The 57,671-nt window shown below is 73.1% G+C and carries 26 protein-coding genes (1 of these 26 only partly in view); 13 read left to right on the forward strand and 13 right to left on the reverse strand.

What is annotated here, in order from left to right; all coding sequences use genetic code 11:
* Positions 1-9, reverse strand: the 5' portion of a protein-coding gene (gene ngcE / locus AAW13_RS03820; protein WP_046729136.1) for an N-acetylglucosamine/diacetylchitobiose ABC transporter substrate-binding protein. It extends 1,467 nt beyond the left edge of the window; the window shows 9 of its 1,476 coding nt (coding positions 1-9); it begins with the start codon at positions 7-9; the stop codon falls past the left edge of the window.
* Positions 10-432: 423 nt separating this feature from the next.
* Here ngcE and AAW13_RS03825 point away from each other — a divergent pair, with 423 nt between their 5' ends.
* Positions 433-4,173, forward strand: a complete 3,741-nt coding sequence (locus tag AAW13_RS03825) for a GH92 family glycosyl hydrolase (RefSeq protein WP_046729158.1) — start codon at positions 433-435, stop codon at positions 4,171-4,173.
* A gap of 58 nt (positions 4,174-4,231) precedes the next feature.
* Here AAW13_RS03825 and AAW13_RS03830 read toward each other — a convergent pair whose 3' ends face one another.
* Complete coding sequence (locus AAW13_RS03830; protein WP_046729137.1) at positions 4,232-7,501, reverse strand: GH92 family glycosyl hydrolase; 3,270 nt, start codon at positions 7,499-7,501, stop codon at positions 4,232-4,234.
* A 375-nt stretch (positions 7,502-7,876) separates the two neighbouring features.
* On the reverse strand, positions 7,877-8,968 hold the full coding sequence (locus AAW13_RS03835) for a lytic polysaccharide monooxygenase auxiliary activity family 9 protein (protein ID WP_046729138.1): 1,092 nt from the start codon (positions 8,966-8,968) through the stop codon (positions 7,877-7,879).
* Positions 8,969-9,572: 604 nt separating this feature from the next.
* Between AAW13_RS03835 and AAW13_RS03840 the strand changes: the two genes are divergently transcribed.
* Positions 9,573-9,980 (forward strand): hypothetical protein, encoded by a 408-nt coding sequence (locus tag AAW13_RS03840; protein WP_052768534.1) that lies wholly within the window; start codon positions 9,573-9,575, stop codon positions 9,978-9,980.
* Between the two features lie 170 nt (positions 9,981-10,150).
* Here AAW13_RS03840 and AAW13_RS03845 read toward each other — a convergent pair whose 3' ends face one another.
* From AAW13_RS03845 to acnA, 4 genes are all read right to left on the reverse strand, one after another.
* Positions 10,151-10,702 (reverse strand): hypothetical protein, encoded by a 552-nt coding sequence (locus AAW13_RS03845; RefSeq protein ID WP_046729139.1) that lies wholly within the window; start codon positions 10,700-10,702, stop codon positions 10,151-10,153.
* Between the two features lie 467 nt (positions 10,703-11,169).
* Positions 11,170-12,708: a sensor histidine kinase gene (locus tag AAW13_RS03850; protein ID WP_046729140.1), complete on the reverse strand. Its 1,539-nt coding sequence runs from the start codon at positions 12,706-12,708 to the stop codon at positions 11,170-11,172.
* On the reverse strand, positions 12,705-13,007 hold the full coding sequence (locus AAW13_RS44665) for a hypothetical protein (RefSeq protein ID WP_046729141.1): 303 nt from the start codon (positions 13,005-13,007) through the stop codon (positions 12,705-12,707). The genes AAW13_RS03850 and AAW13_RS44665 overlap by 4 nt, the downstream gene beginning before the upstream one ends.
* Positions 13,008-13,180: 173 nt before the next feature.
* The gene (acnA, locus tag AAW13_RS03860) at positions 13,181-15,895 is read right to left on the reverse strand and encodes an aconitate hydratase AcnA (RefSeq protein ID WP_046729142.1); all 2,715 of its coding nucleotides are present in this window, start codon (positions 15,893-15,895) and stop codon (positions 13,181-13,183) included.
* A 270-nt stretch (positions 15,896-16,165) separates the two neighbouring features.
* Between acnA and AAW13_RS03865 the strand changes: the two genes are divergently transcribed.
* The 3 genes from AAW13_RS03865 to AAW13_RS03875 all read left to right on the forward strand — a co-directional run bounded on the left by AAW13_RS03865 (position 16,166) and on the right by AAW13_RS03875 (position 19,498).
* Positions 16,166-16,666, forward strand: coding sequence for a MarR family winged helix-turn-helix transcriptional regulator (locus AAW13_RS03865; RefSeq protein WP_046729143.1), 501 nt, complete (start codon positions 16,166-16,168; stop codon positions 16,664-16,666).
* Positions 16,657-17,895 carry an MFS transporter gene (locus AAW13_RS03870; protein WP_046729144.1) on the forward strand — a complete coding sequence of 413 codons (1,239 nt, stop codon included), beginning with the start codon at positions 16,657-16,659 and terminating at the stop codon, positions 17,893-17,895. Before AAW13_RS03865 ends, AAW13_RS03870 begins: the two co-directional genes overlap by 10 nt.
* A gap of 73 nt (positions 17,896-17,968) precedes the next feature.
* Positions 17,969-19,498, forward strand: a complete 1,530-nt coding sequence (locus AAW13_RS03875) for a helix-turn-helix domain-containing protein (protein WP_046729145.1) — start codon at positions 17,969-17,971, stop codon at positions 19,496-19,498.
* Positions 19,499-19,552: 54 nt separating this feature from the next.
* On the opposite strand, the gene AAW13_RS03880 is transcribed toward AAW13_RS03875, so the two are convergent.
* The gene (locus AAW13_RS03880) at positions 19,553-20,386 is read right to left on the reverse strand and encodes an SAM-dependent methyltransferase (protein ID WP_107483229.1); all 834 of its coding nucleotides are present in this window, start codon (positions 20,384-20,386) and stop codon (positions 19,553-19,555) included.
* Positions 20,387-20,598: 212 nt separating this feature from the next.
* On the opposite strand from AAW13_RS03880, the gene AAW13_RS03885 reads away from it, so the two are divergent.
* Positions 20,599-21,156, forward strand: a complete 558-nt coding sequence (locus AAW13_RS03885) for a hypothetical protein (RefSeq protein WP_052768535.1) — start codon at positions 20,599-20,601, stop codon at positions 21,154-21,156.
* A gap of 30 nt (positions 21,157-21,186) precedes the next feature.
* Here AAW13_RS03885 and AAW13_RS03890 read toward each other — a convergent pair whose 3' ends face one another.
* Entirely contained in the window at positions 21,187-22,449 is a 1,263-nt protein-coding gene (locus tag AAW13_RS03890) for an acyltransferase family protein (RefSeq protein ID WP_240528526.1), read from the reverse strand.
* A 196-nt stretch (positions 22,450-22,645) separates the two neighbouring features.
* On the opposite strand from AAW13_RS03890, the gene AAW13_RS03895 reads away from it, so the two are divergent.
* From AAW13_RS03895 to AAW13_RS03905, 3 genes are all read left to right on the forward strand, one after another.
* Entirely contained in the window at positions 22,646-24,367 is a 1,722-nt protein-coding gene (locus AAW13_RS03895; RefSeq protein WP_206306143.1) for an ABC transporter ATP-binding protein, read from the forward strand.
* A 134-nt stretch (positions 24,368-24,501) separates the two neighbouring features.
* Complete coding sequence (locus AAW13_RS03900; RefSeq protein WP_079178704.1) at positions 24,502-26,454, forward strand: ABC transporter ATP-binding protein; 1,953 nt, start codon at positions 24,502-24,504, stop codon at positions 26,452-26,454.
* A gap of 96 nt (positions 26,455-26,550) precedes the next feature.
* Positions 26,551-27,627 carry an iron-siderophore ABC transporter substrate-binding protein gene (locus AAW13_RS03905; RefSeq protein ID WP_046729147.1) on the forward strand — a complete coding sequence of 359 codons (1,077 nt, stop codon included), beginning with the start codon at positions 26,551-26,553 and terminating at the stop codon, positions 27,625-27,627.
* Positions 27,628-27,678: 51 nt separating this feature from the next.
* Here the strand turns inward: AAW13_RS03905 and AAW13_RS03910 are convergent, their stop codons facing one another.
* Entirely contained in the window at positions 27,679-27,882 is a 204-nt protein-coding gene (locus tag AAW13_RS03910) for an MbtH family protein (RefSeq protein ID WP_046729148.1), read from the reverse strand.
* 65 nt (positions 27,883-27,947) lie between these two features.
* Complete coding sequence (locus AAW13_RS03915) at positions 27,948-49,832, reverse strand: non-ribosomal peptide synthase/polyketide synthase (RefSeq protein WP_046729149.1); 21,885 nt, start codon at positions 49,830-49,832, stop codon at positions 27,948-27,950.
* Positions 49,833-50,029: 197 nt separating this feature from the next.
* Between AAW13_RS03915 and AAW13_RS03920 the strand changes: the two genes are divergently transcribed.
* From AAW13_RS03920 to AAW13_RS03930, 3 genes are all read left to right on the forward strand, one after another.
* Positions 50,030-51,055: a FecCD family ABC transporter permease gene (locus AAW13_RS03920; protein ID WP_046729150.1), complete on the forward strand. Its 1,026-nt coding sequence runs from the start codon at positions 50,030-50,032 to the stop codon at positions 51,053-51,055.
* 164 nt (positions 51,056-51,219) lie between these two features.
* Positions 51,220-52,215 carry a FecCD family ABC transporter permease gene (locus AAW13_RS03925; RefSeq protein WP_240528528.1) on the forward strand — a complete coding sequence of 332 codons (996 nt, stop codon included), beginning with the start codon at positions 51,220-51,222 and terminating at the stop codon, positions 52,213-52,215.
* A 4-nt stretch (positions 52,216-52,219) separates the two neighbouring features.
* A complete protein-coding gene (locus AAW13_RS03930; protein ID WP_046729151.1) occupies positions 52,220-53,107 on the forward strand; it encodes an ABC transporter ATP-binding protein in 888 nt (295 codons plus the stop codon).
* A 270-nt stretch (positions 53,108-53,377) separates the two neighbouring features.
* Here the strand turns inward: AAW13_RS03930 and AAW13_RS03935 are convergent, their stop codons facing one another.
* Positions 53,378-54,331, reverse strand: a complete 954-nt coding sequence (locus AAW13_RS03935; protein WP_046729152.1) for a methionyl-tRNA formyltransferase — start codon at positions 54,329-54,331, stop codon at positions 53,378-53,380.
* 100 nt (positions 54,332-54,431) lie between these two features.
* On the opposite strand from AAW13_RS03935, the gene AAW13_RS03940 reads away from it, so the two are divergent.
* Positions 54,432-55,742 (forward strand): lysine N(6)-hydroxylase/L-ornithine N(5)-oxygenase family protein, encoded by a 1,311-nt coding sequence (locus AAW13_RS03940; protein ID WP_420855430.1) that lies wholly within the window; start codon positions 54,432-54,434, stop codon positions 55,740-55,742.
* Positions 55,743-56,023: 281 nt separating this feature from the next.
* Here AAW13_RS03940 and AAW13_RS03945 read toward each other — a convergent pair whose 3' ends face one another.
* Positions 56,024-57,544, reverse strand: a complete 1,521-nt coding sequence (locus AAW13_RS03945; RefSeq protein ID WP_046732685.1) for an amidohydrolase — start codon at positions 57,542-57,544, stop codon at positions 56,024-56,026.
* Positions 57,545-57,671: the final 127 nt, after the last annotated feature.

A 57,671-nucleotide genomic window follows, 5' to 3' on the forward strand; every position in this document is an offset into this window, starting at 1 on the left:
GGATCCCATGCTCAAGTCCTCGCCTTCTCCAGGACTCAGGCGGTGAACCGGATCCTCCCGGCACCGCGGTCGGGTAGTGCTGGGTCATGCAGGAAGTCATGCGGGAAACGCCGACAGGTATAGTCCACTTCCCGCCAGCGGGGCAAGATCGAATGCAAGGTTCGCCGCTGGTCTTTTCCTAGTTGAGACCTCTCGGAAATATGAGCGACCTGTGTACGCCTTGCCGGAAAAAGACGCGACATAGCCCCCTGAATGCCGCAGCCAACACCCTTGACATCACCGGCCACTTGACCACCTACTGGTTCCTGCGCCAGTCAGCTGACAACGTTGTCTCACGTGGCAGGGAGGGTACCCGTTTTGATGCAGCGGAAGACGCAGCGAAGAACAGGACACAGATCCGGTACGGCGGTCGTGATCACGGCCGCCGTGGTCATGGCGCTGAGTTCCCAGGCCGCGGTCGCCCTGCCCGCCGAGGCGCCGGCCGCCACGACCCGGTTCGCGTCCTCGTTCGAGTCCGGCGATCCGGCACCGGACTGGACGGACACCGTAGACACGGACCCGACGGGCGCCCCGCGCGCCTCGGGCGTCGACGGCGGCTACAGCACCGGCATCCCCGGCAACGTCACCGACCACGTGACCGATCTGCGGGCGAGCGGCGAGAACACCGGCGCCGGCGAGGTGAAGGAGAACCTGGCCGACGGCGAGTCGGGCACCAAGTGGCTCACCTTCGCACCCACCGGCTGGGTGGAGTTCGACTTCGACAAGGCCGTCAAGCTCGTGACGTACGCCCTCACCTCGGCCAACGACTACGACGAGCGCGACCCCAAGGACTGGACCCTCCAGGGCTCGACCGACGGCAAGGACTGGAAGACCCTCGACACCCGGACCGACGAGTCCTTCTCCGAGCGGTTCCAGACGAAGTCGTACGACCTCTCCGCGCCGGCCGAGTACCAGCACTTCCGGCTCGACGTCACGAAGAACAACGGCGCCCCGGACATCCTCCAGATCGCCGACGTCCAGTTCTCCACGGGCGGCAGCGGCGGCCCGGTGCCGCAGGACATGCTCTCGCTGGTCGACCACGGGCCGAACGGCTCCCCCACCGCGAAGGCGCGGGCCGGGTTCACCGGCACCCACGCGCTGCGCTACGCCGGCCGGCACACCTCGACCGGCCGCGCGTACTCGTACAACAAGGTCTTCGACGTGGACGTGAAGGTCGGCCGCGACACCCGGCTGTCGTACCGGATCTTCCCCTCGATGGCCGACGGCGACCGGGACTACGACGCCACCGACGTGTCGGTGGACCTGGCCTTCACCGACGGCACCTACCTGAGCGAGCTCGGAGCAGTGGACCAGCACGGGTTCACGCTCTCCCCGCGCGGGCAGGGCGCGTCGAAGGCGCTGTACGTCAACCAGTGGAACGACGTCTCGTCGGAGATCGGCTCGGTCGCGGCGGGCCGGACGGTCGACCGGATCCTGGTGGGGTACGACTCCCCCGCGGGCCCGGCGAGGTTCCGCGGCTGGATCGACGACGTGTCCCTGAGGCCGGTGGCCCCCGAGAGGCCCCGGGCGCACCTGTCCGACTACGCGCTGACCACCCGCGGCACCAACTCCAGCGGCAGCTTCTCGCGCGGCAACAACTTCCCGGCGACGGCGCTGCCGCACGGCTTCAACTTCTGGACGCCGGTGACCAACGCGTCCTCGCTCAGCTGGCTGTACGAGTACGCGCGGGCCAACAACGACGCCAACCTGCCCACGATCCAGGCGTTCAGCGCCAGCCACGAGCCGAGCCCCTGGATGGGCGACCGGCAGACCTTCCAGGTGATGCCCTCGGTCGCGGCCGGCACCCCGGACACCGGCCGGGAGGCACGCGAACTGGCCTTCCGGCACGAGAACGAGACCGCCCGGCCCTACTACTACGGGGTGCGGTTCGAGAACGGGCTGAAGGCCGAGATAGCGCCGACCGACCACGCGGCCGCGCTCCGCTTCACCTACCCGGGCACGGACGCGAGCGTGGTGTTCGACAACGTCACCGAGCAGGCCGGCCTGACCCTCGACAAGGAGAACGGGGTCGTCACCGGCTACTCGGACGTCAAGTCCGGCCTGTCCACCGGCGCCACCCGCCTCTTCGTCTACGGCGTCTTCGACAAGCCGGTGACCGGTGGCGACTCCAGCGGGGTGAAGGGCTACCTGCGCTTCGACGCGGGCGACGACCACACCGTGACGCTCCGCCTCGCCACCTCCCTGATCAGCGTCGACCAGGCGAAGGACAACCTGCGCCAGGAGATCCCGGACGGCACCTCCTTCGGCACGGTGAAGACACGCGCCCAGCGGGTCTGGGACCGGCTGCTCGGCAAGGTGGAGGTGGAGGGCGCGACGGCCGACCAGCTGACCACCCTCTACTCCAGCATGTACCGGCTGTATCTGTACCCCAACTCCGGCTTCGAGAAGGTCGGTTCGAAGGACCAGTACGCCTCCCCGTTCTCCCCGATGACCAGCCAGGACACCCCGACGCACACCGGCGCGAAGATCGTGGACGGCAAGGTCTACGTCAACAACGGGTTCTGGGACACGTACCGGACGACCTGGCCGGCGTACAGCCTGCTGACGCCTTCCCAGGCGGGCGAGATGGTCGACGGCTTCGTCCAGCAGTACAAGGACGGCGGCTGGACCTCCCGCTGGTCCTCCCCCGGCTACGCCGACCTGATGACCGGCACCTCCTCGGACGTGGCGTTCGCGGACGCCTACGTCAAGGGCGTGCACTTCGACGCCGAGTCGGCCTACGACGCGGCCGTGAAGAACGCGACGGTGGTACCGCCGTCCTCGGGCGTCGGCCGCAAGGGCATGTCCACCTCCCCCTTCCTCGGCTACACCAGCGACGACACCCGCGAGGGCCTGTCCTGGGCGATGGAGGGCTACGTCAACGACTACGGCATCGCCGAGATGGGCAAGGCGCTCTACAAGAAGACGGGCGAGAAGCGGTACAAGGAGGAGTCGGACTACTTCCTCAACCGCGCCCGGGACTACGTGAACCTCTTCGACTCCGGGGCCGGCTTCTTCCAGGGCAAGGACGCCCAGGGCAGGTGGCGGGTGGACTCGTCGTCGTACGACCCGCGGGTGTGGGGCTACGACTACACCGAGACCAACGGCTGGGGTTACGCCTTCACCGCCCCCCAGGACAGCCGGGGCCTCGCCAACCTGTACGGCGGCCGGTCCGGCCTCGCCGACAAGCTCGACGAGTTCTTCGCGACGCCCGAGACGGCCTCTCCCGACTTCGTCGGCTCCTACGGCGGGGTCATCCACGAGATGACCGAGGCCCGGGACGTCCGGATGGGCATGTACGGCCACTCCAACCAGGTCGCCCACCACGTGATCTACATGTACGACGCGGCCGGCGAGCCCTGGAAGGCGCAGGCCCACGTCCGGGAGGCGCTCTCCCGGCTCTACGTCGGCAGCGAGATCGGCCAGGGCTACCACGGCGACGAGGACAACGGCGAGCAGTCGGCCTGGTACCTCTTCTCGGCCCTCGGCTTCTACCCGCTGGTGATGGGCAGCGGCGACTACTCGATCGGCTCCCCGCTGTTCAAGAAGGCGACCGTCCACCTGGAGAACGGCCGCGACCTGGTGATCCGCGCGCCGCGCAACAGCGCCGGGAACGTCTACGTCCAGGGCGTCCGGGTCGACGGCCGCACCTGGAACTCGACCTCGCTCCCCCACTCCCTCGTCTCCCAGGGCGGGACGATCGACTTCGCGATGGGCCCCGAGCCGTCGGCCTGGGGCACGGGCAGGAACGCCGGTCCGGTCTCGATCACCCAGGACGACAAGGTCCCGGCGCCGCGCGTGGACGTCCTGAAGCCTCAGGGCGCCCTGTTCGACAACACGTCGGCCACCCAGGAGACGGTGGCGTCGGTGGACCTGCCGGCGACCGGGCCGGTCAAGGGGATCCAGTACACGCTCACCTCACCGTCGGACCACGCCAAGGCCCCGACGGGCTGGACCCTTCAGGCCTCGACGGACGGCACCGACTGGCGGACGGTGGACCGGCGGACGGCTCAGACCTTCGACTGGGACCTCCAGACCAGGGCGTTCACCGTCCAGCAGCCCGGGACGTACGCGCACTACCGGCTGGTCCTGGACGGTGAATCGACGCTGGCGGAGGTGGAGTTGCTGGCCTGAGGCCACGGCACGGCAGGACCGGGGGCGGGCCCGAAGCGGGCCCGCCCCCTCTCCGTTCTCAGCCGGTGGCGAGGGTGAACACGTGCAGGTCGCCGTTGTCGGGCAGCCGGACGCTCCTGACGGTCTTCCCGTCCGGCGCGGTGAACGGCTCGGTGGCGAAGACATAGGTGGCCACCGGGTCCTGGTCCGCGCCCGCCACGTTGCGGTACGCGCTCCTCGCCACGATCTCGTTGCCGTACTGGACCGAGCCGCCTCCGCCGCCGATGGTCCAGTCGGTGAAGGAGAGACCGACCGTGCCGGTGGTGCCGTCGGTGTAGGTGACGGTCGCCATGGCGGACTGGTTGCCGTTGGTGGCGCTGCCGAGGAACGACAGCCTGGCCGCGGGGGTGGGGAGTTCGATGGTCTGGGCGTTCGCCGTCGCGTTGTCGGGGCGGCCCGCGGGGGCGTCCGGCCAGGTGAAGGCCAGGCCGTCGACCGTGCCCTGGGCGCCCGCGGTGAGACCGCCCGCCGCGAGGGCCTGGCGGGAGTAGCTCCAGCCGCCGCCGTCGAAGTCGGCCTCGGCGTGGTCTCCGGAGTCGTCCGAGACCCCGGTGTTGTCGTAGGCCGCGAGCAGGGTGCCGGGCGCGGCCACGGTCAGGGCGACCGGCTGGGCGTAGGAGCTGTCGGCGGAGGTCACCGTGACCCGCGCGTCGTAGTGGCCCTGGGGGGTGTCGGGGGTGGTGGCGAGAGTGATCCGCTGGGAGCCGTCGGTCACGGTGCCCTCGGCGGGGGTGGCCGTGACGCCGTCCGGGGTCTCGACGCGGAAACGGACCTCGGGGCCGGTGCCGCCGGTCAGGGACAGCGCCCGGATGTCGACCTGCGCGCTGTCGCCCGGGGCGAGCGTCGCGGCCGTCGGGCCGACGCCGATCTGGTACGGCTGCTCACCCTGCCGGAAGGACGGCGGCGGGGACGCCGTGCCCCAGGTGCGGTTCGGGGTGGCGGAGAGGGTGTAGTCGAGCCGGCCGCCGTCGCGGACGAACGAGCTGTCCAGCCAAGGACGGTCGCTGGTACGGCCGTCGACCTTCAGGGACTGGACGTACGGGGCGCCCGACGCGGCGCCCCGGGCCCGTACGGAGATGTCGTTGCCGTCCGGGCGGTCGATCTCCACCCGCTCGAACAGGGGTGAGGCGAGGACGAGTTCGGCGCGGGACGGGACCTGGGGGTACATGCCGAGCGCCGAGAAGACGTACCAGGCGGACATCGCGCCCAGGTCGTCGTTGCCGGGGATGCCGCCCGGGCCGGTCGACCACAGGGAGGTCACCGCCGCGCGGACGGTCTCCTGCGTCTTGTAGGGGGCGCCCGCGTAGTCGTACAGGTAGGGCACGTTGATCGAGGGCTCGTTGTCGAGTTCGGACTTGTCGCCGCCGCTGCCGGTGAAGGCCCAGCCGCCGTCGCTGTCGTGGAAGAAGGCGTCGAGGCGGGCGCGGGCCCGGTCGGTGCCGCCCATCGCGGCGAAGAGACCGGCCGGGTCGTGCGGAACCATCCAGGTGTACTGGGCGGCCGTGCCCTCCACGAACCCGTTGCCGGTGGCCGGGGTGAAGCCGGTGACCCAGCTGCCGTCCGCCCTGCGGTTGGCGATGTAGCCGCCGGTGGGGTCGGCGGCGATGTCGAAGTTGTTCTGCCACCACTGGGCGCGGTCGGCGAAGACGGTCGCCGTGCTCTTCTCCCCCGCTGCCGCGGCGAGTTGGGAGAGGGAGAAGTCGGCGGTCGACATCTCGAGGGTCTCGGCGGCGCCGCCCCAGGCGTTGGAGACAGCCGGCATGTAGTGCTTGTCCAGGTATTTGTCCAGGGACGGGCGCTGGCCCACGGACAGCACCGGCTTGCCCGCCGCGGAGAGGTCCTGGGCCGTGGGAACCGTCGCCGCCCGCACCAGGGAGGCCAGCGCGCCCTTCAGGTCGAAGCCGGTGCCGCCGAAGGCGCGGATGCCGGCCAGGGCGGTCGGCGCGGGGTCGCCGTTCATCACGTGGGTGCCCTTGGCGCCGTGCAGCCAGCGGTCCCAGGTGCCGCCGTTCTGCCGGGCGAGTTCGTAGAGCGACTGGGCGACGTCCGAGCCGGTGCGCGGGTCGAGCAGGGTCAGCAGCTGGACCTGGTCGCGGTAGACGTCCCAGCCGGAGAAGGTGCCGTACTGGGCCCGGTGACCGCGGCCCACACGGTGGACCTCGTCGTCGCTGCCCCGGTAGCGGCCGTCGGCGTCGCTGATCACGTTCGGGTGGAAGAGCGAGTGGTAGAGCGCGGTGTAGAAGGTGGTGCGCTCGGCGTCGGTGCCGCCGCCCACCCGGACGGCGCCCAGGCGGTCGCGCCAGGCGCGGTGGGCCGCGGCTCGGACGGCGTCGAAGGAGCGGCCCGGCGGGTTCTCCGCCCTGAGGTTGGCCTCGGCGGCGGCCCGGCTGACGTACGAGATGCCGACCTTGACGTTCACCGGCCCGCTGCCGGGCGCGAACTCGACGTACCCGCCGGCCCCCTTGCCCGCCACGGGCCGTCCACCGGTGGCGAAACCGCCGGTGCCGCCGGACGCGCTGGTCGAACCCGGGCTCAGCCTGTCGTCCTGCCAGGTGCCGGTCGCGGCGAAGGCGCGGTCGAAGCGGGCGGTGAAGTAGAGGGTGTAGTAGGCGCGTCGGCCCTCGGGATCGAGGTAGCCGCAGAAGTCGCCGGAGGTGACCGAGCCGGAGACGGTCCGGGTGTCCGGGTCGATGGTGACCGTCGAATCCGCGGAGCCCACCTCGGAGTTGGCGGTGCGGACGAGGAGCGAGGCGGGCTTGTCGGCGGGATAGCCGAACCGCGCCGAGCCGGTGCGGGCGGTCGCGGTGAGGTCGGCGGTGACCCCGGAGGCCAGGCCCACCTTGTAGTGGCCGGGCTCGGCGGTCTCGTCGGTGTGGCTGAAGTCCGAGGCGTAGACGGCGTCCTTGGTGTCGCTCGCGGGTGACGAGGTGACCTCGCCCGCGTACGGGAAGAACGGGATGTCGCCGCTGCCGCCCGCGCAGCCGGTGCCGGACATGTGGGTGAGGCTGAAGCCGCGGATACGGGTGGCGTCGTACTGGTACCCGCCCGGCGCGGCCGTTCTGGTCGCGTCGCCTCTGGTGTTCTCGGGGCTCCAGGAGAGCATGCCGAACGGCACGACGGCGCCCGGGAAGGTGTCCCCGCCGTTCTTGCTGCCGATCAGCGGATCGACGTACGCGGTGGGGTCCTTGACGAGTTCGGGTGGTGCGGTCGCGGTCGCCGCGAGGGCGGGGGTGGCCCCGCCGGTCGCGAGTACCGCGGCCAGCAGCAGGGACATGGGTCGGAAACGCATGACGCGGCCCTTCCTCCTCCGGACGGGTCGCGCACCACAGGTCGCACAAGCCGCAGGGACAGTAACGTGCGCCACCGGTAGCACGGAAGACCGCGAGCGCCGGGTGCCGTCGGCAGTCCGGGGGCGGGGTTCACCCGGTCGGGCTACCCGAAGTGGGTTGACATCGTTGTCGGTTGGGGCGGTAGAGTCATGTACAGACCATCAGACAACGTTGTCGCCCGTCACGGGACCGACACAAGCCGCACAGCAACGCGAGCACGGCCAGAAGCACTTCGAGCAACCCCCATCCGGACAGGCCGCCCACCCCCCTCGCCTGCCCGGCTCGCGGACCCGGTGTGCACCGACACCGGGTCCGCCCAGAGCGGATCCCGTACGTCAACCGACCTGACAGGGCAGGTCGGTGGCGCTGTCCCCGCCGTCGCCCTGGACGACGTAGCCGAACGTCGTGCTCTGCCCGGGACTCAGCGAGCCGTTCCAGTCGGCGTTGTGGACCATCACGTCCTGTCCGCCGTAGGTGGCGTTGCCGTTCCAGAGGCTGGCCACCGACTGGCCGCCCGGCAGCGTCCAGTCGACCATCCAGCCGAGCATCGCCACGTCACCGCTGTTGGTGACGGTGACCTCGGACTGGTAGCCGCCGGGCCAGCTGTTGGTCGTGGTCCGGGTGGCGGTGCACGTGCCGGGCGGGGGCTGGGTGGGGTTGCCCGGGTCGTGGATGCCGGTGACCTCGCCGTTGCCGCCGTCGAAGACGACGTCCGAGCAGGAGTAGAAGGTCTCCGTGCTGTCCGAGCGCTGCCACACCATGTAGATGATGTGCCGGCCGGTCTTGTTCGCCGGAAGCTGCCCGGTCCAGGAGTAGTTGGCCTCGACCGTGCCCGGACTGCCGTTGAGCGGCGGGTGGTCGACGGTCAGGAACGGTGTGTCCTCCATCTCGTCCCAGGTGAGCGGCCGGGTCGGGTCGTAGCCGTCCTTGGTGACGTAGACGTAGAACCAACCCGGGTGCGCCGCCCAGGCGTTGTAGGAGAAGTCGACGGTCGCGCCCGAGGTGAGGTGGGTGACCGGCCAGTCGTCGCGGGGCAGGTCGAAGCCGGTGAAGTTGGGGTTGCCGCCGCTGCACAGCTCCCCGTCGGGGACGAAGCCGCGGGTGCGGCCGGCGCCGTCCGAACGGAGCACGGAGAACCAGTTGTAGAACGGTGTGGTCCCGCTGACCTGCTGGGCCGCCTTGCAGGCCGGGTTCACGGGCTTGATCTCGCCGGTGTCGGTGAGCGCGTCCTGCCAGCACAGGAAGGTCCGGCTGCCCGGCTTCATGGGCGTGCCATGGGCCTGGGCCGGGGCACCCGCGGCCAGGATCAGCGCCAGGGCGGGCACGGTGGTGAGAAGCGCGAGAAGGGTCAGGAAGAGGGCGCGGCCCCGGGTCGGAAGGGGTAATCGGGGGATTCCCGGGCGGTAGGGATGCCCGTTGATTGTCATATGCATGACATTTCAGCCTCTGTGTGGGGTGAACGGTCGTGCGCGGGTCGGGTGCTGACGGCGGGACGGGAGCGCGCCCGGCGCGCCGGCGGGTTCCGGTCCGCCGGCACATGGGAGCGCTCCCATCCCGCTCTTCTGTGAAGCTAGCGCGGACGGGGGCGGCTGTAAACGGTGTGGAAGGGACGCACCGTTCCGGTCGTGACGCGGCATCCGGTCCGTGGACCCGGGACACCCGTACCGCCCCGCCCGGCGACCGGGAAGTACGGCCCGCCGTCCCAGCGGCGTCCCGGCGGCTCCGCGACGCCGCAGGTCAGAGCGCTGCCGACATCCCGCCCTCCCAGGGTGCCCGGATCCCCTTGGCGGGCGGCGGACCGCCCCGAAAGCCTTCTGCCGCCAGGCCACCGGGGCACCGGGGCCGGGCCGAGGCCGAACGGTGAGATCCCCGCCGGACCAGCGGGGGTCGTCGGTGAGGTGGCGGGGACCTGCGTCCCGACGCCTCCAGGACCGCGCCGCCGCCCTCGACGGAACCGACGGTGCGGCACCGAAGCCGCCGCACCGCACCACGGCGAGGGCAAGCGCCTCGCCCGAACACACGGGAGGAACCATGAAGAAGCGCGGGATCACCGCCGTCGCCGCCGGCCTCGCGGCCGTCGCCCTGGGGTTCACGCCGGGCACGGCCAACGCCGCCGACAACCAGCCGCTCAGCGCCAGCACCACGGGGGCGTCCGTCTCGCTGACCGTCGACTGGACCGGTTCGGAGTCGTTCACCCTGCGCAACGTGAAGCTCAGTGACACCTCCTGTGACGCCCACCCGGTGTACTTCCACGTCACCGCGCCGGGCTTCCAGTTCCCGAACCACTGGAACTCCAGCGGCTGCGGCACCACCAGCACCTGGAGCAGTCTGTCGGGCAGCCTGGAAGGCGGCATCCACAGCCTCGGGGTGACGGTCTGCCGCGACACGACCTTCGACAACTGCAACTCGTCGGGCGTGTCGATCAACCCCTACGACTGATCCCCCGACAGCCGATTCCCCGACGGCGTCGGCCGTCGACGACCTGCCCGGCGGCCCGGACGACGTCCGGACCGCCGGGTTTTCCTGTTCCGTGTACGGCCTCATACCCGAGGCCGACGCCGGGGCTGTCGCGCACCCGCCGCTGTCGCTGAGGCCGACCGGCGTCCGGATCAGTCCAGATACGGCGGCAGCGTGTCGCCCTTCTTGAAGTCCGCTATGTGGATCTCGCAACTCTTCGCTGCCGCAGCGACGTTGAGAGCATCGGCCCAGGCGTTCAACTCCAACGTGCCGTCGTCAGGCATGCCCCTCAGCCCGACATAGTGCGTCTTGCCGTCGATGAGGCCCGTTTTGTCGCGAAGCAGGTGAATGTGGGGGTTCCTCAACCGCAGGTAGTCCGTGGCCGTGTCGGCCGGCGGCGGCACAGTTGTCTCCGGCCCCTCCGGTGGCACCGGCACATGCGAGATCGGCTTCCAATCGCCTCCCGCCCACAGGGACCATTCCCCGGTGGGGTTGTTGTCGGGATGCGGGACGATCAGCACGTCGGGGGTGAGGATCTGGAGGTACAGCGAGGCCCATTCGAAGTACGTGTCCGAGTAGCCCTTGGTTATCAGGTCCATGTTCAGCGACAAGATGCCGGTCTTGCTGGTCGCACGGATGGCCGCGGGCCCGACGAAGAGGATGTCGGACGTACAGGTGGGCGGGACTTTGTCGTACGTGACCATGGGTGGCTCCCTTCGTGTCCCGAGGCAGGCACGGTGCCTCGGGATCTTCCGTGGAGACGGGATGGGGCCTGTCGGTGTGAGCTGCTGCGTTTCGGTGTAGTCACGAAGGCCGAGCTCACCCGGACTTCCATTCAAGCACCGGTCAAGTGGGGCTGCGAGTTGAGAGAGTTGGGTGGGCCGAGACGGTGACCGCGGCCAGCCGCTGTGCGGTCCGTCAGCCTGTGCGGCTACCGGACGACGTTGATGACGACACGGACGCCGACTCCGTTGCCGCCGACGCCCATCAGGGCGATCCCCGACGAGAACGGCCCGAGAATGCTTTGCGGAGTCTTTAACCCGCAGCGGACTGCGTGAGCCCCGACGCCTACGCCCCCTGGAGGGAACAGGACAGGCCACGGCCCGAGACGTGGACCTGGCCCAGGAACGACCGCCCCGCGCTCCGGATCAGATCGACCGCCCGGTTTTTCCTAGACCGGCGCGGTCCGGGCGCGTAGCGGCGACTCGGCGGGCGGGAGTTCGGTGACCGGGAGTTCCACCGTGAACTCGGTGCGCCCCGGTGCGCTCTGGACGTCGACACGGCCGCCGTGGGCCGCCGTGATCGCGGCGGCGATCGCCAGGCCCAGGCCCGAGCCGCCTTCCGGGACACCGGCACGGGTGCGGGAGGTGTCGGCCCGGGTGAAGCGTTCGAAGACGGCCGGGAGCAGGTCGGGCGGGATGCCGGGGCCGTCGTCGCGGACCCGGATCACCGCGGTGCCGGGGGTGGTCTCCAGCGTGGCGGTCACGGTGGTGCCCGCCGGGGTGTGCACCCGCGCGTTGGCCAGCAGGTTGGCCACCACCTGGTGCAGCCCGGACTCGTCGCCGCGCACCAGCAGCGGTCCGTCCAGGGCGAGTTCGAGCCGCCAGACATGGCCGGTACCAGTCACCCGCGCGTCCCACACCGCCTCCGCGAGCAGCGCGGCCATGTCCACCTCGGCGGACGGCAGCGGGCGGCCCTCGTCGAGGCGGGCCAGGAGCAGGAGGTCCTCCACCAGGCTGCGCATGCGCGCGGACTCGGCGTAGACCCGGCGCCAGGCCAGGCCGGCCTCGATACGGTCCGTGCCGCGGTTCATCAGCTCCGCGTACCCGGCGATCGAGGCGAGCGGGGTGCGCAGTTCATGGCTCGCGTCGGCCAGGAACCGGCGCATCCGCTCCTCGCTGCGGCGCACCCGTTCCTCGCCGCGCTGCCGTTCGGCCAGGGACGCCTCGACGTGGTCGATCATGCGGTTGAGGGCGGCGCCGACCTGGCCGGCCTCGCTGCCGGGGTCGGTGTCCCGCTCGGGCACCCGGGTCAGGCCGGTCGCCTGGCCCCGGCCGAGGGGCGCGTGGGAGACCTCGACGGCGGTGGCGGCGACCCGGCCGAGGGGGCGCAGTTGCCGTCGTATCACCACCGCGCACACGGCTCCCGCCGCGGTCAGGCCGACCGCGGCGACCGCGAGCTCGATCTCCACCAGGCCGTCGATCGTGTCCAGCACGTCGTCCATGGGCAGCCCCGTCAGGACCCGGATACCGCCGGCGTCCAGGGCGGCGACCCGGTAGGTACCGAGGCCGGGGACCGTGCGGGTGCGGGGCGAGCCGTCCTGGGCGATGCCCTCCAGGGCGGCGGTCTGGGCGGTGCTGAGCGATCGCGGGCGCGTGTCCTGGCCGACCACGGCCGCGCTGAGGATGTCGCCCCTGGCGTCGACGCGGGCGGCGAGCAGGCCCGCAGACCGACCGCCCTCGTCGAGGAAGGCCAGGTCGTGGGTCAGCTCCGGGTGCAGGGCGGCGGCGCCGGCGTCGCGTTCGACGGCGTCGCCGACCCGGTCGTCCAGGTTGCCCATCAGATAGGCGCGTTGGGCGAGCACGGTGGTCAGTACCGTCACGGCGCAGACGCAGACCAGGACCACGGTGACGAGGACGAGCAGACGGGTGCGCAGCGACCGGCTCCGCGGCCGGGGCGTCGCCTGCCGGGCGGTCGGCCGGGCGGTCATCTGCCACCCTCCGCGGGGCGTACGACGTGTTCCGCGGGGCGTACGACGTGTTCCGCGGGGCGTACGACGTGTTCCGCGGGGCGTGCGGGGCGGAACACCGGAGGCCGGCCCCGGCCGTTCGTGCGGCGCAGGCCGGCGAGGTCGCCGCCGGGCCGCTGGGCGCCGGGGCCGCCGGACGCGGGACGGGGTCGCCGGCCGGCGTCCGCGACGGCGGCGGAGAGCGGCGCGGCGAGACCCGGTTCGTCGTCGACGACCAGGACGCGGACTCGGCCGGTTCGGGACCCTGCGGTGGCGGACATGTACCAAGTCTGTGCCGGTTGGCTGGGGGAACCCTGTGTTCCGACTGAGCTTTGGCGATGTCACGTGTAGGCAACACGCACAGGGGGCGGCGGCCGGTGGCGGCAACACGGAAGGGCCGCGCCCCCGTTGACCGGGGACGCGGCCCTCACAGGACCCTGCGGGCTGCTGCTGACTACTTGCGGATCAGGCTGCGCAGCACGTACTGCATGATGCCGCCGTTGCGGTAGTAGTCGGCCTCACCGGGGGTGTCGATCCGGACGACCGCGTCGAACTCGACGCCCGTGTCGGTGGTGACCTTGACCGTGCGCGGGGTGGTGCCGTTGTTGAGTTCCTCGACACCGGTGAAGGAGAAGGTCTCCTCGCCGGTCAGGCCGAGGGACTCGGCGGTGGCACCCTCCGGGAACTGGAGCGGCAGGACGCCCATGCCGATCAGGTTCGAGCGGTGGATGCGCTCGTACGACTCGGCGATGACGGCCTTGACGCCGAGCAGCGCGGTGCCCTTGGCGGCCCAGTCGCGGGACGAACCGGAGCCGTACTCCTTGCCGGCCAGGACGACCAGCGGGATGCCCTGCTCGATGTAGTTGCGCGAGGCGTCGTAGATGAACGCCACCGGCGCGTCCGCCTGGGTGAAGTCGCGGGTGTAGCCGCCCTCGGTGCCCGGCGCGATCTGGTTGCGCAGGCGGATGTTGGCGAAGGTGCCGCGGATCATGACCTCGTGGTTGCCGCGGCGGGAGCCGTAGCTGTTGAAGTCGCGACGCTCCACACCGTGCTCGGTGAGGTACTTGCCGGCCGGGGTGTCGGCCTTGATGGCGCCGGCGGGCGAGATGTGGTCGGTGGTGACCGAGTCGCCCAGCTTGGCGAGGACGCGGGCGCCGGCGATGTCGGTGACCGGGGCCGGCTCGTGCTGCATGCCCTCGAAGTACGGGGGCTTGCGGACGTAGGTCGACTCGGCGTCCCACTCGAAGGTGTTGCCGGTGGGGACCGGGAGCGACTGCCACTGGGCGTCGCCGGCGAAGACGTCGGCGTAGGACTTGTTGAACATGTCCTCGCCGATCGCGTTGGCGACGACGTCGTTGACCTCGGCCTCGGTCGGCCAGATGTCGGACAGGTAGACCGGCTTGCCGTCCTGGTCGGTGCCGAGGGCGTCCTTGGTGATGTCCACCTTCATGGAACCCGCGAGCGCGTAGGCGACGACCAGCGGCGGGGAGGCCAGGTAGTTCATCTTGACGTCGGGGTTGATCCGGCCCTCGAAGTTCCGGTTGCCGGAGAGGACCGAGGTGACCGCGAGGTCGTGGTCGTTGACGGCCTTGGAGACCTCCTCCGGCAGCGGGCCGGAGTTGCCGATGCAGGTGGTGCAGCCGTAACCGACCAGGTTGAAGCCGACCTTGTCGAGGTAGGGGGTCAGGCCCGCCTTCTCGAAGTAGTCGGTGACGACCTTGGAACCCGGGGCGAGCGTGGTCTTGACCCAGGGCTTGCGGGTCAGGCCCTTCTCGACCGCCTTCTTGGCCACCAGGGCGGCGGCGACCATGACGTACGGGTTCGAGGTGTTGGTGCAGGAGGTGATGGCCGCGACGGTGACCGCGCCGTGGTCGATCTCGTACGTGGTGCCGTCGGGGGCGGTCACGGTGACCGGGTTGGACGGGACACCGTTGGTGGTGGCCGGGGCGTCGGAGGCCGGGAAGGACTCCTTGCCCGCCTCGTCGGCGGTGTCCACGTAGTTGCGGACGTCGGTCTTGAACTGCTCGGCGGCGTTGGCGAGGACGATGCGGTCCTGCGGGCGCTTCGGGCCGGCGATCGACGGGACGACCGTGGAGAGGTCCAGCTCCAGCTTCTCGGAGAAGTCGGGCTCGGCCTTCGGGTCCAGCCAGAGGCCCTGCTCCTTGGCGTACGCCTCGACGAGCGCGACCTGCTGGTCGCTGCGGCCGGTCAGGCGCAGGTAGTTCAGGGTCTCGCCGTCGATCGGGAAGATCGCCGCGGTGGAGCCGAACTCCGGGGACATGTTGCCGATGGTGGCGCGGTTGGCGAGGCTCGTGGCCGCCACACCCTCGCCGTAGAACTCGACGAACTTGCCGACCACACCGTGCTTGCGGAGCATCTCGGTGATGGTGAGGACGAGGTCGGTGGCGGTGGTGCCCGGCTTGAGCTCACCGGTCAGCTTGAAGCCGACGACGCGCGGGATGAGCATGGAGACCGGCTGGCCGAGCATGGCGGCCTCGGCCTCGATGCCGCCGACGCCCCAGCCGAGCACGCCGAGGCCGTTGACCATGGTGGTGTGCGAGTCGGTGCCGACCAGGGTGTCCGGGTAGGCCTGCCCGTTGCGCACCATCACCGTGCGGGCCAGGTGCTCGATGTTCACCTGGTGGACGATGCCGGTGCCCGGGGGGACGACCTTGAACTCGTCGAACGCGGTCTGGCCCCAGCGCAGGAACTGGTAGCGCTCCTTGTTGCGGCCGTACTCCAGCTCGACGTTCTGCTTGAAGGCGTCGTTGGTGCCGAACTTGTCGGCGATGACGGAGTGGTCGATGACCAGTTCGGCCGGGGCCAGCGGGTTGATCTTCGCCGGGTCGCCGCCGAGCTCCTTCACGGCCTCACGCATGGTGGCGAGGTCGACGACACAGGGGACGCCGGTGAAGTCCTGCATGATCACGCGAGCCGGCGTGAACTGGATCTCCTGGCTGGGCTGGGCCTGCGAGTCCCAGCCGCCGAGGGCGCGGATGTGGTCGGCGGTGATGTTCGCGCCGTCCTCCGTGCGGAGCAGGTTCTCCAGCAGCACCTTCAGGCTGTACGGAAGGCGAGCCGAGCCTTCCACCTTGTCCAGCCGGAAGATCTCGTACGACTCGTCGCCCACGTGCAGCGTGCTGCGGGCGTCGAAGCTGTTCGCCGACACGACAGTCTCCTTCATTGATGTGCGCGTACCACCACGATCCTGCCGCCACGCCGACTTGGCCGTTCCACTAAGGTAAGGCTAAGTTAGGTAACCCTTAGTCGGGTGGCGGTCCCGGTGCGCCTGGCAGATATCTCGATGTCGAGATAACTCTAGTACACCAGGGCCGGATGGTCATGCCCGGCGCCCCCTCTCCGCGTCGGCGGAAGTTCACGCGCTCCTGTCGCGAGCAAAAGCAACAGCACTTGTATAAGCACTGTTACGATGCGGTCCATGGCCGACCCCCGTTCACCCGATCCGACGCAGGAGAGCCTCTGGCGGCCCCTGCGGCTGCTCCAGGCGTCGATGGACGCCGACATCGCCCGGCTCTACGCCGAACGGCAGATCGACGGGCTCAAGCCCAGCTACGTCATGGAGTTGCTCCGGCTGCACGCCCAGGGGCCGATGACCATCGCGGAACTGGCCGAGTCGGTCCAGCGCACGCATTCGGCGCTCAGCCAGAAGGTCGCGGCGATGCGCGAGGCCGGGTGGGTACGGACCGTCGTGGGCGACGACGCGCGCACCAGGCAGGTGACCCTCACCGACAGGGCCCGGCGCGTCGTGGGCCGTCTGGCCGCGGAATGGCGGGCCACCGAGGCCGCCCTGGCCGAGTTGGAGGCCGAGATCCCCTACCCGCTCTCCCGGGTCGTCGCCGACATCGAGCGGGCTCTGGAGCACCGGAGCTTCCACGACCGGATCGCCGGGAAACTGGCCGAGGACCCCGGATGGGAATGAGACGCACGCTGATAGACGTGACTCCGTTACGGAGCTCACCCCCGTTCCGGCGGTTGTGGATCGGACAGACCCTGTCCGGTTTCGGCAGCCAGATGACCCTCGTCGCCGTGATGTTCCAGGTCTGGCAGTCGACGAGGAGCACCACGTGGACGGGTGCCGTCGGGCTGGCACAGGCGATCCCCGTCGTCGCGTTCGGACTCTTCGCCGGGTCGCTCGTCGACCGGGGGGATCCGCGGAGGTTCCTCCTGCTCACGACCGGCGGGCAGGCGCTGTGTTCGCTCCTTCTCGCAGTACAGGGCTTCTTCGGCCGCCTCCCCGCGGCCGGCGTCCTGGGGCTGGTCGCACTCCAGTCCTGCTGCGGCGCGGGCGGCGGCCCGGCCGCACGAGCCGTCCTGCCGCGGCTGCTGCCCGAGCACCGGCTGGCCGCCGGGCTGGCGTTGCGACGGATCGCCTTCCAGGGCGCCATGCTGCTCGGTCCCGCACTGAGCGGACTGGTCGTGGGCGGACTGGGAGCGGGTGCCTGCTACCTGCTGGACGCCCTGACCTTCATCGCCGCGCTGTACGGCGCGTTCGGCCTGCCGCGGGCGGAACCCGCGGCCGGGCCGGCTCGCTCCGGGCCGCGCGGAGTGCCGGCCGGTCTGGCCTTCCTGGGCCGCACCCCCGTCATTCGTGGCGCCCTCCTCGCCGATCTGGCCACCACGGTGCTGTCCATGCCCGTCAGCCTGTTCCCCCTGGTCAACGCCGAGCGGTTCGGCGGCGACCCGCGCACCCTCGGACTGTTCCTCACGGCCGTCGCCGTCGGCGGTGTCGTCGCGTCGCTGTTCTCCGGGACCTTCACCCGGTCCCCGCGCCCCGGCCTGGTCATGCTCGGTGGATCCGCGGCCTGGGGTGTCTCGTTGACGCTGTTCGGCCTGTCCTCCGGCCCCTGGGCCGGTCTGGCCTTCCTCGTCGCGGCCGGCGCCGCCGACACCGTCTCCGTCGTGTCCCGGAGCACGGTCGTCCAGCTGCACACCCCGCACGATCTGCTCGGCCGCGTCGGCGCCGCCGAGCAGATCGTCGGCCAGGCCGGACCCGACATCGGCAACCTGCGCGGCGGTCTGGTCGCGGACGCCACCTCGGGCACGGCGGCGCTCGTCAGCGGCGGTCTGCTCTGCCTGGCCGCCGTCGCCATAGTGGGCGCAACCACCGCAGAACTACGCAATCCAACCAGCGATCGGCCGAACGGGTAGTCTCGCTGACACGACGTCACTCGAACGGACCCCCCAACAAGTGCCATCTCATATCTGAGATAACCTCTGTCTCATGTCAGACGACTACCTCGTACGCATCGGCAAGCTCATCCGTGACGCCCGGCAACACCGCGGCTGGACACAGGCACAGCTGGCGGAGGCGCTCGGCACCAGTCAGAGCGCCGTCAACCGCATCGAACGCGGCAATCAAAACATCAGCCTTGAGATGATCGCCCGAATCGGTGAAGCCCTGGACAGCGAGATCGTCTCACTGGGCTACGCGGGCCCGATGCATCTGCGGGTGGTCGGCGGTCGCCGGCTCTCCGGTGCGATCGACGTGAAGACCAGCAAGAACGCCTGCGTGGCCCTGCTGTGCGCCTCGCTCCTCAACAAGGGTCGCACGGTGCTGCGCCGGGTGGCCCGCATCGAGGAGGTGTACCGCCTGCTGGAGGTACTCAACTCCATCGGCGTGCGCACCCGCTGGATCAACGACGGGGTGGACCTGGAACTGGTGCCGCCGGCCGACCTCGACATGGCCTCGATCGACGCCGAGGCCGCCGTACGCACCCGCTCGATCATCATGTTCTTCGGTCCGCTGCTGCACCGCATGGACCACTTCAAGCTGCCGTACGCCGGCGGCTGCGACCTGGGCACGCGGACCATCGAGCCGCACATGATCGCCCTGCGCCGGTTCGGTCTCGACATCGCGGCGACCGAGGGCCAGTACCACGCCCAGGTCGACCGGGCGATCCGGCCCGACCGCCCGATCGTGCTGACCGAGCGCGGCGACACCGTCACCGAGAACGCGCTGCTGGCCGCCGCCCGCCACGACGGCGTCACCGTCATCCGCAACGCGTCCTCCAACTACATGGTCCAGGACCTCTGCTTCTTCCTGGAGGCGCTGGGCGTCCGCGTAGAGGGCATCGGCACCACCACCCTGACCGTGCACGGCGTCCCGAACATCGACGTGGACGTGGACTACTCCCCCTCCGAGGACCCGGTCGAGGCGATGAGCCTGCTGGCCGCGGCGGTGGTGACGGAGTCGGAGCTGACGGTGCGCCGGGTGCCGATCGAGTTCCTGGAGATCGAGCTGGCGGTCCTGGAGGAGATGGGCCTCGACCACGACCGCAGTGCCGAGTACTTCGCGGACAACGGCCGCACCCGCCTGACCGACCTCACGGTCCGCCCCTCCAAGCTGGAGGCGCCGATCGACAAGATCCACCCCATGCCGTTCCCCGGCCTGAACATCGACAACGTCCCCTTCTTCGCCGCCATCGCCGCGGTCGCCCAGGGCAAGACGCTGATCCACGACTGGGTGTACGACAACCGCGCGATCTACCTCACCGACCTGAACCGCCTCGGGGGGCGCCTCCAGCTCCTCGACCCGCACCGGGTCCTGGTGGAGGGCCCGACCCGCTGGCGCGCCGCCGAGATGATGTGCCCGCCGGCCCTGCGTCCCGCCGTGGTCGTCCTGCTGGCGATGATGGCGGCCGAGGGCACGTCGGTGCTGCGCAACGTGTACGTCATCAACCGCGGCTACGAGGACCTCGCCGAACGCCTGAACTCGATCGGCGCCCAGATCGAGATCTTCCGGGACATCTGACGCGCGGTATCTCCGGGACTTTTGGCGCGCGGCGGGCTACGGGCAGGCCGAAGGTCACGGCTTCAGCGCCACGGCTCCCAGCTGGGGTACGACCGCGGGGTCTTCCCCGGGCTCCGGCCGCCACAGCGAGCAGGACACGAGCCCGGGCTCCAGGAGCGTGAGCCCGTCGAAGTACTGGGCGACCTCCTCGCTGCTGCGGGCGGTGACCGGCGGTTTGGCGTTGGCGTTCCAGAACTCCATCGCCTCGAGCTGGAGGTCGCCGCCGAGTTCGGGCTCCGTGGTGGGGTGGGTCAGTACGAGATAGCTGCCGGAGGGCAGGGCTTCCACGAGCCGACGTGCGATGGCCCGCGCCTCGTCACCGTCGAGGACGAAGTTGAGGATGCCGAGCAGCATGAGTGCGGTGGGCTTGGTGAAGTCGAGGGTGCGTCCGGAGACGCGCAGAATGGTGTCCGCGTCGTGCACATCGGCGTCGATGTAGTCGGTGGCGCCTTCCGGGGAACTGGTCAGCAGGGCGCGGGCGTGCGCGAGCACGACGGGGTCGTTGTCGACGTACACGATCCGCGACTCGGGGGCGATCCGCTGGGCGATCTCGTGGGTGTTCTCCAGGGCCGGCAGACCGGTGCCGATGTCGAGGAACTGACGGATGCCGTGCTCCTCTGCCAGACAGCGCACGGCGCGGCCGAGGAACTCCCGGTCGGCGCGCGCGATGTCGCGTATGACGGGGATCATTCCGGCAACATGATCGCCTACCTGCTGGTCGACCTCGTAGTTGTCCTTGCCGCCCTGCCAGTAGTTCCACACGCGAGCGTTGTGCGCCGTCTTGGTGTCGAGTCGCTGCCCTGCGGCGGTGGCGCCCTGGTTCTCGCTCACGTCTTCCTCTCCTCGCATGCTCAAGAACCGCATGTAATAAGGCACTTGCGGTCACGGCTGCGCCATCGCACATCGGTGGGCGTCATTCTGCCGTACCCCGCCGTCGTCGTGTCGGGGGGTGCCGGTGATGGTCAAGAGTGCGTCATGGGGCGGTGGCTGGTGAGAGGCGCGCGGGTCGGTCGCGTACTGGACGGAGCAAGCAGCTGTGACTCCCGACGAAGGGCGACTCCTTGAACCCGCGACGCATCGTTCCGAGCCTCGTCGTAGGGCTGGCCTCCGCGTTCCTGCTGGGTGCCTGCGGCTCCTCGGCCGACACCGGCGGTGTCGCCCCGGTGACGCCGGCCGCGTCGGACCCCGCGCCCTCCACCCCGGCCGCCGCCTCGACGCCGGGCGACGGCGGCGGGTCCGCGAGTACGGCCCCGGGTGTGACCACCGGAGTGGCGGCCCGGGCGGTCGACGGGATCGGCACCGTCGTCACCGACGACAAGGGGATGGCCCTCTACCGCTTCGACGAGGACCAGCCGAGTCCGTCGAAGTGGACCTGCTCCGGCACGTGCACGAAGACGTGGATCCCTGTCATCGTGCCGGAGACCGTGCAGGCCTCGGGGGTCCGGCAGAGCCTCCTCGGTACGGTCCACCGGAACGGTCGGACGCAACTGACCCTCGCCGGCTGGCCGCTCTACCGGTACGTCGGCGACACGGCGTCCGGTCAGGTGAACGGGCAGGGGAAGAACGGCGAGTGGTACGCGGTCACCCCGTCGGGACAGAAGTCCACCACGACGGGGTGACGGTGACGGCGGGCCGGCTCCGACTCACCGTCAGCCCTTCCGGTTCCGGTCGGCCCACCAGGAACTCCCGTGCGCCGTAACGGATTTCCAGGACCTGTTCCGCTTGAACGGTATCTCGAAGATCTTCGAGAACAGCCACGCCGTGAACACCGCGACCGGCAGGCCGACGACGAGCGTGAAACAGAACGTGGGCAGTCCACGTGCCACGAAGTGCGGGGCGACACGGCGGATCACCGTCATGACGATCGGCAGATGGATCAGGTAGAGGCTGTAGGAGAGGTCGCCGAGGGCCCGCACGGGACGCGTCGTCAACAGCCGTACGAGAAAAGCTGGTTGACCGGTGGCGACCGCGGCCAGGAGCATCGCCATGGCCGGCGCGATGGCCAGGTCGATCCAGAAGTAGTGGTTCACCGTCCACACGGAACCCCGGAGGGCACCGAGCGCCAGGACGGGCAGCGCGGCCAGGACGGCGAGCCACCCCCACGGCAGCCGCCGGACCCGGTCCGACGCGCCGACGACGCCCGCGCCGATCACACCGGCGGCGAACACCGGAGCCAGATGCGGGGCGAGCCAGTTGTCGCCCTCCACGGGGGACGCGCCGGCGGCCATGAGTCCGCCGGCGGCCACCGGGAGGGTGACGCACGCGGCCAGGACCGCGGCACCCCACCGCCGGCGCAGGAACAGCAGGACGGGGAAGAGGAGGTAGAGCTCGGCCTCCACCCCTATCGACCAGAACGCGCCGTTCGGCGTCGGAGCGGTGACCACGTCCTGGGCGAGGAGGCCGTACACCAGCACGGTCGTGCCGGTGGGCGGCCCGAAGTGCGAGGCCGGCACCACGAGATACGAGACGAGCAGACTCATGGCCAGCGCGGCCCAGTACGGCGGCAGGATGCGCCAGGCCCGGCGGCGCAGGAACTCGCCCACGCCGCCCGACCGCCAGCCGTGCCGGGCCGGGGAGATCGCCAGCGAGAACCCGGACAGCACCAGGAAGAAGACGACGGCGAGCCGCCCGAACATCAGGCCGTCCAGCCAGGGCGGCGCCGAACTGTCGGGGTAGCCGGGGAAGGTGTACAGCCAGCAGTGGAACAGGACCACGTACAGCGCCGCCAGTCCGCGCAGCCCGTCCAGGCCCCGTACTTGCCGGCGGTCCCGGGCTCCGGCCTCCCGCGACTCTGGCGTCTCCCCCGTCTCCGGCGTCTCCCCCGTCTTCCGCGCTTCCCGCGTCTCCTGCGCTTCCCGGCGAGCGGGGGCGGCCAGGTCGAGGGCGCTGCCCGCCGAGCTGTTCGAGTGCACTGAGATCGTCCGGCCCTTCCCCTGGTTCACCGGCCCCCGTGCGCCGGCGACGTCGCCGGGCGGCCCGGTGCCGTCCGCGGCAACTGGTACGTGACGCCGGTCCGGGCCGTTCAACGGGCGGCCACCGCGGGGATTGACGGCACCGCATTTACTTAGAGTAGCCTTGCCTAAGTTGACCGTCTCCGGAGGGTGGCCGGTGGGATCAGGGGAACTGTCGGGGCGGGACGTCCTGGGGAGCGCGGTCAAAGGGCAGGGACGGCGGGTCGCGGCCGGTTCGGTGCTCGGCTCTCTGCACCAGCTCGGGGAAGCCCTGGTCCCGGTGCTCGTCGGCGTGGTCGTGGACCAGGCCGTGGCAGGACAGGACGCCGGGCGGCTGGTGCTCTGGCTGGCCGTCCTGGGCGTCATGTACGTGTGCCTGTCGTGGAGTTTCCGGCTCGGTGCGCGGGCCGGTGAGCGCGGCGCCGAGGAGGCCGCCCACGAACTGCGGCTGGCGATCGTACGCCGTGTCCTCGACGCGCGGGGCGGGGCCGAGAACGACCGGCTCTCCGGGGAGCTCGCCAACGTCGCCACCGAGGACGCGAAACGGGTCGGCGCCGTCAACATGGCGCTGATGAGCGGGATCTCGGCCGCCGCGGGCATCGCCGTGAGTGCCGTGGCGCTGCTGCTCACCTCTCTGCCGCTCGGTCTGATCGTGCTGCTCGGCACGCCCGTGCTGCTGTGGCTCGGACATCTGCTCAGCAAGCCGCTGGAGCGGCGCAGCGCGGCCGAGCAGGACCGGGCCGCGGGCGCAGCCGGGGTCGCGGCCGACCTGGTGGCCGGGCTGCGGGTGCTCAAGGGGCTCGGCGCGCAGCAGGCGGCCGTCGAGCGGTACCGCCGCACCAGCGGGGACTCGCTCGCGGCCACCCTGCGCGCCGCGCGTGCCGAGTCCTGGCAGACAGGACTCGTCCTGGCCCTCACCGGCGGGTTCATCGCGCTGATCGCCTGGGTGGGCGGACGGCTGGCGCTCGACGGCTCCCTCACCCTGGGGCAGTTGGTGTCGGCGGTCGGCCTCGCGCTGTTCCTGCTGGGGCCGTTGGAGACGTTCGCCTGGGTCAACGCCGAACTGGCGCAGGGGCGGGCCTCCGCCGCCCGGATCGCGGACGTGCTCGCCGTCCCGCCCGCCGTCGTCGGCGGGGACGAGCCGGTCCCGGACGTGGTGCGCGGGGAGCTGCGGCTGCGCGGGGTCCGGCTCGGCGGGCTCGCGGGGCTCGACCTCGACGTGGCCGCCGGGCGGCTGACCGGCATCGCGGTCACCGATCCGGCCTGTGCCGAAGCCCTGTTGAGCTGCCTGGGCCGGGAGGCCGACCCGGAGTCGGGGTCCGTCGAACTGGACGGGGTGCCGCTGACCCGGCTGGACCCGGCGGGGCTGCGCGCCACGGTGCTGGTCGCCGCGCACGACGCCGCGTTGTTCGAGGGGTCACTGGCCGGGAACGTACTGCCGGAGGACGCAGGAGTGGACGACGGAGACCGAGGGGAGCCGGATCCGAGGACGGACGCCGCCATGGCCGCCGCCGACGCCGACGAGGTCGCCCGGTCACTGCCGCACGGCGCGGCCACCGGGGTGGGCGAGGGCGGCCGGTCGCTGTCCGGCGGGCAACGGCAGCGCGTCCTGCTGGCCCGGGCCCTGCGCGCCGGGCCGCCCGTCCTGGTCGTGCACGATCCGACGACGGCCGTGGACGCCGTCACCGAGGCCCGAATCGCCCAAGGAATACGGGAGTTGAGACAGGGGCGGACGACGGTCGTGGTGACCAACAGCCCGGCGCTGCTCGCCGTGACCGACCGGGTGGTGCTGCTGGACGGCGGCCGGGTCGGAGCCGAGGGCACCCACGCCGAACTCGCCCGCACCGACGAGGCCTACCGCACGGCGGTACTCGCATGACCGGCGCCACAGGACCGAACGGAACCGCGAAGCCGCACGGGAGCATCGGGCCGAACCAAGGTGTCGATCCGGACGGGACCGCGAAGCCGCACGGGACCGCGGACCCGCACGGGAACGTCGGTCCGGACGGCGGCATCGGGCCGGGCGGAGGAGACGGGCCGCGCGGAGGAGACGGGTCGGGCGGGAGTGTCGGGTCCGGCGGGAGTGTCGGGTCCGGTGGTGGGCGGGATCTGCTGCCTACGGCCTCCGCCGCCCGCACCCGGGCCGTCGTCCGTGAACTGTTGCGTCCGCAGAAGGCGTTGGCGATCGCCGGCTTCGGCACGCTGGTGGTCGCCACGGCCGTCGGACTGCTCACCCAGCCACTGCTCGGGCGCATCGTCGACGTGGTCACGGAGCACCGCTCCCCCGCCGCGCTCACCTGGCCGGTGCTCGGGCTCGCCGGCGTCGCCCTGGTCCAGGGTGTCACGACCGCGCTGGGCATGTCCCTGGTCTCCCGGCTCGGCGAGACCGCGCTCGCCCGGCTGCGCGAACTGTTCGTGGCACGCGCGCTGTCGCTGCCGTTGGAGCGGCTGGAGCGGGCGGGCTCGGGCGACCTGAACGCCCGGGTCACCCGGGACGTCTCCCGGGTCGCCGACGCGGTCCGCGGCGCCCTGCCGGAACTGGCCCGCTCCGCCCTGTCGATCGTGCTGACTTTGGGCGCCCTCGCCCTGCTGGACCGGCGGTTCCTGCTGGCGGCACTGGTCGCCGTGCCGGTACAGGCGCACACCGCGCGCTGGTACGTCCGCAACGCCGTGCCCCTGTACGCGCGGGAACGGATCGCCACCGGGGCGCAGCAGCAGCAGTTGCTGGACACCATCGGCGGGGCGCGGACGGTCCGGGCGTACCGGTTGCAGGACGGCCACACCCGCCGGGTCGACGAACGCTCGCGGGCCGCGGTGGAGCTGACCATGCGCGGGGTGCGGCTGGTACTGCGCTTCTACAGCAGGCTGCACATCGCGGAGTACCTGGGTCTCGCCGCCGTACTCGTGACCGGGTTCCTGCTGGTGCGGTCCGGAGCCGCCTCGGTCGGCACGGCGACGGCCGCCGCCCTGTACTTCCTCAGCCTCTTCGGACCGGTCAACACCGCGCTCGTACTGCTCGACGACGCCCAGTCGGCGACCGCGGGACTGGCCCGCCTCGTCGGGGTGGTCGACGAGCCCGCCGCCGGCGCGGACCCGGACGGTCGTACGGCCGCCGCGGACCCGGACGGTCGTACGGCCGCCGCGCCGGGCCCGCACGCCGTGACCGTCACCGGAGTCACGCACGCCTACGCGCCCGGCCGCCCGGTCCTGCACGGCGTCGGCCTGGAGGTGCGGCCCGGGGAGCGGGTCGCGCTGGTCGGCACCACCGGGGCGGGCAAGACGACCCTCGCCAAGCTGGTGGCCGGACTGCACCGTCCGCAGGCCGGCCGGGTCGACGTCGGCGGCGCCGAACCGGACGCCGCCGGCGGTCTGGTGGGCCTCGTCACCCAGGAGGTGCACGTCTTCGCGGGGCCGCTCGCCGACGACCTGCGGCTGGCCCGCCCCGAGGCGGCCGACGGGGAGCTGCGGGAGGCGCTGGCCACCGTGGGCGCCCTCGGCTGGGCCGAGGCGCTGCCGGACGGTCTCGACACGGTCGTCGGCGACGGCGGCCACCGTCTGACCGCCGACCAGGCCCAGCAACTGGCGCTGGGCCGACTGCTGTTGGCGGATCCTCCGGTCGTCGTACTGGACGAGGCGACCGCGGAGGCTGGCAGTTCGGGCGCCCGGCTGCTCGACGAGGCCGCCGAACGGGCGCTCCGGGGCCGTACGGCACTGGTCGTGGCCCACCGGCTGAGCCAGGCCGCCACCGCCGACCGGGTGGTCCTCATGGACGGCGGCCGGGTCGTGGAGGAGGGCACCCACGACGAACTCCTGGCAGCCCGGGGCCGGTACGCGACCCTGTGGCGCGCCTGGACGGACCACCGCGCCCCCGCAGGAAAACCGGCAATCGCCGACACCCCCGACGGAAAACGGGCCACCGCCGACGCCCCCGCAGGAAAACCGGCCACCGCCGACGCCCCCGCCTGACCTCCCGCACGCGCGAGACCCGCCGCAGGACCCGTTGCAGAACTCTTCGCAGAACCCACCGCAGGACCCGTCGCCGAAGAACAGAAGGATCACCCGATGCCCCGCGCCACCAGAGTCTCCAGGCTCACCGGTCTGCTCACCTCCGTGCTCCTGCTCGCGGCGACGGCGGTCGCCTGCGGCTCCTCCGACTCCGGGGACGGCTCCGGCTCGTCCTCGGCCGGCGGATCTGGCTCCTCCGCGTCCGCCGGCGCCTTCCCCGTGACGATCGCCCACAAGTACGGCAGTACGACGATCAAGTCCGAGCCCGAGCGGATCGTGACCGTCGGCCTCACCGACCAGGACGCCGTCCTCGCCCTCGGCAAGGTGCCGGTCGGCACCACCGAGTGGCTCGGCGGCTACAAGGGCGCGATCGGGCCGTGGGCGCAGGACAAGCTGGGCGGCGCGGCGGCGCCGACCGTGCTGAAGGACACCGGGACCGGCCCGCAGGTGGAGAAGATCGCCGCCCTGCGCCCGGACCTGATCCTCGCCGTCTACTCGGGGCTGACCAAGGCCCAGTACGAGAGCCTGTCGAAGTTCGCGCCGGTCGTCGCCCAGCCCGGGCAGTACAACGACTACGGCGTGCCGTGGCAGCGGCAGACCGAGGAGATCGGACAGGCGCTCGGCAAGGCGGACCAGGCCAAGACGCTGGTGGCCGGGGTCGAGGCCAGGTTCGCGGCGGCCGGGAAGGCGCACCCGGAGTTCGCCGGCGCGAGCGCCGTCATGGCGACGCCGTACGAGGGCACGTTCGTCTACGGGAGTGAGGACCCGCGTTCCCGGCTCCTCTCCGACCTGGGCTTCTCGCTGCCGAAGGACCTCGACAAGGTGATCGGGGACCGGTTCGGCGCCAACATCAGCAAGGAGCGCTTCGACCTGCTCGACCAGGACGTGGACGTGTGGATCGTGCCGGACACCACCACGGCGGTCACCAAGCTGCACGCCGACAAGGTCTACGCCGACCTGAACGTGGTGAAGCAGGGGCGTGAGGTCTTCATCAAGGAGACCGGCGACTACGGCAACGCGGTGTCCCTGTCGACCGTGCTGAGCATCCCCTACGTGCTGGACCGGCTGGTGCCGCAGCTGGCGGCGGCGGTGGACGGCAAGGCCTCGACGAAGGTGGCGCAGCCCGCCGCGTAGTCAGGACGGAGAAGCGGGGGCCGGTCCGGGACCGGCCCCCGCTTCGGTGCCTCAGGCGCCTTCGACGAGACTCCTGGGCCGCAGGTCCGTCCAGTTGGCCTCGATGTGCTCCAGGCACTCCTGCCGGCCCGCCGGGCCGTGGACGACCGTCCAGCCTGCCGGTACGTCCACGAAGTCGGGCCACAGGCTGTGCTGGCCCTCGTCGTTGACGAGGACGGTGTAGACGCCGTCGGGGTTCTCGAACGGGTTGCTCATGTCAGCGGGTCCTTGCCTTCCGGTCGGTGCGGTGCGGGGTGGATCGGTGGGGTGTGCGGTGGTGGTCAGGTCAGTTCGTCCGCGCGGCGCACCAGCGCGGTCAGCGCCCGGAACCAGCTCTCGGCCAGCTCCCGTACCTCGTCCTCGGTGAGGAGTCCGGCCGCGTACGCCCAGTGGGCGCTGAGCTCCGGTCCGGCGGGCCGGTCCTCGGTGAGGGCGTTCAGGGTGAGCGCGTGGGACATCGGCATGCCCGGATCGGCTTCGAGGTCGGCTGCGTCCTCCTCGGGGGCGTAGGACCAGTCGGCGGCTTCGGGTCGGCCGAAGCGGCCCATGTAGTTGAACTCGATCCGTGGCTCGCCGAGTTCGGCGAGTCGCGGACCGGTCCCGGGGTTCAGGTGGCGGAGCAGGCCGTGGCCGATGCCGGCGGCGGGCAGGGCGGTGAGGTGGTCGCGGATCCGGGCCACGGCCGCGTCCAGGGCCGGCCCGCCGGCCACGGCGTCGGCCGGGCCCGGGTCGAGCCGGACCGGGACGACACTGGTGAACCAGCCGACCGTTCGGGACAGGTCGGCGGCGCCCGCGAGGTCCTCCGCACGGCCGTGGCCCTCCAGGTCGACCAGCACGGGCCCGCCGGCCGCCGTGCCGCCCGGCGTCCGGGCCGCCCGCCACTCGCCCACGGCCAGCGCGAACGCGGTGAGCAGCACGTCGTTGACGTTCGCCCCGAAGGCGGCCGGGGCCCGGCTCAGCAGCGGGCCGGTGACCTCGGCGGGCAGGGTGAGGGACAGGTGGCGGGTGGTGGCGACCGTGTCCCGCGCGGGGTCGAGCGGGCGGGGCAGCGGCAGTTCGGCACCGGGGGCGAGGACCGCGTGCCACCAGGACAGCTCGTCCTCGGTGGCCGGGTCGACCGCCCGCGCGCGGAGCAGCCGCGACCAGCGGCCGAACGACAGTTCCACGGGCGCCGGTTCGGGGATGCGGCCGCCGCGTACGGCCGCCCAGGCGCCGGCCAGGTCGGGCAGCAGCACGCGCCAGGAGACGCCGTCGACCACCAGGTGGTGGACGAGGAGCAGCAGCCGGCCCGGCCGGTCCGGGCCGGCGTCGAACCAGACCGCCCGCACCATCGCTCCTGACTCCGGGTCGAGTCGGCGCAGGGCGGTCTCACCGTGCCGGGCGACCGCGGCCCGCAGCGCGGTCTCGTCGGCGGCGTCCCGTACGTCGACCCGGGTGAGCCAGGTCCGTACGTCGGTGTCCCGTGCGGCCGGCACCCACAGGACGGGCTCCGGTTCGCGTACGAGCCGGGCGCGCAGCATGTCGTGCCGTCCGGCGAGGGCGCCGAGCACGGCCAGCAGCCCGGGTTCGGTCAGGTCGGCCGGGGTGCGCAGGAGGGCTGCCTGGTGGTAGGCGGCGAGCGGGCCGCCGCGGTCGAGCAGGGCCCGCATGATCGGGGTGAGCGGTACGCCGCCCGTGCCGTCGTCGTGGGCCGCGTGCCGGTCTCGCGTGCCCAGCGGCACGGCGACGGCGGCCAGGGCGGCGACGGTACGGTGCTGGAGGACCTGCCGGGGTGTGATCCGCAGGCCGCCGGAGCGGGCGCGGGCGACGAGCTGCATGGCGACGATGCTGTCCCCGCCGAAGGCGAAGAAGTCGTCGTCGGTGCCGATCGCCGCGGCGGGGATGCCGAGGGCGTCCGCGAACAGGTCGCGCAGGGCGCGCTCGGTGTCGTTCTCCGGGGCGCGGCCGCCGCCCACGGCGGTGAAGTCCGGGGCGGGCAGGGCGGCCCGGTCCAGCTTGCCGTTGGACAGCAGCGGCAGCCTGTCCAGGACGACGACGGCGGCCGGGACCATGTAGTCGGGCAGGACGGCCGCGGCGTGCGCCCGCAGCTCCGCCCCCGCGGTGCCCGCGGCGACGGCGTACGCGACCAGCTGCCGTACCCCGGGGCGGTGTTCGCGGGCCACGACGACGGTCCGGGCGACGGCCGGGTGGGTGTCCAACGCGGCCTCGATCTCGGCGAGTTCGACGCGGTAGCCGCGGATCTTGACCTGGTCGTCGGTGCGTCCGGCGAACTCCAGCAGGCCGTCCTCGGTCCAGCGGGCCAGGTCGCCGGTGCGGTACATCCGCGTCCCCGGCACCCCGAAGGGGTCGGCGACGAAGTGTTCGGCGGTGAGGTCCGGCCGGTCCAGGTAGCCGCGGGCCAGTCCCGGTCCTGACAGGTACAGCTCGCCGGTGACGCCGGGCGGGACCGGGCGCAGGGCGGTGTCCAGGACGTAGGCGCGGGAGTGGTGGACGGGTCGTCCGACGACCGGGCGGGTGCTGTCGCGGACCCGGCCGACGAGGGCGTCGACGGTGGCCTCGGTGGGGCCGTACAGGTTGACCGCCTCGGTGTCCGGGAGGGCGGCCAGCCGCTGCCACAGCGACTCGGGCACGGCCTCGCCGCCGAAGCCGACCAGCGCGAGCGGGCAGTCGCCGTCGGGTCCGATCAGCCCGCTGTCCGCCATCCGGGCCAGCAGGGAGGGGGTGACCTCGATGAAGTCGATGTCCTGTGCGCGGACGAAGGCGGCGAGGAGTTCGGGGTCGCGGCGGGTGTCGTCGTCGGCGATGTGCAGGGCGTGTCCGTCGAGCAGCCACAGCTGCGGCTGCCAGGAGGCGTCGAAGGAGAACGACCAGGCGTGGGCGACGCGCAGCCGGCGGCGGCCGGTGCGGTCCTTCGCGAGGTCGTGCAGGTCGTGGCGGTGGCTGTGGAAGAGGTTGGCGATCCCGCGCTGGGTGACGACGACACCCTTGGGGCGGCCGGTGGAGCCGGAGGTGTGGATGACGTAGGCGGGGTGGTCGGGGCCGGGGGCGATGGGTTCGGCCTGGGGCAGGCCGTCCGTCGGGGTGTCCAGGAGGAGGACGGGGGTGTCACCGGCGGGCAGGCCGATGGCGGTGTCGGAGGTGGCGAGGACCAGGACCGGGCGGGCGTCGGCGAGCAGGGCGGTGACGCGGCCGGCGGGCAGGCCGGGGTCGAGGGGCAGGTAGCCGGCGCCGGCCTTCATCACGGCGAGGATGGCGGCGATGTGATCGGCGGTGCGGGGCAGGGCGAGGGCCACCAGCCGCTCGGGGGCGGCGCCGTGTCCGGCCAGGACGCGTGCCAACTCGGTGCTGCGGGCGTCGAGTTCGGCGAAGGTCCAGGTGGTGCGGCCGTCGGTGACGGCGATCGCGTCCGGCGTGGCGGCGACCTGTGCGGCGAACAGCGCCGGGACCGTGCCGAGGCGTTCGGCGGCCGGCAGCGCGGTGTCGTTCCAGGTCTCCAGGACGGTGTACCGGTCCTCCGAGCCGAGCAGGTCGAGGCGGCCGACGGGACGGTCCGGGTCGGCGGCCATGCCGGAGAGGAGAGCGGTCAGGGCGTCCGTGATCCGCCGTACGGTGGCCGCCTCGAACAGGTCGGGGCGGTACTCGGCGGTCACCCGGAGGCGTTCGGCGGGTTCGACGGCCCAGGCCAGCGGGTAGTGCGTGGAGTCGGCGTGGTCGCGGACGGTGACGCGCGGCGCGTCCCCGCTCACCTCGTCGCGCTCCGCCACCGGGTACGACTCGAACACCACGAGGGTGTCGAAGAGTTCGCCGAGGCCGGCGGCGCGCTGGATGTCGGCGAGGCCGAGGTGCTGGTGGGCGATGAGCCGGGACTGTTCGTCCTGGAGCCGTTCCAGCAGGGCTGCGGTGCTCTCCCCGGGGCGGATCCGCACCCGGACCGGGAGTGTGTTGATGAACAGGCCGATCATCGCCTCGGAGCCGGGCAGTTCGGGTGAGCGCCCGGCGACGGTGGCGCCGAACACCACGTCGTCGCGCCCGGTGAGCCGGCCGAGGAGCACGCCCCAGGCCGCCTGTACCAGGGTGTTGACGGTGACGCCCCGGCGGCGGGCGAACGCCTCCAGCGCCGCGGTGCGGTCGGCGGCCAGTTCCACGGTGTGGGTGTCCGGGACGGTGGCGGTCCGGTCGGGGTCGGCGGGTGCGAGCCGGGTGGGTTCGGCGAGGCCGGCGAGGGCCTCGGACCAGGCGGCTGCCGCGACGGCCGGGTCCTGGACGGCCAGCAGCCGCAGATGGGCGCGGTACGGGGCGGGCGGGGCCGGGGTGCGGCCCTCATAGCGGGCCCACAGCTCGGCGGTGAGCAGCGGCAGCGACCAGCCGTCGAGGAGCAGATGCTGGTGGGAGAGGACCAGCCGGTGCCGGTCGGGGCCGACCCGGGCCAGCAGCAGCCGCAGCAGCGGCGGTCGTCCGGGGTCGAAGCGGCGCCGCTCCTGCTCCAGCAGCCGGTTCCACTCCCCCGGTCGCCCGGGGAGGTCGAGCTGCCGCCAGGGCAGCACGGCGGTGCGCGGTACGACGGCCACGGGCCGCCCGCTGGACAGGTACCGGAAGCCGCCGCGCAGGTTCTCGTGGGCGTCGAGCAGGCTCTGGCCGGCGGCCCGCAGCCGGTCGGCGTCCAGGGGTCCTTCGAGGTCGTAGGAGACCTGGACGGTGTAGACGTCCGGGCCGTCGTCGTCGGAGTCCAGGGCCGCGTGGAAGAGGAGCCCGGCCTGGAGCGGGGAGACGGGCAGCACGTCGGTGCCGGCGGGCAGGGCGGCGAGTTCGGCGCGCTCGGCGTCGGTGAGGTCGAGCAGGACGGTGTCCTCGCCCCGCTCCTCGGTGGCGGCCGTCCTCGTCACGGCGGCGAGTCCGGCGACGGACTTGTGCCGGAACACGTCGCGCGGGCTGAACGCGAGGCCGGCGGCGCGGGCCCGCGCGACCAGCTGCATGGCGACGATGCTGTCCCCGCCGAGGGCGAAGAAGTCGTCGGTCGCACCGACCCGTTCGAGGCCGAGCACCTCGGCGACGAGGGCGCCGAGGGTCTCCTCCAGCGGGGTGCGTGGCCGGGTGTCGGTGACCTCGGCGGCGAAGTCGGGCGCGGGCAGGGCCCGGCGGTCCAGCTTGCCGTTGGGGGTGAGCGGAAGGGCGTCGAGGACGATCACGGCGGCCGGGACCATGTGGCCGGGCAGGGCGGCCGCGGTGTGCGCGCGCAGCGCCGCGGGGTCGGCGGTGACTCGTGCGGCCGGGACGACGTACGCCACGAGGCGGTCCGCGCGCATGATCACGGTCGCGTGGGCCACGCCGGGGTGCCCGGCGAGCACGGTCTCGATCTCGCCGGGCTCGATGCGGAAGCCGCGCAGCTTGACCTGGTCGTCGGTGCGGCCCAGGTACTCCAGCTCGCCGTCCGCAGTCCAGCGGGCCAGGTCGCCCGTGCGGTACATGCGGCTGCCCGCCGGGCCGTACGGGTCGGCGGTGAACCGCTCGGCGGTCAGTCCGGGGCGGCCCAGGTAGCCGCGGGCCAGCTGGACGCCCGCCAGGTACAGTTCGCCGGCCACGCCGGGCGGCACCGGACGCAGGTGGGCGTCGAGCACCTGGGCGCGGGTGTTCCACACCGGGCGGCCGATCGGCACCGTGACCGGGTCGGCGGGCACCTCGTGGGCGGTGACGTCGACGGCGGCCTCGGTGGGGCCGTACAGGTTGTGCAGGCGGCTGTCCGGCAGGACCAGGTGGCAGCGGGCGGCCAGGGCCGCGGGCAGGGACTCGCCGCTGCACATCACCTGGCGGAGGGTGGTGCAGTCGGCGGCGGTGGGCTCGTCGAGGAAGGCGCGCAGCATCGACGGCACGAAGTGGGCCGTGGTGATCTGCTCGCGACGGATCAGTCCGGCCAGGTACCGGGGGTCCTGGTGGCCCTCCGGGCGGGCCACGACGAGGGTGGCGCCGGTGACGAGCGGCCAGAAGAACTCCCACACGGACACGTCGAAGCCCGCCGGGGTCTTCTGGAGCACCCGGTCCCCGGCGGTGAGCCGGTAGGTGTCCTGCATCCACAGCAGCCGGTTGGCGATCGCCTCGTGGGGGACGGAGACGCCCTTGGGACGGCCGGTGGAGCCGGAGGTGTAGATGACGTAGGCGGGGTGCCGGGGGTCGGGGGCGGTGGGCAGCGGGCCGTCGGCCCGGTGCCCGGGGGTGCCGTCGGCGGCCACCGTGAGGCGGGGCACGCCGGTGTCCGGGAGGGCGGCGCCGTCGGCGGTGACCAGGCAGACGGGACGGGCGTCGGCGAGCGTGTACGCCAGCCGCTCGGCCGGGTGGCCGGTGTCGAGGGGCAGGTAGGCGGCGCCCGCGCGGTGCACGGCGAGCAGGGTGACCACGAGGGCGGCGGAGCGCGGGAGGGCGACGGCGACCGTGGCCTCGGCGCGGGCGCCGTGCGCGGCGAGGGTGCGGGCGAGCCGCTCCACCCGCAGGTCGAGTTCGGCGTAGCTGAGCGCGGTGTCCTCGAAGACGAGTGCCGTGGCTCCCGGGGTGCGGGCCGCCTGGGCGCGGAACAGCTCGGGCAGGGTGCGGGCGGGGACAGGCCTGGCGGTGTCGTTCCAGCCGGTGAGGACCAGCGCGCGTTCCTCGTCGCGCAGGACGTCGAGGGCGGAGACGCGGCGGGCGGGGTCGGCGGCGACCTGGGCGAGCAGCGACTCCAGGCGCCGGGCGAGGAGTTCGGCGGTGCGCTCGTCGAAGAGGTCGGCGCTGTACTCGATCCAGCCGTCGATCTGCTCGCCTCGCTCCACGAAGTCGAAGCCGAGGTCGAACTTGGCGCTGTCCTGGCCGACGGTCTCACGGCGGACGGCGAGGCCGGGCAGCACGAGGCCGTCGCCCTGTTCCGCGAGGTGGACGACCATCACCTGGAACAGCGGGTGCCGGGCGAGGGAGCGTTCCGGGTTGAGGGCCTCCACCAGCCGCTCGAAGGGCAGGTCCTGGTGTTCGTAGGCGGCGAGGTCGGTGTCCCGGACGCGGGCGAGGAGTTCGGCGAAGGTGGGGTCGCCGGTCAGGTCGGTGCGCAGGACCAGGGAGTTGACGAAGAAGCCGACCAGGTCTTCGAGGGTCTCGTCGGCGCGGCCCGACACCGGGGCGCCGAGCGGGATGTCCTCGCCGGCGCCGAGCCGGTGCAGCAGGGCGGCCACGGCGGCCTGGGCCACCATGAACATGCTGACGCCGTGCTCGCGGGCGAGGCCCCGCAGGGCGCCGGCCAGGGCGGGCGGGACGGTGAAGCCGGCGGTGCCGCCACGGCCGGTTGGCTCGGCGGGACGCGGCCGGTCGGTGGGCAGGTTCAGCTCGGCGGGCAGTCCGCGCAGGGCCTCGGTCCAGTGGGCGAGGAGTCCGGGTTCGGCCGCGGTCAGCAGGTCGCGCTGCCAGAGCGTGTAGTCGGTGTAACTGGCGGGCATTGGCGCCCAGTCGGGGGCCCGGCCGGTGCTGCGGGCCGCGTAGGCGGTGGCGAGGTCGGTGAGGAGGGGGCGGTCGGACCACTCGTCGGTCGCGATGTGGTGCAGCAGGAGCAGCAGCACGTGCTCGTCGGGCCCGGTGCCGAACAGGGTTGCCCGCAGGGGGAGTTCGTGCGCCAGGTCGAAGACGTGCCGGGTCTTCGCGGCAAGGTCCTCGAACGCGGCGCTCTCCAGGGGCACCTGGACCTGTGCCGGGTTCAGGACGTGCTGGTGCGGGACTCCGTCGATGGCCGGGAAGACGGTCCGCAGCGGGGTGTGCCGGGCGGCCACGTCGTTCAGGGCGGCCTGGAGGGCGTTCCGGTCGAGGGCTCCGGTGAGCCGCCAGGCCGAGGGCAGGTTGTAGGCCGTGCTCGCGCGGTCGACCTGGGAGAGCAGCCAGAGCCTGCGTTGTGCGGAGGAGAGCGGGAGCGGTTCGGGGCGCGGGCGTGGGGCGGCGAGCGCGGGCCTGGTCCTGTCGGCGGTGTCGGTGCGGGCGGCGAGGCGGGCCACGGTGGGCGCCTCGAAGACGGCGCGGACGGTGAGGTCGGCGCCGAGCGTGGTGCGGATGCGGCTGACCAGGCGCATGGCGAGCAGCGAGTGGCCGCCGAGGGCGAAGAAGTCGTCGTCCGCACCGATCCGTTCGAGGCCGAGGACGTCGGCGAACAGGGCGGCGAGGATCTCCTCGCGCGGGGTGCGGGGCGGGGCGCCGTCGCCGGTGCCGGCGGTGAACCCGGGGGCGGGCAGGGCCTTGCGGTCGAGCTTGCCGTTCGGGGTGAGGGGCAGCGCGTCGAGGGTGACGTAGGCGGCCGGGACCATGTGGGCGGGGAGGGCGGCGGTGGCGTGGGCGCGGAGCGCGGTCGCGTCCACCACCGGGCCCGCGTCGGGGACGACGTAGGCCACGAGGGTCTGGTCGCGGACGGCGACCGTGGCGTGCGCGACGGCCGGGTGGGCGGCGAGCACGGCCTCGATCTCGCCGGGCTCGACGCGGAAGCCGCGGACCTTCACCTGGTCGTCGGTGCGGCCGAGGTACTGGACCGTGCCGTCCGGGGCCCAGCGGGCCAGGTCGCCGGTGCGGTACATCCGGCCGCCGGCGGGGCCGAAGGGGTCGGCGACGAACCGTTCGGCGGTCAGTCCGGGCCGGTCCAGGTAGCCGCGGGCCAGCTGGACGCCCGCCAGGTACAGCTCGCCCGGGACGCCGGGCGGCACGGGGCGCAGCCCGGCGTCGAGGACGTACAGGCGGGTGTTCCACACCGGGCGGCCGATGGGGACGGTCGTCGCGTCCGGGGTGATCGCGACGGCGGTCACGTCGACGGAGGCCTCGGTGGGGCCGTACAGGTTGTGCAGTTCGGCGTCGAGCGTCCGGTGGAAGTGGCGGGCGAGGGCGGCCGGCAGCGCCTCGCCGCTGCACAGCACGCGGCGCAGGGCGGTGCGGCCGGCGGCGGTCGGTTCCTCCAGGAAGAGCTGGAGCATGGAGGGCACGAAGTGGACGGTGGTGACGTCCTGTTCGCGGATCAGCGCGGCCAGGTACGCGGGGTCGCGGTGGCCCTCGGGACGGGCGACGACCAGCGTGGCGCCGGTGATCAGCGGCCAGAAGAACTCCCACACCGACACGTCGAAACTCGACGGCGTCTTCTGAAGCACCCGGTCCTCGGCGGTGAGGCCGTAGGCGTCCTGCATCCACAGCAGACGGTTGACGATGCCCTCGTGGGGGACGACGACGCCCTTGGGACGGCCGGTGGAGCCCGAGGTGTAGATGACGTACGCGGGGTGGCGCGGGTCGTACGACGCGGGCAGCTCGCCCTCGGGGCCGGTGGGCAGGGCGTCGCGGATCACGCAGACCGGGCGGGCGTCCTCGACCATGAGGGCGAGCCGGTCGGCCGGGTGGTCCGGGTCCAGCGGCAGATAGGCGGCACCGGCGCGGTGCGCGGCGAGCAGGGCGACGACGAGGTCCGCCGAGCGTGGCAGGGCGACGGCCACGGTGTGTCCGGGGCCCGCGCCGAGACCCACCAGGACGCGGGCGGTGTGATCGACCCGGGCGTCCAACTGGGCGTAGGTGAGCCGCTGTTCCTCGAAGACGAGGGCGGTGGCGTCGGGGGTGCGGGCGGCCTGGGCGCGGAACAGTTCGGGCAGGGTGGTGGACGGCAGCGGGTGCGCGGTGGCGTTCCAGCGGGTGAGGACGTCGGTCCGCTCGTCCTCGGCGAGGACGTCCAGGTCCCGGATCCGCACGTCGGGTCCGGCGGCGACCTGTGCAAGGAGCCGTACCGCGCGGTCCGCCAGCCGGGTGGCGGTGCCGGCGTCGAAGAGGTCGGTGGCGTACTCCAGGAGCAGCAGCACGCGGTCGGACTCGTCGACGTAGGTGAAGTGCAGGTCGAACTTGGCCTGGCCGGTGTCCATCTCGAACCACTCGGTGGCCAGGCCCAGGACGTCGGGGTCGCCGTCGGGCCGGTGGTGGTGGCCGATCATGACCTGGAACAGCGGGTTGCGGCCGGCCGTCCGGGGCGGGTTGAGGGCCTCCACCAGCCGATCGAAGGGCAGGTCCTGGTACTCGAAGGCGGACAGCGACGATTCCCGTACCCGGGCCAGGAGTTCACGGAACGTCAGCTCGTCGCCCGACAGGTCGGTGCGCAGGACCAGCGTGTTGACGAAGAAGCCGACCAGGTCGTTGAGGGCCTCGTCGGTGCGGCCCGCGACGGGGGCGCCGAGCGGGATGTCGTCACCCGCGCCGAGCCGGTGCAGCAGGGCCGCGGTGGCGGCCTGGAACACCATGAACAGGCTGGTGCCGGTGGTGGCGGTGAGGTCGCGCAGGGCCCGGCCGGTGGCGGCGGGCAGTTCCAGGCGGACCTTGCCGCCCCGTCCGGTCGGCTCGGCGGGGCGCGGCCGGTCGGTGGGCAGCGGCAGTTCGTCCGGGAGGCCGCGCAGGGCGTCGGTCCAGTGGGCGAGTTGGGCCTCGCCCGTGGCGGCGAGCAGGTCCCGCTGCCAGAGGGTGTGGTCGGCGTACTGCACGGGCAGCGGTGCCCAGGCCGGGGCGGTGCCCGTGCGGCGGGCCGCGTAGGCGGTGCCCAGGTCGGTGAGGAAGGGGCGGTCGGACCACTCGTCGGTGGTGATGTGGTGCAGGACCACGGCCACCACGTGGTCGTCGGCGGCGACCCTGAACACCTCGCAGCGCAGCGGGAGTTCGGTGGTCAGGTCGAAGGGGCGGCGCTGGGCCGACCGGATCAGCGCGGGCAGCGCGTCCTCGGTGGTGTCGGCGACGGTGAGGACCGGTGCCGCCTCCCCGGCCGGCACGATCCGCTGGTACGGCTCGCCGGTGTGGACCGGGAACACGGTGCGCAGGGCCTCGTGGCGGTCGGCCACGTCCCGCAGGGCGGCGCGCAGGGCCTCGGTGTCGAGGTCGCCGCGCAGCCGGAAGACCAGCGGGAAGTGGTAGGCGACGCCGCTGCCGGTGATCTGCTCGACGAGCAGCAGCCGGCGCTGCGCCGGGGACAGCGGGACGCGGTCGGGCCGGTCGGTCACCGGGGTGACGGGCGGCCGGGCGGGACCGGCCTCGCCGACCCGGGCGGCGAGCCGGGCGGGCGTGGGGGCCTCGAAGAGGTCGCGGATGGCGAGTTCGGCGCCCAGTTCGGTGCGGGCGCGGCTGACCAGCCGGGTGGCGAGCAGGGAGTGGCCGCCGAGGTCGAAGAAGTCGTCCTCCGCACCGGCCTCGGGCAGCCCCAGCACCTCCGCGAACAGCCGGCACAGCACCTCCTCCCGCGGGGTGCGCGGGCCGCGTCCGCCGCCGAGGGCGACGGCGGGCTCGGCCTCCGGAAGGGCGCGGACGTCGAGTTTGCCGTTGGCGTTCATCGGCAGTCCGTCAACGGTGACGAAGGCGGCCGGGACCATGTACTCGGGCAGTTCACGGCCGAGGTCCGCACGCAGCCGCCGGACCAGGGCGCCGGTCTCACGGGCGGCGGTGGGGTCGTTGGCGTAGGGGGCGGTGCCGCCGCCGGGGCGGAACAGGCCGCCGGTGAGGCGGTGTCCCGCGCTCAGGAACACGGCGTCGTACGTCCCGGCCTGGGCGGACCAGGTGGTGAGGACCCGGTGTCCGGCGTCGGCGCCGAGCGCGTGCAGGGTCTCCGGGTCGATGCCGTCCGCGCGGAGGCGGCCGTCGGGGATGCCGGTGACCCGCAATGCGGCGGGGAGCCCGGCGCGCGGGCGTCCGCCGACGCGGGCGATCAGTTCCCCCGCGTCGCGCAGCAGTCGTCCGACAGCTCCGGAGGTCAGGCCGCCACGGGCTAGTTCGCCCACGGTGTGCGCGGTGCCCCACTCGACGGTCGGGGCGTCGGCCAGGTGGATGTCGGGGGCGCCCGCGTACAGGACGACGTCGTAGCGGTGCCGGGTCAGTTCGTTGTGGTGCCGGCCGCGCTTGGTGCGCAGGTCGGCCCCGTACCCGAGAGTGGTGAAGTAGTCGGGGTCGACGAGGAGTTCCTTCTCCAGACGGAGCCCGCGCTCCACCGCCCCGGCCAGGTCGGCCTCCGCCGTGCCCCGGGCGCGCTGGATCTCCGTGTGGAAGGCGCGGGCGAGCCGCAGGTTGCGGACGTCGCCCACGAACAGGGCGCCGCCGGGCGCGAGCAGTGCCATGGCGCCGTCGATGACGGCGGCGAGGTAGTCGACGCTCGGGAAGTACTGGATGACGGAGTTGACGACGATCGTGTCGAAGTGGCCGGCGGGCAGGCCGGTCAGGTCGTCGGCGGGCCGGCAGCGCAGTTCGACCCTGGCGGCCAGCTCCGGGTCCCGTACCCGGAGTTCCGCGCCGATCTTGCGGATGACGGGGGCGGCGAAGTCGGTCGCCCAGTACTCCTCGGTCTCGGGGGCGAGCCGGGACAGGAGCAGTCCGGAGCCGACGCCGATCTCGAGGATCCGGCGCGGGTTCAGGGAGCGGATGCGGTCGAGGGTGGCCTCGCGCCAGTCGTGCATCTGCTCGAAGGGGATGGGCCGGCCGTCGTAGGAGCTGTCCCAGCCGTCGTACCGCTCGGTGAAGACGGCGGTACCGATCTCCTCGTACTCGTCGGAGTAGATCTCCTGCCACTCCCCCACCTGCGCGGCCTCGGCGGCGGAGCGTTCACCGGTGTCGGCGCCGGCGGGCACGACGTAGCCGACGAGGCGTTCGTCGCGGACCACGACGGCGGCCTGGGCGACCAGCGGGTGGCGGCTGAGGGCGGTCTCGATCTCGCCGGGTTCGACGCGGTAGCCACGGATCTTGACCTGGTCGTCGGTGCGGCCGAGGAAGTCGATGTTGCCGTCGGGGTTCCGGCGCACCAGGTCGCCGGTGCGGTACATGCGTTCGCCGGGCTCGCCGAACGGGTCGGCGACGAACCGTTCGGCGGTCAGTCCCGGCCGGTCGAGGTAGCCGCGGGCGAGGCCGATGCCCGCGATGTACAGCTCGCCGGGCACGCCGTCGGGCACCGGCCGCAGCCAAGGGTCCACGATGTGCGCGCGGGTGCCGCGGATGGGCCTGCCCACGGTGGGGGCGACGGAGTCGAGGGTGCCGCCGCCGAGGGTGTTGATGGTGTACTCGGTCGGCCCGTACAGGTTGTAGCCGTAGGTGCCGTCGGTGTCGCGCAGGGCCGTCCAGACCGTCTCCGGGACGGCTTCCCCGCCGAGCAGCACGAGCGGCGGGACGTGACCCTCCAGCAGGCCCTGCTCGATCAGCAGCCGGGCGTAGGTGGGGGTGACGTTCACGACGTCGATGCGGTGGTGCTCGCAGTAGGCGACCAGTGCCTCCGCGTCCCGCCGCAACTCCTCGTCGCAGACGTGCACTTCGTGGCCCTCGACCAGCCAGAGCAGTTCCTCCCACGACATGTCGAAGGCGAAGGACACGGTGTGCGCGACGCGCAGCCGCCGGCCGCCGGCCGCCGCGATGGCCGGTTCGAAGATCTCCTTCTGGTGGTTGAGCTGCATGTTGGTCAGGCCCCGGTAGGGGGTGACGACGCCCTTGGGGCGGCCGGTGGAACCGGAGGTGTAGATGACGTACGCGGGGTGTTCGAGGCTGAAGCGGCGGCGGACGGGGGTGTCGGGCAGTCCGGCCAGCTCTTCCCGGACCGCCGGGTCGTCGAGCGGCACGCGGGGCGTCTCGGTGTCCAGGGTGGCGGAGACGGCCGCGTTGGTGAGCAGCAGCAGCGGGCGGGCGTCGGCGAGCATGAGGGAGAGCCGGTCGGCCGGGTGGTCCAGTTCCAGCGGCAGGTAGGCGGCGCCGGTGCGCAGCACCGCGAAGAGGGCGACCACCATGTCCGGGGAGCGGGGCAGGCCGAGGGCGACGACCCGCTCGGGTCCGGCGCCGCGCGCGATGAGCAGGCGGGCCGTGCGGTTCACGGCCGCGTCGAGTTCGGCGTAGGTCAGGGTGTGCTCGCCGAAGACCAGGGCGCGGGCGTCGGGGGTGCGGGCCGCCTGCGCCGCGAGCAGGTCGGCGATGGTGTCCTCGGGGCCGGGCACCCGGCTCGCCGCCCACTCCGCGCGCAGGGCCGTGTGCTCGGCGGGCAGCAGCGGGTCCAGGGAGCCGACGGGTGCCGTGAGGTCGGCGGTGAGGCGGTCCAGGAGCAGGGTGAAGCGGTCCAGCAGGGCCTGGGCGCGGTCCGCCGGGACCAGGTCGGGGCGGTGGGTGAGGGTGACCGCGATCCGGTGGCCGGGGGTGACGACGAGGTTGGCCGGGTAGTGGGTGGCGTCGACGTTGGCGACGGCCCGCGCGCCGTGCCGGGTGCCGAGGGCCGCCAGCCGGTCCTCGGTGTCGTTGTTGCGGAGCACGAACAGGGTGTCGAAGAGTTTGCGGTGGCCGGTCTCGGCCTGGAGCACGCCGAGGCTGAGGTGCTCGTACGGCATCAGGTCGAGGCGTTCGCCCTGGATCCTGCGGAGCAGTCCGAGGACCGGCTCGGCGGGGTCGAAGGCGATCCGGGTGGGGACGGTGTTGAGGAAGAGGCCGATGATGTGCTCGACGTCGTGGACCTCGCTGGGCCGGCCGGCGACCGTGGTGCCGAACACGACGTCGGGGCGGCCGGTGGCGGAGGCGAGGGTCAGTCCCCAGGCGGCGTTGAGGAGGGTGTTGAGGGTGAGGCCGTGGACGCGGCCGGTCTCCCGGAGCCGGTCGCCGAGTTCGGCGGTCAGGCGTACGTCGAGCTGGTCGGGGATGACCGGTTCGAGGCCGTCGGCCGCGGCCGGGGCGAGCAGGGTGGGTTCGTCCAGACCGGCCAGGGCGGTGCGCCAGGCGGCGGTGGCGGCCGTGTCGTCCTGCCGTTCCAGCCAGGTCAGGTAGTCGCGGTAGCTGCCGGGTGCGGGCAGCGCGGAGGCGTCGCCGCCGGTCTCGTACAGCGCGAACAGTTCGTCCAGGAACAGCCAGGCCGACCAGCCGTCCCAGAGGATCAGGTGGCGGCCGATCACCAGCCGGTCGCCGCGTCCGGAACCCAGGCGCAGCAGGAGCAGCCGGAACAGCGGGGGCTTGGACAGGTCGAACCGGCGGTGCCGCTCGGCGTCGGTCAACTCCCTGATGCGCTGGTTCTGTTCCTCGCCGGTCAGGTGCGAGAGGTCGACCTCTTCGAGCGGGATCTCCGGGGACTCGACGATGAACTGCGCCGGCTGGTCGAGGCCGTCGCTGGTGAAGCCGGCGCGCAGCCCGGGGTTGCGGTCCAGGACGGTGCGGACGGCGGCCCGCAGCCGGGCCGCGTCCAGCCGGGTGGCGAAGTCGAAGGTCTCGTGGACGGTGTAGACGTCCAACGCACCCTGGTCATAGGCCGAGTGGAAGAACAGGCCCTCCTGGAGGGGGGCCAGCGGCCAGACGTCGGCGACGGCCGCCGGGGCGGCGAGCGCGCGGAGCCGCGCGTGTTCGGCGTCGCTGAGGACGAACTCGGCCGCGGGGGCGGGCACTTCCCGGCTGACGGTGCCGGTGGTGGCCGCGAGGGCGGCGGGCGTCCGGTGGGTGAACACGTCACGGGGGCTGAGGTCCAGGCCGGCCGTGCGCGCCCGGCCCGCGACCCCGATGGAGCTGATGCTGTCGCCGCCGAGCCGGAAGAAGTCGTCGTCCGGTCCCACGTCGTCGATGCCGAGGACCGCCGCGAAGATCTCGGTGAACCGCCGCTCCAGCGGCCCCGCGGGCTCCCGGCGGGCGGCCCGCTCGGTGCCGGGGGCGGGCAGCGCGGCCTGGTCGAGCTTGCCGCTGGGGGTGAGCGGCAGGTCGGCGAGGACGACGTACGCCTCCGGGACCAGCGGTGCGGGCAGCGCCTCCGCGAGGGCGGCGCGCAGTCCGGCGGGGTCGGCGACGGCACCGGACGCGGGCACCGCGTAGGCGACCAGACGCTGGTCGCGGACGATGACGGCACCGCGCGCGACCGCCGGGTGTCGGCTCAACGCGGCCTCGATCTCACCGAGTTCGACGCGGTTGCCGCGCAGCTTGACCTGCCGGTCGGTGCGGCCCAGGTACTCGATGACGCCGTCCGGACGGCGGCGCACCAGGTCGCCGGTGCGGTACATGCGGGCGCCGGGCGTGGTCGCGTAGGGGTCGGCGACGAAGCGGTCGGCGGTGAGCGCGGGCCGCCGGTGGTAGCCGCGGGCCAGCTGGACCCCGGTCAGGTACAGCTCGCCCGGGACTCCGTGGGGCACCGGGCGCAGGCAGCCGTCGAGGACCCGGAGGCCGGTGTTCCACACGGGCCGGCCGATGGGCACGGTGGTGTCGGGCGCGCCGTCGTGGGCGTGGTGCGTCACGTCGACGGCGGCCTCGGTCGGGCCGTACAGGTTGTGCAGGGGTACGCCGGTCAGCTCGCGCCAGCGGGTGGCCGCCCGTCCGGGCAGGCCCTCGCCGCTGCTGAGGACGCGGCGCAGCGAGGCCGCCCAGGACGGGTCAGCGGTCACCTCGGGGGAGGCGAGGAACGCCTCCAGCATCGACGGCACGAAGTGCATCGTCGTGACGGACTCGGCCCGGATCAGGCGGGTGAGGTGGCCGGGGTCGCGGTGTCCGTCGGGAGCGGCGAGGACGACGGCGGCGCCCTCGCACAGCGGCCAGAAGAACTCCCAGACGCTGACGTCGAAACCGGCCGGTGTCTTCTGGAGCACCCGGTCGGTGCCGTCGAGCCGGTACGCGCCCTGCATCCAGGCGAGCCGGTTGCCGATGGCGCGGTGGCTGACGACGACGCCCTTGGGGCGGCCGGTGGAGCCGGAGGTGTAGATGAGGTAGGCGGGGTGGTCGGCGCCGAGCGGCGCTGACGGCGGTACGTCCTGCGGGTCGTCGTCCTCCGCCTCGACGTGCAGGACGTCCAGTCCGTCCGTCCCCGGCAGCCGTACCTCGTCCCGGGCGGTGGTGACGACGGTGCGGGCGCCGGAGTCGGCCAGCATGTACGCGATGCGGTCGGCCGGGTAGTCGAGGTCGACCGGCAGGTAGCCGGCGCCCGACTTGAGCACCCCGAGCAGGGCCACCATCAGCTCGGCCGAGCGCGGTACGGCGACGGCGACGAACTGCTCCGGCCCGGCGCCCCGGGCGCGCAGCCGCCGGGCCAGCCGTTCGGCGCGGGCGTCGAGTTCGGCGTAGGTGAGGGTGGTGTCCGCGAAGACGACGGCGGTCGCGTCGGGAGTGCGCGCGGTCTGCGCGGCGACGGCGGCGGGCAGGGTCGTGGCGGGTACGGCGTGCCGCTCGCCCTCGGGGTGCCCGCGCTCGGCGTCGGTGAGCAGGTCGAGGGCGGCCACCGGGCGGGCGGTGTCGTCGGCGAGGGCGTTGAGGATCAGGGTGAGGCGGGCGGCGAGGGTCTGGGCCGCGGTGCCGGGGACCCGGTTGGCGTGGTGCTTCAGACGCAGGTCGAGCCGGCGGCCCGGCTTCACGATCAGGGCCAGCGGATAGTGCACGGCGTCGTGGAAGGCGTGCCCGGTCAGGCGGACCGTGCCGGTCGGGTCGGTGAGGTCCGCCTCGGCGGGATAGTTCTCGAACACCACCAGGGTGTCGAAGAGTTCGCCGCCGCCGACGTGGCCGGCGGCCCGCTGGATCTCGGCCAGGCCGAGGTGCTGGTGGTCGAGGAGCGCGCTCTGCTCCCGCTGGAGGCGTTCCAGGACGGTGCCGAGCGTGTCGGCCGGGGTCCAGCGCAGCCGGGTGGGCAGGGTGTTGATGAAGAGGCCGACCATCGACTCGATGCCGGTCACGGCCGCGTCCCGGCCGGAGACGGTGGTGCCGAAGAGCACGTCCTGGCGGCCGGTGAGTCCGGAGACCAGCAGGCCCCAGGCGGCCTGGACGACCGTGCTCAGGGTGACGCCGTGGTCGCGGGCGCGGGCGGTGAGCCGGGCGGTGGTGCGCTCGGGCAGTTCGACGCGGATCTGGGCGGGCTCGACCGGCCCGGCGGCCGGGGCCTCGACCAGGCGGGTGGGCTCGTCGACGCCGGCCAGCGCGGCACGCCAGGCGTCCCGGCCGGCCTCCCGGTCGGCGCGGGCGATCCGCGCCAGGTAGGCCCGGTAGGGACCGACTTCGGGCAGGGGAGCGGGTTCCGAGCCGTAGAGGGCGAGGAGTTCGCGGTGCAGGACGGGCAGCGACCAGCCGTCGGCGATGATGTGATGGAACGTCAGGATCAGGCGGGCGTGGTTCTCGTCGAGGTGGATCAGGGCGCAGCGCAGCAGCGGCGGGTGGGCGAGGTCGAAGGGGCGGGCGCGTTCGTCGGCGGCGACGGCCGCCGCGAGGCCCGCGCGGACGGCGGTGTCCTGGGCGGACAGGTCGACCTCGTGCCACGGCAGGTCCAGTCCGTCGGCGATCAGCTGGACGGCCCGGCCGTCGGGGAGCCGTCGGAAGCAGGCCCGCAGCGGGGCGTGCCGGTCCAGCAGGCGCCGGGCGGCCTGCCGGAGGAGGCCGCCGTCGACGGGTCCGGCGAGTTCGATCACCTGCTGGACGACGTAGGCGTCGTGCTCGGCGCCGTCGACCAGGGCGTGGAAGAAGAAGCCCTCCTGGAGCGGGCCGAGCGGCAGGACCTCGGCGACGGTGAGCGGGGAGTCGCCTTGGAGCGCGACGAGTTCGCCGGTGGTCGGCGGGTCCCAGGGAAGGCCGGTGGTGCCGGTGGTGCCGGTGGTGCCGTCCGCGTCGGCGGCGGTGCGGGCGACACCGGCGAGCTGGGCGACCGTGCGGTGCCGGAAGACGTCGCGCGGGGTCAGTTCCAGACCGGCGCGGCGGGCCAGCACCAGCAGCTGGATGGCGACGATGCTGTCGCCGCCGAGCACGAAGAAGTCGTCGTCGACGGTCACCGAGGGCACCCGCAGGGCGCGGGCGTACAGGTCGCACAGCAGCCGCTCGCGTTCGGTGCGCGGGGCGCGGCCCGAGCTGAGCAGGGCGTGGTCCGGGACCGGCAGGGCCGCCGAGTCGAGCTTGCCGCTGGGGGTGACGGGCAGCCGGTCCAGCGGGACCAGGGCGGCCGGGACCATGTACTCGGGCAGGAACTCGGCCGCGTGCGCGCGCAGACGCACCATGAGGGCGCCGACGTTGCGGAACGGGGCGGGGCGGTTGGCGTGCGGGTGCGGCCGGCCGGGGACGTAGAGCGGGCCGGGCCCGGTGTCGTCGCCGAGGGTGAACACCGCGTCGAGGCTGCCGTCCTCGGCGTCCGCGGTCCAGGTCAGGGCGGCCCGGTAGCCGTGCCCGGCGGCGGTCTCGTGCAGGGCTTCCGGGTCGACGCCCGCGCTGCCGGTGCGGCTGCTGTCGTCGAGCGCGCCGAGCGCGGCCAGGTCGGGGGCGAGCCGGGCGTTGGGGATGCCGGTGACGCGGAGCCGGGCGGGGCGGTCGGCGCCGAGGTGGTCGCCGAGGGCCTGCGGGGTGCCGAACGTGGACCAGGCGAGTTCCGGTCCGGTGGGCGCGGGGGCCGCGGTGCCGGGGCGCAGGACGACGTCGTACCGGTAGCGGGTGAGTTCGTTGTGGTGGGTGCCGCGCTTGATCCTGATGTCGGCGGTGAAGCCGTCCAGGGTGGCGAAGTAGTCGGGGTCCAGGAGGAGTTCGCCCTCCCAGGCGACGGCCCGGTGCACGGCTGCGCGCAGGGTCTCCTTGTCGTCGTCGGTGGCACGCCCCGACTCGACGGCGGCGGCGAGGGTACGCAGCAGGCGCAGGTTGCGGACGTCGCCGACGAACAGCGCGCCGCCGGGGGCCAGCAGGCGCGCGGCGGAGCGCAGTACGTCGGTGAGGTATTCGACACCCGGGAAGTACTGGGCGACGGAGTTGACGACGACCGTGTCGAAGTGGCCTTCCGGGAGGCCGGTCAGCTCGTGGGCGGGGCGGGCGAGCAGGGTGACCTTGCCGGTCAGTTCCGGTACGCCGTCGACCTGGGCGCGCAGGGCGCGCACCGCCTCCTCGGAGAGGTCGGTGCCGACGTACTCGGTGCAGCCGGGGGCGATCCGGGACAGCAGCAGGCCGCTGCCGACGCCGATCTCCAGGACCCGGCCGGGCCGCAGTCCGCGGATCCGGGCGACGGTCGCGTCCCGCCACTCGCGCAGGTCGGCGAGGGGCAGCGGCAGGCCGTCGTACATGCTGTTCCAGCCCGCGAAGTTCTCCTCGAAGCCGTCGGATCCGGCTGCCGTGTAGAGGAGTTCGTGCAGGTCCTTCCAGTCGGCCACGGCCTCTTCGGCTCCGGCGGCGGCGTCCAGGGCCGGCACCACGTAGGCGGCGAGGCGGCGGTCGCCGGGGCGGTCCTCGCGGACCACGACGGCGGCCTGTTCGACGGCGGGATGGGCGCGCAGCACGGACTCGATCTCGCCGGGCTCGACACGGAAGCCGCGGATCTTGATCTGGCTGTCCACGCGGCCGTGGAACTCCAGCCGGCCGTCGGACTTCCAGCGGACCAGGTCGCCGGTGCGGTAGAGCCGTTCGCCGGGGGCGCCGAACGGGTCGGCGACGAACCGCTCGGCGGTCAGCGCCGGCTGGCCGAGGTAACCGCGGGCGAGGCCCGCGCCGCCGAGGTACAACTCCCCCACCACACCGGCGGGTACGGGCCGCAGCCGGTCGTCGAGGACGTAGGCGCGGGTGCCGGGGTCGGGGACGCCGATGGGCACGATGGTGCCGGCGGGGGTGTCCGGGTCGCACCGGCCCAGCGTGGAGTTGGTGGTGGCCTCGGTGGGGCCGTAGGCGTTGAACATCGTCCGGCCCCGCGCGTAGCGGCCGACGAGTTCCGGCGAGACGCGTTCGGTGCCGGCCAGCAGCGTTGCCGTGGGCGGGAGCCGGACGTCCTCCGGCATGGCCGCGAGGAGGGCGGGCGGCAGGATCATGAAGGTGATGCCGTGCTCGTTCGCGTAGTCCGCGAGGGGCGCGCCGGGCACCCGGCGGTCGGCGGGTACGACGACCAGGCGGCCGCCGGAGAGCAGACCGAGGCAGAGGTCCCAGAAGGCCACGTCGAAGCTGGGCGAGGCGAACTGGAGGACACGGCTGTGCGGGCCGATCCCGAACCGCTCGCGCTGGGTGGCGACCAGTCCGGCGACACCGGCGTGGGAGAGCACCACACCCTTGGGACGGCCGGTGGAGCCGGAGGTGTAGATGACGTACGCCGCGTGCGCGACGGTCAGCTCGTCGGCGGGCGCGGGGTCCCGGTCCGGGTGGGCGGCGAGTTCGGCGAGGGTCCCCGGGGCGTCCAGGACCAGCGGGTCGAGGCCCGGCGGCAGGTCGGGGACCGTCTCGGCGGTGGTGACGAGGCAGACCGGGCGGGCGTCCTCGAGCATGTACGCGATGCGGTCGGCCGGGTAGTCGGTGTCGACCGGCAGATAGGCGGCGCCCGCCTTCAGTACGGCGACCTCCGCGACGATCATGTCCGCCGAACGCGGCACGGCGAGCGCCACCACCCGCTCGGGGCCGGCGCCCCGGGCCACCAGCGCGTGGGCCAACCGGGCCGCTCGGGCGTCGAGTTCGGCGTAGGTGAGACGGACGTCCGCGTGGACCAGGGCCACCTCGTCGGGGCGGGCGGCGACCTGGTCGGCGAACAGGCGCGGCCAGGTGCGCGGGGGCACGTCGTGGGCGGTGTCGTTCCAGCCGTGCAGGATCACCTGTCGCTCGTCGGCGCCGAGGAGTCCGAGGTCGGCGAGCGGTGTGCCGGGGCGGCCGAGGGCGTCGGTGAGGAGCGTGGCGTAGTGGCCGAGGACGCGGTCCACGGTGGCGGGCTCGAAGAGGTCGGCCGCGTAGTCGGCGCGCAGCCGGCCGTCGGTCACGGACAGCGCCAGGTCCAGCGGGCCGCCCTCGTCCCAGGGGGCGGTACCGAAGCCGGTGGCGCACAACAGGCTTGCGCCACGGCCTGGTTCGGGTGCGAGCAGTCGTACCAGCTCGGCGGTGGGCAGGCGGTGGGCGGCGGCCTCGGTGCGGACGGCCGTGACGTGCTCGCGCAGTTCGGCGAACGTCCGGTCGTCGGCCACCGACAGCCGTAGCGGGAGCCCGTCGTGAGCGGTCGTCAGGTCGTGGGCCGCGCTGCCGCCGTACCGGTGGAGCAGGGCGGCGAAGGCGGCGAGCAGGGTGGTCTCGTCGGCCGTCGTGTCGAGCGGCACCGTGCGGACGGCACGCGGCCGCCGCCCCTGCGGGCGTGGCGGGTACGGGTGGTCGAGCGGCAGTGCGGTCTCCGGCGCCGGGACGGTGAACCGGTCCCGCCAGAAGGTCTCGGTGGGTGTCGTCCGCGCTGCCGGTGTCGCAGCGGAAGACGATGAAGAAGGTGCGGAAGAACGCGTGTTGCCCGACACAGCTGCCCGTGCCTCCCCATAGGTGCGCGACGGCTCGGCGGAGCCGCGACCGCTCGAATAGTAAGGTAAGGATTTCCTAACTCAACAGTGCCCATGTGGTTTCGGCGGTCCAAGTCGCAGCGGCTGAGGTTATGCTCACCTAACCTGCTATCAGGACTGTTCGCGGTCCGCCCGGACGACGGCATGGAGACCCGCAAGTGGCTTCAGGCAGAAGGCTTCGCGCCACGGCGCTGGTGACGGGGATCGTCGCCCTCCTGGTCCTCCTGTCCCTGCTCTCGGTGGCCCTGGGCGCGTTGAGCGTCCCGCTCGACCAGGTGGTCCGCGCCGTCCTCGGCCGTCCGCCCAGCCGGCTCGTCGACAACGTGATCTGGTCGGTGCGCATCCCGCGCACCCTGCTCGGACTCACCACGGGCGCCGCGCTCGGCATGTCGGGCGCGCTGATGCAGGCCCTGACCCGCAACCCCCTCGCGGACCCCGGGATCCTCGGGGTGAGCGCGGGCGCGTCCTTCGCGATCGTGGTGTCCGTGGCGGTGTTCGGGGTCGGATCGCTGTACGGCTACGTGTGGTTCGCGTTCGCCGGGGCGCTCGCCGCCAGCGTCCTGGTCTTCCTCCTCGGGCGCCTCGGCAGGTCCGGGGCGACCCCGGTGAAACTGGCCCTCGCCGGCGTGGCCGTCACCTCGCTGCTGTCCTCGCTGACCAGCGCCGTGGTCCTCACCGACCAGGACGCGCTGGACCGTTACCGCTTCTGGTCCGCCGGCACGCTGGCCGACCAGGACTCCGGCGACCTGGTGCGCATCCTGCCGTTCCTCGCGGTCGGGGCCGTGCTCGCGCTCGCCTGCGCGCCCGCCCTGAACAGCCTCGCCCTCGGCGACGACGTGGCCGCCTCCCTGGGCCGGCGGCTGGGCCTGGTACGGCTCCAGGGCGTCACCGCGATCGTGCTGCTGACCGGCGCCTCGGTCGCCGTGATCGGCCCGGTGGTCTTCCTCGGCCTGGTCGTCCCGCACATCGCCCGGCTGCTCGCCCAGTCCGCGGGCATCGGCCCCGACCACCGCTGGCTGCTGCCGCTCTCCGCCGCACTGGCTCCCGTACTGCTGCTGTCCGCCGACATCGCGGGCCGGATGGTGGCCCGGCCCACCGAGATCCAGGCCGGCGTCCTCGTCGCCTTCCTCGGCGGCCCGTTCTTCATCGCCCTGGTCCGCCGCCGCAAGCTCGCGGAGGTGTGAGCGTGCCCGCCCCGCCCTCGCCCGCCCCGTCCTCGCCCGGCGCTCCCGCCGGGCCCGCACAGCCGGCGGCCGGCTCCCCGACGGACTCCCGGAAACGGTCGTCCTCGGTACGGCCCGTGCTGCGCGACCGGCCGTTCCGGCTGGCCGTGCCCCCCGTCTCCGGCATGCTGCGACCTCGCCTGCTGCTCACCGGAGTGCTCGTCGCCGTGGGCACGTTCACGTTGTTCTGCTGGGGTCTGGCCGTCGGCGACTACCCGGTCACCCTGCCCGGGGTCGTCAAGGCGCTGTTCGGCGCGGGCGATCCGGGAACCGTCATCGTCGTCCAGGACCTGCGGCTGCCCCGCGCCCTGACCGGGCTGCTGGTCGGCGTCGCGTTCGGGGTCTCCGGGGCCGTGTTCCAGACGATGACCCGCAACGCGCTGGCCAGCCCCGACATGATCGGGCTCACCGAGGGCGCCGGCACCGCGGTGGTCGCGGCCGTGGTCCTCGGCTGGACCGGCGGCCTCGGACTGTCCACGCTGGGGCTGCTCGGCGCCCTCGCCACCGCGCTGCTGGTGTACGCGCTGGCCTGGAAGGGCGGCGCCACCGGCTACCGCATCATCCTCGTCGGCATCGGCGTCTCCTGGATCTGCACCAGCGCCACCGACTTCCTGGTGGCCCGCGGGAACCGGTTCGAGGCCGAGGAGGCGCTCGGCTGGCTGGTCGGCAACCTCAACGGCCGCACCTGGGGCCAGGTGGACGCGCTGGCCATCGCACTGGCCGTGCTGCTGCCGGTCGCCCTGGGGCTGGGCCGCTGGATGCGCACGCTCCAGCTCGGCGACGACGTGGCGGCCGGGCTCGGCACGCCCGTGCAGCCGGTCCGGCTGGCGCTGCTGCTGACCGGCGTGGGCCTGGTCGCCTTCGGCACCGCGGCGGCCGGACCGGTGGCCTTCGTCGCCCTGGCCTGCCCGCAGATCGCGCTGCGGCTCGCCGGCACCCCGGCACCGCCCCCGCTCGTCTCCGGTCTCACCGGCGCGTTCGTCGTCCTCGGCGCCGACCTCCTCGCCCGCGAGGCGGTCCCCGGGACGGAACTGCCGGTCGGGATCGTCACCGGCGCCCTCGGCGCGCCGGTCCTGCTGTGGCTGCTCGTCCGCGCCAACCGCGCGGGATCTGGAGGCTGATCCGATGTCGACCACCGACCCGCGGCCGACCCCGTCCGCCCAACGACGCCCTGTCGGCGTGGAGTTGCGGGCACGCGGGCTGCATCTCGCCTACGACGGCCGGCCGGTGGTGGAGAACCTGGACCTCACCGTGCCCACCGGCCGTATCACCGCCATCGTCGGGGCCAACGCCTGTGGGAAGTCGACCCTGTTGCGCGCCCTCGCCCGGCTGCTGGCTCCGCGCGAGGGCGTGGTCGAACTGGACGGTACCGCCCTGCGGTCCATTCCGACCCGCGAACTCGCCCGCCGGCTCGGCATCCTGCCGCAGACCCCGGTGGCGCCGGAGGGGCTGACCGTCGGCGACCTGGTGGGCCGCGGCCGGTCCCCGCACCAGACCTGGTGGCGGCAGTGGTCCGCGGCCGACGAGGAGGCGGTCCGGGCGGCGCTGGCGGCGACCGGCCTGACCGGACTCGCGGACCGGCCGGTGGACGAGCTCTCCGGCGGCCAGCGGCAGCGGGCGTGGATCGCCATGGCCGTCGCCCAGGGCACCCCGGTCCTGCTGCTGGACGAGCCGACCACCTACCTCGACCTCGCCCACCAGATCGACGTACTGGACCTGATCACGGACCTCAACCGGCGCGAGGGCCGCACGGTGGTGATGGTGCTGCACGACCTCAACCAGGCCTGCCGGTACGCCGATCACGTGATCGCCATGAAGGCCGGCCGGATCGTGGCCGAGGGCGCGCCGGCCGAGGTGGTCACCGAGGCGACCGTCGAGGACGTCTTCGACCTGCGCTGCCGGATCACCCCGGACCCGGTCAGCGGCACCCCGATGGTGATCCCGCTGGGGCGCCACCACCACGACGGCGACGCCCGGGAGACCGAGGACGCGGTACCTGCGGCGCTCGACTGACGGGCCGTCGGCACGGGACGAGGGCGATCGCGGCCCCGGCGCAAGTGCGCCGGAGCCGGGCGCCGTTCAGGTCACGGACGGGACGTGAGGAGCAGGACGCCGGTGCGCAGGACGCCGGTGCCGGTGCCGGTGCCGGTGCCGGGCCCGGCCGCCAGGAGCCGGGGCGCCGGAAGGCGGGGCACCGGAAGCCGGGGCACCGGAAGCCGGGGCGCCGGAAGGCGGGGCGCCGGGAGCCGGGGCGGCCTGGAGCCGGGGCTGCCGGGAGTCGCGTCAGGGGTGGGACGTGAGGTATCCGCCCATCGTGCGGAACCAGTCCGTCGCGGCGTGCTCCGTGCCGTCGTCCGTGCGGACCCGGCGGACCAGCAGCCCCCGGCCGCGGCCGGTGTGGGCGTCGGGGCCCGCCACCACGACCACGCCGTCGCCCTCGCGGATGAAGATCCGGCCCGGCGTGCCGCCGTAACGCCCCGCCGAGACGGCCGCGGAGACGATCCTCAGCCGCTCGCCGCCCTGGAAGGCGTAGGCGTTCGGATACGGGTCCGACTGGGCCCGTACAAGGCGCTCCAGGCGTTCCGCGGGCCAGCTCCAGTCGATCCGGCTGTCCTCCGCCGAACGCTTGTGGAAGAAGCTGGCCCGGGTGCGGTCCTGCGGTATCCACCGCCCGGCGTCCCGGCCGGAGGCGATCAGGTCCAGGGACTCGCGCACGATGGGGGCGATGAGGTCGACGGTCCGGTGGAACAGGTCGGTCGCCGTGTCGGCGGGCCCGACCGGCACGGAACGCTGCACCAGGACGTCCCCGGCGTCGAGTTCGGCGTTCATCCGGTGCGCGGTGACCCCGACCCGCTCCTCGCCGTTGATCAGCGCCCAGATGATCGGGGAGAACCCGGCGTAGGCCGGCAGCAGGGAGTCGTGGATGTTGAGGGTGCCGTGCGGGGGCAGGTCGAACAGCTCCGGGGGCAGCCAGGTCCGCCAGTTGTTGGCCACGATGATGTCGGGCCCGGACTCCCTCACCGCGGCGAGGAGTCCGGCGTCGTCGGGGCGGTTGCGCAGCAGGACCGGCACGTCGTGCTTCTCCGCCAGCTCGGCGACGCTGTCGCCCCAGATCTTCTCGTAGGCGTGCTCGCTCTTCGGGTGGGTGACGACGAGGACCACCTCGTGGTCGGAGCCGAGCAGCGCCTGCAACGTGCGGTGACCCCACGTCTGGTAACCGAGCATGACGACCCGCATGAATGGCCCTTCCCTTCAACGACTCCATTGCTAGGTAAGCCTTACCTTATCTAGCATGAGGCTGCCTGAGGGAGGCGATGCCACGGTGAAATCACCGGTCATGGGTTCCGATGTCGTCCACGACATCGTCGGGATCGGTTTCGGTCCGTCAAATCTCGCTCTGTCCATCGCCGTCGAGGAACACAACGCGAGCCTCACGGCGGACCGCCGGCTGAACGCCCTGTTCCTGGAACGCCAGCCACGGTTCGGCTGGCACCGGGGCATGCTGATCGACGACGCCACGATGCAGGTCTCCTTCCTCAAGGACCTCGTCACCCTGCGCAACCCGACCAGCGACTACAGCTTCCTGTGCTTCCTGCGCGAGCAGGGCAGACTGATCGACTTCCTGAACCAGAAGACGCTCTTCCCGCTGCGGATGGAGTTCCACGAGTACTTCGAGTGGGCGGCGGCGCGGGTCGCGCACCTGGTGTCGTACGACAGCGAGGTGCTCGCGGTCGACCCGGTGGCAGACGAGGCCGGCCAGGTGGTGTTCTTCGACGTCACCTGCCGGGACACCGCGCGCCCCGGGGGCACCGTGACGCACCGGGCCCGCAACATCAGCGTGGCGACGGGACTCGAACCGCACGTCCCTCCCGGCCTCGATCTGGCGGAACGCGTCTGGCACAACAGCGAGCTGATGCAGCGCTCGGAGCAACTGGCCCGGTCGGGGGCGCCGGTGCGGCGGGCGGTCGTGCTCGGCGCCGGGCAGAGCGCCGCCGAGACGGTGGACTACCTGCACCGCGCTTTCCCGGACGCCGAGGTGTGCTCGGTCTTCGCCAAGTACGGCTACACACCCGCCGACGACAGCCCGTTCGCCAACCGGATCTTCGACCCGGAGGCGGTCGACGTCTACTTCTCGGCGCCGTCCGAGGTGAAGCAGTCCCTGCTCGACTACCACCGGTCCACCAACTACTCGGTGGTCGACATGGATCTCATCGAGTCCCTGTACGCCACCGCGTACCGGGAGAAGGTGGCCGGCCGGGAGCGGCTGCGCTTCCTCAACGTCTCCCGGGTCCGGGAGGTCGCTCCGGGGCCGGACGGCGGCCTCGGCGTCACCGTCGAGTTCCTGCCGACCGGTGAGCGCCGGGCGATGGCCGCCGACGTGCTGGTGCTCGCCACCGGCTACCGGCCCCGGGACCTGGCCGGGCTGCTGGGCGACACGGCCAAGCTCTGCCTCAAGGACGACGGCGACGAGATCCGGGTCGGCCGCGACCATCGCGTGGAGACGGCGCCCGAGGTGCGCGCCGGCATCTACCTCCAGGGCGGGACCGAGCACACCCACGGGCTCACCAGCACCCTGCTGTCGACGGTCGCGGTCCGGGCGGCGGAGATCCACGGGGCCCTGGTGGCCGACCGGGCGGCAGCGGCCTGAGCCGCCCCCGCACCCCCGTGGCCCGGACACCCCGGCCCCGCCCGGGCCACGGACCTCTCCCCACACGCACACCACCCACCCACCCACCCCGGCGCACCACTTACCCGCCGCCGCTCCCCCGGAACACCCTGCCCTTCCGGAACGCCCGGGGGCAGGCGCCCCGTCAGGGGCGCGGGGAACTGCGCGACCGACCCCCACCGAGCCCGCACCCGCCCACGAACCCGCCGACCACCCGGCCCCGCGCACCACCTGCCCGGGCGGGGCGGGGCGGTGTCGCGGTCTCAGTACGGGCCGTGGGTCCAGCGGCCGTCCGTCATCGTGGCGTGCACCGGCATCGCGCGCAGCGTGTCCAGGTCCGCGTCCAGCGGGTCCACGTCCACCACGACCAGGTCGGCCGGGTCCCCGACCCTGATGAGGCGTCGCCCGCGGGCCGCGGCCGCCAGCGCGTCCCGCAGGGGCAGGCGCTGCTCCGGGTGCCAGGCGGGGCGGTCGTCGTCGGTGCGGCCGACCGCCGCCGCGACGGCCAGCCACGGGTCGAGCGGGGAGACGGGGGCGTCCGAGCCGAACTCCAGTCGGGCACCGGCGGCCAGCAGGTCCGCGTAGGCGAAGGCACGTCCGGTACGGCCGGCCCAGTACCGGTCGGCCACGTCACGGTCGTCCGTCGCGTGCCGGGGCTGCACGCCCGCGATCACGTCCAACTCCGCGAAGCGCGGCAGGTCTTCGGGGCTGAGCAGCTGGGCGTGCTCGATCCGGCCACGGCAGCGCACGGTCTCGAAGGCGTCCAGGGCCACGGTGTTGGCGTGGTCGCCGATGGCATGCACGGCGGGTTCGATGCCGTGGGCGGCGGCCCGGCGCATGAGCCGCACCAGGTCCCGCGGTGACGTCTGCTCCAGGCCGTGCGAGCCGTCCGTGTGCTCCAGGCCCGGGTAGGGGTCGCGGCACAGCGCCGTACGGGTGTTGAGCGAGCCGTCCGTGAAGAGCTTGAGCGGGCCGACCCGGACCAGGTCGCCGTGCCCGCCGATCCCGGACCCGGTGCGCAGGCCCCGCGCGACGGCCGCGTCCAGGTGCTCCGGATAGACGGCGGCGGACACCCGTACGGCGGGCGGGAGTTGTGCCGAGCGGCGCTCCCAGGCACCCACCGTGTCGCCGAACTGGAAGTCGATGACGCCGGTGATCCCGCGCGCCGCGGCGGCCCGGCAGGCGTCGGCGACCCAGCCGTCCACCGTCTCGGGTGACGCCTCGGGAAGCGCCGAGAGCACCTCGTGCCCCTCGTGTTCCCGGACCAGACCGGTCGGGTGGTCGCCCCGGCCCGCCAGCGCCAGGCAGGCGGAGTTGAGCCACACGGCGTGCAGATCGGCGCTGACCAGGGCGACGGGCCGGTCCGGTGAGACCGCGTCGAGGAGCCGCTTGTGCGGGGCGTCCGGCCACAGCGCGTCCCGGAAGCCGTACCCGAACAGCACGGTCCCGGCGGCCGCGCCGCCCGCGTGCCGCCGCACCCGGTCGGCCGCCTCCCGCGCGGAGCCGGTGCCGGACAGGTCCAGCCGACGGCGCACGCCGGCCCACTCCGCGAGGTGGACGTGGGCGTCCCACAGTCCGGGCAGGAGCACCCGGCCCTCCAGGTCGACGACCCGTTCGTCCGCGGCCGTCCCGACGGGCGCGGAAGACCCCCGCTCCCGCTCGGCGATCACATGGGTGACCCTGCCGTCCGCCACCCGCACACCGACCAGCGGTCCGCCCGCCCCCAACCGCACCCGGCCGAGCGTGACCGCGGGGCGGCGGGGGGTCCGCGCGAAGTCCGTCATCGAGCCTCCAGCCGTGACGCCCTGGACGGGATCGCCCCGAACGGCGCCAGCAGAAACTTAGGGTTACCTAACTCATTTGATCGCACCAGGGCTTCCGGACGCAACAGTCCACCCACGGGGGAACCGG

It is taken from the genome of Streptomyces humi, from assembly GCF_001005085.2.
Taxonomy (GTDB): domain Bacteria; phylum Actinomycetota; class Actinomycetes; order Streptomycetales; family Streptomycetaceae; genus Streptomyces; species Streptomyces humi.

What these genes read in the sequence shown, in the direction of transcription:
- AAW13_RS03845 (WP_046729139.1), bottom strand. Translation starts at nt 10,702, where the DNA reads ATGGTCACGTACGACAAAGTCCCGCCCACCTGTACGTCCGACATCCTC.
- AAW13_RS03910 (WP_046729148.1), bottom strand. Translation starts at nt 27,882, where the DNA reads ATGAGCAACCCGTTCGAGAACCCCGACGGCGTCTACACCGTCCTCGTC.
- AAW13_RS03940 (WP_420855430.1), top strand. Translation starts at nt 54,432, where the DNA reads ATGGGTTCCGATGTCGTCCACGACATCGTCGGGATCGGTTTCGGTCCG.
- AAW13_RS03870 (WP_046729144.1), top strand. Translation starts at nt 16,657, where the DNA reads ATGGGAATGAGACGCACGCTGATAGACGTGACTCCGTTACGGAGCTCA.
- AAW13_RS03930 (WP_046729151.1), top strand. Translation starts at nt 52,220, where the DNA reads ATGTCGACCACCGACCCGCGGCCGACCCCGTCCGCCCAACGACGCCCT.
- AAW13_RS03945 (WP_046732685.1), bottom strand. Translation starts at nt 57,544, where the DNA reads ATGACGGACTTCGCGCGGACCCCCCGCCGCCCCGCGGTCACGCTCGGC.
- AAW13_RS03875 (WP_046729145.1), top strand. Translation starts at nt 17,969, where the DNA reads ATGTCAGACGACTACCTCGTACGCATCGGCAAGCTCATCCGTGACGCC.
- AAW13_RS03825 (WP_046729158.1), top strand. Translation starts at nt 433, where the DNA reads ATGGCGCTGAGTTCCCAGGCCGCGGTCGCCCTGCCCGCCGAGGCGCCG.
- AAW13_RS03830 (WP_046729137.1), bottom strand. Translation starts at nt 7,501, where the DNA reads ATGCGTTTCCGACCCATGTCCCTGCTGCTGGCCGCGGTACTCGCGACC.
- AAW13_RS03905 (WP_046729147.1), top strand. Translation starts at nt 26,551, where the DNA reads ATGCCCCGCGCCACCAGAGTCTCCAGGCTCACCGGTCTGCTCACCTCC.
- AAW13_RS03880 (WP_107483229.1), bottom strand. Translation starts at nt 20,386, where the DNA reads ATGCGAGGAGAGGAAGACGTGAGCGAGAACCAGGGCGCCACCGCCGCA.
- AAW13_RS03865 (WP_046729143.1), top strand. Translation starts at nt 16,166, where the DNA reads ATGGCCGACCCCCGTTCACCCGATCCGACGCAGGAGAGCCTCTGGCGG.
- AAW13_RS44665 (WP_046729141.1), bottom strand. Translation starts at nt 13,007, where the DNA reads ATGTCCGCCACCGCAGGGTCCCGAACCGGCCGAGTCCGCGTCCTGGTC.
- AAW13_RS03935 (WP_046729152.1), bottom strand. Translation starts at nt 54,331, where the DNA reads ATGCGGGTCGTCATGCTCGGTTACCAGACGTGGGGTCACCGCACGTTG.
- AAW13_RS03840 (WP_052768534.1), top strand. Translation starts at nt 9,573, where the DNA reads ATGAAGAAGCGCGGGATCACCGCCGTCGCCGCCGGCCTCGCGGCCGTC.
- AAW13_RS03835 (WP_046729138.1), bottom strand. Translation starts at nt 8,968, where the DNA reads ATGACAATCAACGGGCATCCCTACCGCCCGGGAATCCCCCGATTACCC.
- AAW13_RS03925 (WP_240528528.1), top strand. Translation starts at nt 51,220, where the DNA reads ATGCTGCGACCTCGCCTGCTGCTCACCGGAGTGCTCGTCGCCGTGGGC.
- AAW13_RS03850 (WP_046729140.1), bottom strand. Translation starts at nt 12,708, where the DNA reads ATGACCGCCCGGCCGACCGCCCGGCAGGCGACGCCCCGGCCGCGGAGC.